Annotated in this window: 53 protein-coding genes and 1 rRNA gene (1 of these 54 running past the window's edge); 31 read left to right on the forward strand and 23 right to left on the reverse strand. The window is 60.3% G+C overall.

The features are described from left to right. The 3 genes from ACJ8J4_RS19515 to ACJ8J4_RS19525 form a co-directional block, all read right to left on the reverse strand. Window positions 1-678: the 5' end (the start) of a DUF2534 family protein gene (locus ACJ8J4_RS19515; RefSeq protein WP_264383730.1), read on the reverse strand. 984 nt of this gene lie to the left of the window's left edge; only the first 678 of its 1,662 coding nucleotides appear in the window; the start codon lies at window positions 676-678; its stop codon lies off the left edge, out of view. A 71-nt stretch (window positions 679-749) separates the two neighbouring features. After that, window positions 750-1,166, reverse strand: coding sequence for a DUF2946 domain-containing protein (locus ACJ8J4_RS19520; protein WP_239534984.1), 417 nt, complete (start codon window positions 1,164-1,166; stop codon window positions 750-752). Between the two features lie 112 nt (window positions 1,167-1,278). Beyond that, window positions 1,279-1,731 (reverse strand): GNAT family N-acetyltransferase, encoded by a 453-nt coding sequence (locus ACJ8J4_RS19525; protein WP_080352605.1) that lies wholly within the window; start codon window positions 1,729-1,731, stop codon window positions 1,279-1,281. Between the two features lie 98 nt (window positions 1,732-1,829). On the opposite strand from ACJ8J4_RS19525, the gene ACJ8J4_RS19530 reads away from it, so the two are divergent. Next, entirely contained in the window at window positions 1,830-2,564 is a 735-nt protein-coding gene (locus ACJ8J4_RS19530) for a class I SAM-dependent methyltransferase (RefSeq protein WP_264383731.1), read from the forward strand. A gap of 62 nt (window positions 2,565-2,626) precedes the next feature. Here ACJ8J4_RS19530 and ACJ8J4_RS19535 read toward each other — a convergent pair whose 3' ends face one another. Continuing rightward, window positions 2,627-3,124 carry a GNAT family N-acetyltransferase gene (locus ACJ8J4_RS19535; RefSeq protein ID WP_141967070.1) on the reverse strand — a complete coding sequence of 166 codons (498 nt, stop codon included), beginning with the start codon at window positions 3,122-3,124 and terminating at the stop codon, window positions 2,627-2,629. Between the two features lie 85 nt (window positions 3,125-3,209). Between ACJ8J4_RS19535 and ACJ8J4_RS19540 the strand changes: the two genes are divergently transcribed. Further along, a complete protein-coding gene (locus ACJ8J4_RS19540) occupies window positions 3,210-4,136 on the forward strand; it encodes a LysR substrate-binding domain-containing protein (protein WP_049209584.1) in 927 nt (308 codons plus the stop codon). On the opposite strand, the gene ACJ8J4_RS19545 is transcribed toward ACJ8J4_RS19540, so the two are convergent. Then, complete coding sequence (locus ACJ8J4_RS19545) at window positions 4,131-4,646, reverse strand: DUF1543 domain-containing protein (RefSeq protein WP_049209585.1); 516 nt, start codon at window positions 4,644-4,646, stop codon at window positions 4,131-4,133. The two genes, ACJ8J4_RS19540 and ACJ8J4_RS19545, sit on opposite strands and share 6 nt — an antisense overlap. A gap of 120 nt (window positions 4,647-4,766) precedes the next feature. On the opposite strand from ACJ8J4_RS19545, the gene ACJ8J4_RS19550 reads away from it, so the two are divergent. Further along, complete coding sequence (locus ACJ8J4_RS19550) at window positions 4,767-4,949, forward strand: YodC family protein (RefSeq protein WP_025303973.1); 183 nt, start codon at window positions 4,767-4,769, stop codon at window positions 4,947-4,949. A 32-nt stretch (window positions 4,950-4,981) separates the two neighbouring features. On the opposite strand, the gene ACJ8J4_RS19555 is transcribed toward ACJ8J4_RS19550, so the two are convergent. Then, a complete protein-coding gene (locus tag ACJ8J4_RS19555; protein WP_049209586.1) occupies window positions 4,982-5,260 on the reverse strand; it encodes a GNAT family N-acetyltransferase in 279 nt (92 codons plus the stop codon). Window position 5,261: 1 nt separating this feature from the next. Further along, window positions 5,262-5,492 (reverse strand): (4Fe-4S)-binding protein, encoded by a 231-nt coding sequence (locus tag ACJ8J4_RS19560; protein ID WP_264383732.1) that lies wholly within the window; start codon window positions 5,490-5,492, stop codon window positions 5,262-5,264. Between the two features lie 191 nt (window positions 5,493-5,683). On the opposite strand from ACJ8J4_RS19560, the gene ACJ8J4_RS19565 reads away from it, so the two are divergent. Then, on the forward strand, window positions 5,684-6,097 hold the full coding sequence (locus ACJ8J4_RS19565) for a DoxX family protein (RefSeq protein ID WP_016929826.1): 414 nt from the start codon (window positions 5,684-5,686) through the stop codon (window positions 6,095-6,097). Between the two features lie 50 nt (window positions 6,098-6,147). Here ACJ8J4_RS19565 and smrA read toward each other — a convergent pair whose 3' ends face one another. Continuing rightward, window positions 6,148-6,720 carry a DNA endonuclease SmrA gene (gene smrA / locus ACJ8J4_RS19570; protein WP_049209588.1) on the reverse strand — a complete coding sequence of 191 codons (573 nt, stop codon included), beginning with the start codon at window positions 6,718-6,720 and terminating at the stop codon, window positions 6,148-6,150. A gap of 184 nt (window positions 6,721-6,904) precedes the next feature. Here smrA and ACJ8J4_RS19575 point away from each other — a divergent pair, with 184 nt between their 5' ends. Both ACJ8J4_RS19575 and ACJ8J4_RS19580 read left to right on the forward strand, forming a co-directional pair. Further along, complete coding sequence (locus ACJ8J4_RS19575; RefSeq protein WP_004928976.1) at window positions 6,905-7,240, forward strand: MbeD/MobD family mobilization/exclusion protein; 336 nt, start codon at window positions 6,905-6,907, stop codon at window positions 7,238-7,240. A gap of 67 nt (window positions 7,241-7,307) precedes the next feature. Further along, a complete protein-coding gene (locus tag ACJ8J4_RS19580) occupies window positions 7,308-7,754 on the forward strand; it encodes a DUF1198 family protein (protein ID WP_025303978.1) in 447 nt (148 codons plus the stop codon). 26 nt (window positions 7,755-7,780) lie between these two features. Here ACJ8J4_RS19580 and ACJ8J4_RS19585 read toward each other — a convergent pair whose 3' ends face one another. The 3 genes from ACJ8J4_RS19585 to ACJ8J4_RS19595 form a co-directional block, all read right to left on the reverse strand. Next, window positions 7,781-8,119: a DUF2002 family protein gene (locus ACJ8J4_RS19585; RefSeq protein ID WP_025303979.1), complete on the reverse strand. Its 339-nt coding sequence runs from the start codon at window positions 8,117-8,119 to the stop codon at window positions 7,781-7,783. Between the two features lie 102 nt (window positions 8,120-8,221). Continuing rightward, window positions 8,222-9,394 (reverse strand): MFS transporter, encoded by a 1,173-nt coding sequence (locus ACJ8J4_RS19590; protein WP_089196196.1) that lies wholly within the window; start codon window positions 9,392-9,394, stop codon window positions 8,222-8,224. Between the two features lie 90 nt (window positions 9,395-9,484). Then, window positions 9,485-10,390, reverse strand: a complete 906-nt coding sequence (locus tag ACJ8J4_RS19595) for a LysR family transcriptional regulator (RefSeq protein WP_197828144.1) — start codon at window positions 10,388-10,390, stop codon at window positions 9,485-9,487. A gap of 105 nt (window positions 10,391-10,495) precedes the next feature. On the opposite strand from ACJ8J4_RS19595, the gene ACJ8J4_RS19600 reads away from it, so the two are divergent. Together ACJ8J4_RS19600 and ACJ8J4_RS19605 are read left to right on the forward strand one after the other, a co-directional pair. Further along, complete coding sequence (locus tag ACJ8J4_RS19600) at window positions 10,496-11,878, forward strand: MFS transporter (RefSeq protein ID WP_025303982.1); 1,383 nt, start codon at window positions 10,496-10,498, stop codon at window positions 11,876-11,878. Beyond that, on the forward strand, window positions 11,875-12,255 hold the full coding sequence (locus ACJ8J4_RS19605) for a DUF4440 domain-containing protein (protein WP_043138374.1): 381 nt from the start codon (window positions 11,875-11,877) through the stop codon (window positions 12,253-12,255). Before ACJ8J4_RS19600 ends, ACJ8J4_RS19605 begins: the two co-directional genes overlap by 4 nt. 195 nt (window positions 12,256-12,450) lie before the next feature. Here the strand turns inward: ACJ8J4_RS19605 and asr are convergent, their stop codons facing one another. Continuing rightward, the gene (asr, locus tag ACJ8J4_RS19610) at window positions 12,451-12,801 is read right to left on the reverse strand and encodes an acid resistance repetitive basic protein Asr (RefSeq protein ID WP_004928953.1); all 351 of its coding nucleotides are present in this window, start codon (window positions 12,799-12,801) and stop codon (window positions 12,451-12,453) included. 229 nt (window positions 12,802-13,030) lie between these two features. Between asr and ACJ8J4_RS19615 the strand changes: the two genes are divergently transcribed. Then, window positions 13,031-13,339: a DUF883 family protein gene (locus tag ACJ8J4_RS19615; protein WP_004928950.1), complete on the forward strand. Its 309-nt coding sequence runs from the start codon at window positions 13,031-13,033 to the stop codon at window positions 13,337-13,339. Between the two features lie 61 nt (window positions 13,340-13,400). Here the strand turns inward: ACJ8J4_RS19615 and pdxR are convergent, their stop codons facing one another. Then, window positions 13,401-14,834: a MocR-like pyridoxine biosynthesis transcription factor PdxR gene (gene pdxR / locus ACJ8J4_RS19620; RefSeq protein ID WP_264383966.1), complete on the reverse strand. Its 1,434-nt coding sequence runs from the start codon at window positions 14,832-14,834 to the stop codon at window positions 13,401-13,403. 95 nt (window positions 14,835-14,929) lie between these two features. Here pdxR and ACJ8J4_RS19625 point away from each other — a divergent pair, with 95 nt between their 5' ends. The 5 genes from ACJ8J4_RS19625 (at window position 14,930) to nrdF (ending at window position 19,384) form a co-directional block, all read left to right on the forward strand. Further along, the gene (locus ACJ8J4_RS19625; protein WP_025303985.1) at window positions 14,930-15,361 is read left to right on the forward strand and encodes a carboxymuconolactone decarboxylase family protein; all 432 of its coding nucleotides are present in this window, start codon (window positions 14,930-14,932) and stop codon (window positions 15,359-15,361) included. A gap of 272 nt (window positions 15,362-15,633) precedes the next feature. Continuing rightward, window positions 15,634-15,864 carry a glutaredoxin-like protein NrdH gene (nrdH, locus tag ACJ8J4_RS19630; RefSeq protein ID WP_004928934.1) on the forward strand — a complete coding sequence of 77 codons (231 nt, stop codon included), beginning with the start codon at window positions 15,634-15,636 and terminating at the stop codon, window positions 15,862-15,864. Between the two features lie 9 nt (window positions 15,865-15,873). Next, window positions 15,874-16,278, forward strand: coding sequence for a class Ib ribonucleoside-diphosphate reductase assembly flavoprotein NrdI (gene nrdI / locus ACJ8J4_RS19635; RefSeq protein WP_004928930.1), 405 nt, complete (start codon window positions 15,874-15,876; stop codon window positions 16,276-16,278). Beyond that, entirely contained in the window at window positions 16,260-18,404 is a 2,145-nt protein-coding gene (gene nrdE, locus ACJ8J4_RS19640) for a class 1b ribonucleoside-diphosphate reductase subunit alpha (protein ID WP_071845116.1), read from the forward strand. Before nrdI ends, nrdE begins: the two co-directional genes overlap by 19 nt. Window positions 18,405-18,412: 8 nt before the next feature. Next, window positions 18,413-19,384, forward strand: a complete 972-nt coding sequence (gene nrdF / locus ACJ8J4_RS19645) for a class 1b ribonucleoside-diphosphate reductase subunit beta (RefSeq protein WP_033639549.1) — start codon at window positions 18,413-18,415, stop codon at window positions 19,382-19,384. A 43-nt stretch (window positions 19,385-19,427) separates the two neighbouring features. Here nrdF and ACJ8J4_RS19650 read toward each other — a convergent pair whose 3' ends face one another. The 5 genes from ACJ8J4_RS19650 to ACJ8J4_RS19670 form a co-directional block, all read right to left on the reverse strand. Beyond that, on the reverse strand, window positions 19,428-19,715 hold the full coding sequence (locus ACJ8J4_RS19650; RefSeq protein ID WP_043138388.1) for a type II toxin-antitoxin system RelE/ParE family toxin: 288 nt from the start codon (window positions 19,713-19,715) through the stop codon (window positions 19,428-19,430). After that, a complete protein-coding gene (locus tag ACJ8J4_RS19655; RefSeq protein WP_038872812.1) occupies window positions 19,715-20,002 on the reverse strand; it encodes a CopG family ribbon-helix-helix protein in 288 nt (95 codons plus the stop codon). The genes ACJ8J4_RS19650 and ACJ8J4_RS19655 overlap by 1 nt, the downstream gene beginning before the upstream one ends. Before the next feature lie 77 nt (window positions 20,003-20,079). Further along, a complete protein-coding gene (locus ACJ8J4_RS19660) occupies window positions 20,080-20,274 on the reverse strand; it encodes a DUF1289 domain-containing protein (RefSeq protein WP_049205216.1) in 195 nt (64 codons plus the stop codon). A 64-nt stretch (window positions 20,275-20,338) separates the two neighbouring features. Then, a complete protein-coding gene (locus ACJ8J4_RS19665; protein WP_025303991.1) occupies window positions 20,339-21,079 on the reverse strand; it encodes an SDR family oxidoreductase in 741 nt (246 codons plus the stop codon). A 153-nt stretch (window positions 21,080-21,232) separates the two neighbouring features. Beyond that, a complete protein-coding gene (locus ACJ8J4_RS19670; RefSeq protein ID WP_025303992.1) occupies window positions 21,233-22,177 on the reverse strand; it encodes an MBL fold metallo-hydrolase in 945 nt (314 codons plus the stop codon). Window positions 22,178-22,383: 206 nt separating this feature from the next. Here ACJ8J4_RS19670 and ACJ8J4_RS19675 point away from each other — a divergent pair, with 206 nt between their 5' ends. After that, entirely contained in the window at window positions 22,384-23,355 is a 972-nt protein-coding gene (locus tag ACJ8J4_RS19675; RefSeq protein WP_025303993.1) for a patatin-like phospholipase family protein, read from the forward strand. 98 nt (window positions 23,356-23,453) lie between these two features. On the opposite strand, the gene ACJ8J4_RS19680 is transcribed toward ACJ8J4_RS19675, so the two are convergent. After that, window positions 23,454-24,809, reverse strand: a complete 1,356-nt coding sequence (locus tag ACJ8J4_RS19680; RefSeq protein ID WP_264383733.1) for a 2-hydroxycarboxylate transporter family protein — start codon at window positions 24,807-24,809, stop codon at window positions 23,454-23,456. A 326-nt stretch (window positions 24,810-25,135) separates the two neighbouring features. Here ACJ8J4_RS19680 and ACJ8J4_RS19685 point away from each other — a divergent pair, with 326 nt between their 5' ends. The 5 genes from ACJ8J4_RS19685 to proX all read left to right on the forward strand — a co-directional run bounded on the left by ACJ8J4_RS19685 (window position 25,136) and on the right by proX (window position 31,227). Then, a complete protein-coding gene (locus ACJ8J4_RS19685; RefSeq protein WP_043143801.1) occupies window positions 25,136-26,728 on the forward strand; it encodes an ATP-binding protein in 1,593 nt (530 codons plus the stop codon). Window positions 26,729-26,760: 32 nt separating this feature from the next. Next, a complete protein-coding gene (locus ACJ8J4_RS19690) occupies window positions 26,761-27,447 on the forward strand; it encodes a response regulator (RefSeq protein ID WP_049209597.1) in 687 nt (228 codons plus the stop codon). A 407-nt stretch (window positions 27,448-27,854) separates the two neighbouring features. Further along, window positions 27,855-29,057 (forward strand): glycine betaine/L-proline ABC transporter ATP-binding protein ProV, encoded by a 1,203-nt coding sequence (gene proV / locus ACJ8J4_RS19695; RefSeq protein WP_016929846.1) that lies wholly within the window; start codon window positions 27,855-27,857, stop codon window positions 29,055-29,057. Then, entirely contained in the window at window positions 29,050-30,156 is a 1,107-nt protein-coding gene (gene proW / locus ACJ8J4_RS19700; protein ID WP_025303997.1) for a glycine betaine/L-proline ABC transporter permease ProW, read from the forward strand. Before proV ends, proW begins: the two co-directional genes overlap by 8 nt. A 69-nt stretch (window positions 30,157-30,225) precedes the next feature. Beyond that, a complete protein-coding gene (gene proX, locus ACJ8J4_RS19705) occupies window positions 30,226-31,227 on the forward strand; it encodes a glycine betaine/L-proline ABC transporter substrate-binding protein ProX (RefSeq protein ID WP_025303998.1) in 1,002 nt (333 codons plus the stop codon). Between the two features lie 30 nt (window positions 31,228-31,257). Here the strand turns inward: proX and ACJ8J4_RS19710 are convergent, their stop codons facing one another. Beyond that, a complete protein-coding gene (locus ACJ8J4_RS19710; protein ID WP_049296143.1) occupies window positions 31,258-32,136 on the reverse strand; it encodes a LysR family transcriptional regulator in 879 nt (292 codons plus the stop codon). A gap of 105 nt (window positions 32,137-32,241) precedes the next feature. On the opposite strand from ACJ8J4_RS19710, the gene ACJ8J4_RS19715 reads away from it, so the two are divergent. The 7 genes from ACJ8J4_RS19715 (at window position 32,242) to emrB (ending at window position 39,557) form a co-directional block, all read left to right on the forward strand. After that, window positions 32,242-33,441, forward strand: a complete 1,200-nt coding sequence (locus ACJ8J4_RS19715; RefSeq protein WP_025303999.1) for an MFS transporter — start codon at window positions 32,242-32,244, stop codon at window positions 33,439-33,441. A gap of 121 nt (window positions 33,442-33,562) precedes the next feature. Continuing rightward, complete coding sequence (locus ACJ8J4_RS19720) at window positions 33,563-34,309, forward strand: AzlC family ABC transporter permease (RefSeq protein WP_025304000.1); 747 nt, start codon at window positions 33,563-33,565, stop codon at window positions 34,307-34,309. Beyond that, a complete protein-coding gene (ygaH, locus tag ACJ8J4_RS19725; RefSeq protein WP_025304001.1) occupies window positions 34,299-34,646 on the forward strand; it encodes an L-valine transporter subunit YgaH in 348 nt (115 codons plus the stop codon). Before ACJ8J4_RS19720 ends, ygaH begins: the two co-directional genes overlap by 11 nt. Before the next feature lie 161 nt (window positions 34,647-34,807). Then, complete coding sequence (gene mprA, locus ACJ8J4_RS19730; RefSeq protein ID WP_025160249.1) at window positions 34,808-35,326, forward strand: transcriptional repressor MprA; 519 nt, start codon at window positions 34,808-34,810, stop codon at window positions 35,324-35,326. Between the two features lie 27 nt (window positions 35,327-35,353). Then, on the forward strand, window positions 35,354-36,805 hold the full coding sequence (locus ACJ8J4_RS19735) for an efflux transporter outer membrane subunit (protein WP_025304002.1): 1,452 nt from the start codon (window positions 35,354-35,356) through the stop codon (window positions 36,803-36,805). Window positions 36,806-36,828: 23 nt separating this feature from the next. Continuing rightward, entirely contained in the window at window positions 36,829-38,001 is a 1,173-nt protein-coding gene (gene emrA, locus ACJ8J4_RS19740; RefSeq protein ID WP_043143796.1) for a multidrug efflux MFS transporter periplasmic adaptor subunit EmrA, read from the forward strand. A 17-nt stretch (window positions 38,002-38,018) separates the two neighbouring features. Then, on the forward strand, window positions 38,019-39,557 hold the full coding sequence (gene emrB / locus ACJ8J4_RS19745) for a multidrug efflux MFS transporter permease subunit EmrB (protein WP_197836375.1): 1,539 nt from the start codon (window positions 38,019-38,021) through the stop codon (window positions 39,555-39,557). 60 nt (window positions 39,558-39,617) lie between these two features. On the opposite strand, the gene ACJ8J4_RS19750 is transcribed toward emrB, so the two are convergent. After that, window positions 39,618-40,706, reverse strand: coding sequence for a tRNA/rRNA methyltransferase (locus ACJ8J4_RS19750; protein ID WP_033644167.1), 1,089 nt, complete (start codon window positions 40,704-40,706; stop codon window positions 39,618-39,620). 207 nt (window positions 40,707-40,913) lie between these two features. On the opposite strand from ACJ8J4_RS19750, the gene trxC reads away from it, so the two are divergent. The 4 genes from trxC (at window position 40,914) to pssA (ending at window position 46,340) form a co-directional block, all read left to right on the forward strand. After that, entirely contained in the window at window positions 40,914-41,333 is a 420-nt protein-coding gene (trxC, locus tag ACJ8J4_RS19755; protein WP_004928868.1) for a thioredoxin TrxC, read from the forward strand. Window positions 41,334-41,445: 112 nt separating this feature from the next. Continuing rightward, complete coding sequence (locus ACJ8J4_RS19760) at window positions 41,446-42,135, forward strand: tRNA-uridine aminocarboxypropyltransferase (RefSeq protein WP_047573925.1); 690 nt, start codon at window positions 41,446-41,448, stop codon at window positions 42,133-42,135. Between the two features lie 48 nt (window positions 42,136-42,183). After that, window positions 42,184-44,832 (forward strand): bifunctional acetate--CoA ligase family protein/GNAT family N-acetyltransferase, encoded by a 2,649-nt coding sequence (locus ACJ8J4_RS19765; protein ID WP_264383734.1) that lies wholly within the window; start codon window positions 42,184-42,186, stop codon window positions 44,830-44,832. Window positions 44,833-44,984: 152 nt separating this feature from the next. After that, complete coding sequence (gene pssA, locus ACJ8J4_RS19770; protein WP_025304007.1) at window positions 44,985-46,340, forward strand: CDP-diacylglycerol--serine O-phosphatidyltransferase; 1,356 nt, start codon at window positions 44,985-44,987, stop codon at window positions 46,338-46,340. 36 nt (window positions 46,341-46,376) lie between these two features. Here pssA and ACJ8J4_RS19775 read toward each other — a convergent pair whose 3' ends face one another. Beyond that, the gene (locus ACJ8J4_RS19775; protein WP_025304008.1) at window positions 46,377-47,687 is read right to left on the reverse strand and encodes an MFS family transporter; all 1,311 of its coding nucleotides are present in this window, start codon (window positions 47,685-47,687) and stop codon (window positions 46,377-46,379) included. A gap of 256 nt (window positions 47,688-47,943) precedes the next feature. Next, window positions 47,944-48,052 (reverse strand): 5S ribosomal RNA (rrf, locus tag ACJ8J4_RS19780); the annotation flags it as partial.

Consider the following 48,052-nt stretch of genomic DNA (forward strand, 5'->3'; position numbering starts at 1 on the left):
CCAGGTCAACCCGGTAGCCGAGAAGAACAGCAGCCCGGCCAGCAGCGCCACGCCCAGCGTGATATGCCAATGGCGGCTGGCGGCGAAGCCCCCTTTTGCCCTTTTCAGCTTGCGCTTCGGCCGCGTCGCCAGCCACAGCGCCACGCCACCCAGCGCGGCCACCCACAGCCAGGAGACCGCCAGCTCGCTGTAGTTGCGCCCCAGGTCGCCGAGCAACAGGCTGCTGTGCAGCTTGTCCAGCCAGGTGCGCAGCGGCAGCACGCCGGAGGTGCCGTACACCGTCATATCGCCCTTGATCGCCAGGGTATAAGGGTCGACAAACAGCGCGCGCGACTCAGAAGCGCCCAGATCGGCGCCCGCGAACTGTACGCGCGTGGTGTCCATTGCGCCGGGCGCCGGACGCACGGCGTAAATGCGCGCCTCGTCACCCACCGCGCGGCGGGCGGCGGCGATCTGGTCAGCCAGCGATCTCGCCTGCCCGTGCGGTTCGGTGAAAAGCGCATCGCGATACAGCGCCTCTTCAAGCTGCGGCGTCAGCACATACAGCGTGCCGGTCAATGCAGCGACCAGAATAAAAGGAGCGACCAGCAGGCCGATATAAAAATGCAGCCGTCTGATCAGGTTCAGCATCGCGCCACGCGGCGATGCGGCAGGTGGAGTTTTGGTTATTGAAGACATGGCCTTTCTCGTTTTTCAAACTGTGCGCGCAGGCAAACCGTCCGCAGCGATACGGACGGCGTTACCCATGATCAAGCAATAGGGAAAAACGGTTGGCCGGGCGGCCCGCGCGGGCTCGGCCGCAGAGTAAGGCGCCGAAGGGGCGGAGAAACGATGCGCGGCGCGCAAGGCAGGCGCGCGATGCGCGCCATCAGCCACAGCAGCGGGACGAATGCCCACAGCAGCAGCGGCACGTGGATCAGCAGCTCGCAATAGCCGCAGAAAATCATCTCCGCAGGATCCATGCCGTGGTGGCCGGCATGCTCGGCGGCGGGCATCGCCATCGCGTGCATGTCGTGCGGCATGGCGGCGTCCGGTTGCGCCATGCCGCCCATCATCGGGTGGTGCATCAGCGATTTCGACACCACCGGCGCCACAAACAGCAACAGCACCGCCATAATGGCGATGCAGGCGGTAAAGCGTTGCTGTAGCTGGCGTGACACTCTCATCGCGGCGGCGAATTAACCCGGTCGGTGGCGAACAAGCGGCCAGTGTAACCCGCGATGCGCGATGAGGTGAAAGAAAAGTCAGGTTTGTCTTACGCGCCCCCGACGGCGGCGATCACAGCACCCGCGAATAGACCCGCGAGGCTTCGCCCCAGGGGTGATACCCGAGCCCGTTATAAACGAAGCCGTTGCGCTCGTAGTAGCCCTCCAGATCGGTGCACAGGTGCAGCTGCGGGAAGCCCAACCGGCGGGTTTCCGCCGCCACATGCTCAATCAGTTTGGCGCCGTAGCCCCGGCCGCGCTGCGTTTCCTCTACGTAGAGCGCACACAGCCAGGGATACAGCTCGCCACGGCTGATAAAGTCGTTGGTGATGAGCCCCGCACAGCCGAGGATCTGGTCATTTTCCATCAGCAGGTACCACTGCGGCAGCGGGTTGGCGGCGCCGAGGCTGCAGTTGATGGCGTCTTCATACATCATCAACGTCTCTGCCGTGGCCCAGTGCCGCTGAAAATACGCAATGGCGCGCGGCGCCAGCTCGGGCGCTTGCCGCACCGAAATCATGTCCATCGTCATTCCCGTTATTCATGTTGTCAGCGTAGAATTATGCAGCAATATGCAGGGTATGGCAGCGGCATTCCGCCGCCGTCATTCACTAAGGAGTCATCATGACGCAAAACATCTATGACAATCAGGCTTTCTTCGACGGCTATGCGCAGCTCAGCCGCTCGCAGCACGGCCTGGACTGCGCGCCGGAATGGCCCGCCATCCGCCGCATCCTGCCGGATTTGCAGGGAAAAAGTGTGGTCGATCTCGGCTGCGGCTACGGCTGGTTTTGCCGCAGCGCGCGCGAACAGGGCGCCGCCGACGTGCTGGGATTGGACGTCTCGGAAAAGATGCTGGCCAAGGCGCGGGAGATGACCGCCGACGCGGGCATCGAGTACCGTCGGCAGGATTTGGCGCAGCTGCAGCTGCCGCCGGAAAGTTACGATCTGGTCTACAGCTCGCTGACGCTGCACTACCTCGAGGATTTGCCCGCGCTGTTCGCCACGGTGTACGCCGCACTGAAACCCGGCGGGCAGTTCATCTTCACCGCCGAGCACCCGATCTACACCGCCCCGGCGCAGCAGGGCTGGCTGACCGACGGCAACGGGCAGAAATCCTGGCCGGTCAACGGTTACCAGCGAGAAGGCCAGCGCGTTTCCAACTGGCTGGCGGAAGGCGTCATCAAGCAGCACCGCACGCTCGGCGGCTATATCAACCCGCTGGCGCAGCAAGGGTTTATCATCCAGCATTTGAACGAATGGGGCCCCAGCGCGCAGCAAATCGCCGCTAATCCGGCGCTGGGCGAAGAGCAGGAGCGCCCGATGATCTTCATTCTCGCCGCCCGCAAACCCGCCTGATTGATCCACAGTAAACCGTTCACACCACCACAGTTGGGGAGGCCGCCTCCCCCCAACGGCTATTATGCCGGCAACGCCACCCCGTGCGCCGCGAAGTGCGTCAGCGCCTCACCTTCCATACGATATCGCACCCACTCGCCCTGCGGCTGCGCGCCGATGCTGAGGTAGAAATCGATGGCCGGTTGGTTCCAGTCCAGCACGCTCCACTCCAGGCGACCGCACTGCCGTTCGCACGCCAGCTGGGCGATGTGCCGCAGCAGCTTTTTACCGGCGCCCGCGCCGCGATGCTTCGGCGCCACGTACAGGTCTTCCAGATAGATGCCGTTTTTACCCAGCCAGGTGGAGTAACTCATAAAGAACACCGCATAACCCGCCGGCTCGCCGTTTACCGTACAAATCAACGCTTCGGAACAGGCGCCCGGCCCAAACAGGCTGCGTTCGATATCTTCCACGCTGGCCAGCACCTGCTCGCGCGCCTTTTCGTACACTGCCAGCTCGATAATCATATCCAGAATCAGTTTGGCGTCGCTTTTTTGCGCCGGATAAATCTCAATGGTCATGGCAAATCCTGAGTGTGTTAATGACTGTGCTTGCCAGCATATCGCGCCTCAAATACTGTATGAACTGCATTTTCATCAACAGGTAATGAATATCATGCATCTGGATTTGAAGCGTCTCGATCTCAACCTGCTGCTGGTGTTCGAAGCGGTCTATCGGCTGCGATCGGTGACGCGCGCCGCGGCGGAGCTGGCCCTCAGCGCGTCGGCGCTGAGCCACGCGCTGATCCGGCTGCGCAAGGCGCTGGCGGACGAGCTGTTCTACCGGGTCGGTAACGACATGCACCCGACGGTGTATGCCGACAGCCTGGCTCCGACCGTCAGCGAAAGTCTGGCGCTGCTGGCCAAAGGGCTGCATCCGCGCCCGCGCTTCGTCCCCGCCGAAAGCCGGGAGAGCTTCACCTTCGCCATTACCGATTACACCGCCTTCGCGGTGTTTCCCGCGCTGATGGCGCAGATGCAGCGCCTGGCGCCCGGGCTGTCGTTTCAGCTGCGCTATTCCGAGCGCAAGGTGGCGCTGAACGATCTGCTGGCGGGGCGCATCGACTTCGCGCTGGGCTTTACCGAAACTGACGGCGAAAGCTACCCGGAGATCGACGAGGTGAACTGGCTGGAGGATGAGTATGTGGCGATTTGTTCACCCGCCTTCAGCATAAAATACGGCGAACTGACGCTGGAAAACTACCTGCGGGCGCGCCATCTGGTGGTGACGCCGTGGAACGAACAGCGCGGCGTCATTGACTACCAGCTCGATAAGCTGGGGCTGCAGCGCGATATCGCCATCCGCACGCCTTCGCTGCTGGGGGCACCGTTCATCGTCGCCGACAGCGAACTGGTGATGAGTATGCCGCGTTACGCCGCGCAAAAATTACGGCAGGCGGTGGCGCTGGATATCCACCCCCTGCCGTTTCCGGTGCCGCCGTATCAGATCAAAATCTACCTGCACCGCAAGAACGGCCGGCCGGAGGCCTGCCGCTGGTTGCGGCAACAGCTGCAGGCGCTGGCGACGTTATAACGCGGGTTCGCCGATCGGCAGATACCCCTGCCACAGCGGCCGGGCCGGTTTGCCGTGCGGGTTGGCCCGCAGATGCACGTGGTAGCCCTGCAGCGCGTGCAGCAGCAGGCAGTCGTCCACCTCGGCCAGGTCATCCTTGTGCTGCTGCGCACTGTCCGTTAGCAGCACCCGTTTGGCTTTCTCCTTCGCCTCGTCGGCGGAACGCGCCACAAACAGGCCGAACTGGTGCAACTCCGCCAGCTCATCGCTGCGGTAGCCGCCAACGTTGACGAAAAACAGCTTCTCTTCACCGGCGAACGGCGCAGGCTCCAGGCTCACGTCGTAACCGTCCGCCCAGTCGATGCGCGCATAGCCGTCGACATGCACCTTGCGCTTATCGCCGAACCACTTTTCACGCAGCAGCGGATACGCCTCTTCCGGCCGATCCGCCGCCGCGAACTGCACGTCGTGCAACTCAATATTGGCGCCCGGCGCCGTACCGCCCACATAAAACATCAATAATCCCGGCATGTTAGTCTGCTCTCCTTAGTGATAATCGCTGTATAATTTAATACATAACGAAACACCTGCCAACGGCGGCGCCATTCTGTGTTATCAATAGATGAGGTTTAATCTGTTGTGGAGGAACGCATGGCATTCAATATCGGTGATTTTGTACAACGCACCACCGGCGGCCCAAAGATGACCGTGGTAGCGATCGACGGCGAAACCCTGGTTTGCAGCTGGAATGAACTGGGTAAAGAGCAGCGCACGGAAGTGCAGGCCAGCGACGTGGCGCTGTACCACGAAGACGGCGATTTCGGCGTCTGCTGAATGACCGGGGCGCGCCGCGCCCCGTTATCGCTTCAGGCGCGAATGTCCTGATAGGCTGGGGTGGTATCGAACTCATGCTTGGCGAACGGGCATAGCGGAATGATTTTACGCTGCTCCGCACGCATTTTCTCCACCACCAGCGCCACCAGCTTTTTACCGATGCCCTGCCCCTTCAATGACTCATCCACCCAGGTGTGATCGATAATGGTCAGTTTGTCGCCGCTCGGCACGAAAGAGATCTCAGCGATCAGCTTGCCTTGCTCATCATTGATATAAAAACGCTTCTCGTCTGCCAGTATTTTATGTTCCATATTATTTCTCCCTATATTTAAGTGCGCCGCTGGGGCAGGTGTCGATAACGCGTTTCACCTCGGCCGGCTCGGCATTGTCCGGCATAATCCACGGGTGGCGATTCAGGGTGAATATAGCCGCGTTGCCACGCACGCAGTTGGCGGAATGGCGGCATATCGCGCTGTTAAAATAAACGTCAATCTTGTCGCCGGAATAACGGCGGTAACCGGCGGCGGTCAATTCCTCATCCATCTTGGCCTCACATTGCCTGTTTTATTGTTTTGCTCCAGGCTCAAGTATAGGCAATGCCGCCGGCTTCACCACGCGTCTCGCTCACCGAAAAAAGTGGCGCAACCGCCCGCCGCCGCTAGAAAAAAACGTAAATTGTTCTAATATTTAATCAGCAAGACAACATCATTCCGACAGTGGCTAAGGAGTTCGAAATGGGTGATAGCTCAAAAGACGGCGTAATTCTGCTGTCCCGCATATTACTGATGGTTCTGTTTATCATTTTCGGCTGGATGAAACTGGTCAACTTCGGTGCGACCGTCACGGCGATGGAAGGCTATGGCACGCCGATGCCTTATTTGGCAGCGATCGTTGCCGTGGTGGTGGAGTTTATTTTCGGCATCGCGCTTATTCTCGGTCTGTTTACTCGCCCTATCGCGGTCATTTTCGCCCTGTACGTGTTGGGCACCGCGTTTATCGGCCATCCGTTCTGGAAAATGACCGGCATGGAAATGATGGGCAATGAAATCAACTTCTTTAAAAACATCAGCATCATTGGCGGCTTGCTGTTGCTGGCGGTAACCGGCGCCGGCCGTTATTCGCTGGACTATAAAATATTTAATAAATAATTCATCGATGGCCGGCGATATTCGCCGGCCATTTTATTTCGGCTATCCTTTCAACGGCTGCGCTTGGCGTGGCGCTCAAAGTTTTCTGCCTTGGCCTGCGCTGATTTACGCAGCGTGACATAGCAGGCACCCTCGCCGCCGTCGCGCGGTAAGGCGCGGCAAAACGCCTGTACCTGTTCAAACTGTGCCAGCCACTTGGCGAGGTAACTGCGCACGATATTCGGATGGCTTTCGTTCTGCCGCCCGCGGCCGTGCACGATCAGCAGCGAACGCAGATTTTGCGCCTCCGCCTGCATAATGAAACGGAACAGCGCCTGCCGGCTGGCTTCAACCGGCTGACGCAGCAGGTTCAGCGACGCCTGCGGCGGGTAACGCCCGTTGCGCAGTTTGTCCAGCACGCCCTGCTGAATGCCTTCCCCTTTGAACTCCAGCGGCTGTTCACAGGGGATCACCTCGAGAAAATCGGTGCTGAGGAAGTTTTCCTGCCGCAGCCGCTGCGCTTCGCGCCGCGCGCTTTTGTCCACCGCCGCCTGCGGCTTGAGGTACAGCGTCTGCCGTCCGCTCTCCAGCGGCACCACGTCCGCCATCGCCTGTTCAAAAAAGTCTTTTTCCTGCTCGCTCATGTTCCACCTCTCTTGAACGGCAGCCTTTACGGCTGGGAATGGGGTCGATTGTAAGACGCCTTGGCGCGGTTGCAAGCCGGGAATTGTCAGCGGCATTTGTCTCATTTGTCGTCAACGGGTGAGCTTGCGAACAGTTTTCGCTATACTGCTAAGCCATCATTGAGTGCCGCAAAGGATCGAGCCCATGACAATGCGCGAGCTGGAAATCCAGTTTCAAAATGCGATGAATGAGTTGCAGAGCAGCTTCGAACGGCAACACCGCGAATGGCAGCAGAGCTACCAGGCGCTGCAGCAACTGCTGGAAGAAGCCAAACAGCGCGAAGCCGCGCTGCGGGCGCAGAATGAACAACTGGCGCGCAAACTGAGCACCGCCAGTTCGGTGCCGGAACAGCATGCGCTAGTCAAGCAGATCAAAATGCTCGGCGCCCATCTGGACGCGCTGGCCAAAGACGCGGCCACCTTCAATCACCACCTGCGCCAACAGAGCGCGGTCGGTAATTTCAGCGGCGAACAGCATTGATAGCGGGCGCTGTCGCACAGCGCCTCCCGCCCCTCTTCTGGCGTATTGAGAGTGTAATAAAGCCTAAATGACCTGGATCATCCTCGCCGCCCTGATCGTCGTATTCATTATCGGTTACCGCATCTTGACGTCCGACACCCGCAAAGCCATCGATTCGCTGGCCCATCTGCTGAGGGTCAAGCCGATGCTGATCGAATCGATGATCCAGGAAATGGGCGGCCGCCAAAGCCAGACCTTTATCCGCATGCTGAACAACGGCTACACCGAAGAGATGCACCAGGCGGCTTATCTGCTGTTCATCTACCTGACGTTTATCAAACAGGCGGACGACGAGCAGATTGCCCTGTGGCGTGACGTGCTGCTGCGCGCCGGGCTGTCACCGGAGCTACACGCCGAGCACACCGAAGCGGCGCTGTTTTACTTCGCCGAGCTGGATATTGATGCGTTTGAACTGGCGCAATTCCGCCGCGCCTACAACGAGCGTTTCAACCGCGAAGCGTTGGCCCACGGCTGATAGCGTCCCCCGGGTCGGGGGACCGATTACAGGAACATGCTGTAAAGGTAGCGCGAAAGCGCTTCGCGCGAGCTGAAGCCGTGTGCGATGCCGTAGCGCTGGTTCGGGGTGTCGCTGCTTAAATCCAGGGGAAACTCCAGATACTGCTCGCTGAAGCGCACCGGGGAGGTCGGCGTGGCGAAATGCACGCTTCTCTCTTTCAGCGCCGGGTGGATCACCAACGCGGTTCTGCCCATCCGCGCTTCGCGATTCACATACACGTAGTGTGCGCCCTTGCGGTAACCATAGGCCTGATCGGTGACATAATCACGCTCAAAGCCGGTATTCTCCAACACTTTAGCCACTTCATCCGGCCGTAAATACATCGATTCCTCCTCTCATTCTGGACCGCTGAGCGACCTTACCGTAATCATTCACCGAAACAATGATTTTCTGGGAAGGAATCCGGGTTTCGGACTATTCCTGAATCAGGCCCGGCTGCGTTGCAGCAGGCGCAGGGTGAGCAACACCCCGAGCGCCACCAGCAGCGCCGCCGCCAGATAGATCGACGGCACGCCCGTCTGCCCGATCAATAGCCCGGCCAGCGGGCCGGTGATGCCCAGCGCCAGGTCGAGGAACGCCGAATAGGTGCCGAGCGCCGTGCCCTGGTTCTGCGGCGGCACCTGTTTCACCGCCTCGACGCCCAGCGCCGGGAACACCAGCGAGAAACCGGCGCCGGCCAGCAACGCGCCGGTTTGCACCATCCAGGGCTCGCCGGCCTGCCAAATCAACAGCAGCCCGACGATCTCAACCAGAAACGACGCCAGCGTCACCTTCAACCCGCCGTGGCGGTTGATGACATTGCTGAAGATCAGGCGAATGCCGACGAAGGCGCAGCTGAACAGCGTCAGCGAAAACGCCGCGCCGCTCCAGCCTTTGTCGGCGTAGTAAAGGGTGATGAACGTGGCGATCACGCCGAAACCGACGGTGCCCATCGCCAGACCGAGACCATAGGCCCAGATGCGGCCGAACACCGCGCTAAAGGCGATGCGCTGCCCGGCGGCGATCGAGACGTCCGGCTTGCCGCTCGCCAACAGCAGCGCCACCGCAACCGCCAGCACGATCAGCGCCGCCACCCCGGCCAATCCCCACTGCTGATTCAGGTACACGCCAAGCGGCGCCCCGGCCGCCATCGCCCCGTAGGTGGCAACGCCGTTCCAGGAAATCACCCGCGCGGTGTGCATCGCCCCGACCCGGCCGATGCCCCATAGCGTGGAACCGGTGCTGGCGAAGCTTTCGCCGACGCCGAGAAACACCCGCCCCACGCACAGCAACAGCAGGCTGAGCCACGGGTAACCGTCAACGCCGAACGCCAGCGCGTAAAACAGGCCGCTGGCACCGCAGCAGGCCAGGCCGAACAGCACCACCTTCTTCGGCCCCAGCTGATCGGCGTAACGCCCGGCGTGCGGGCGGCTGAACAGCGTGGCGAAGTATTGCGCGCTGATGATAAGGCCCGCCAACACCGAGTTGTAGCCCAGGTGGTCATGCACAAATCCCGGCAACACCGCCAGCGGCAGGCCGATGGTCAGGTAGCAGACGAAGGTGAACATCACCACGGACAAAATACGTCGGTTCAGCTGGAGGTTATTTTCTGCGGTCATCGAAGGTGGCTCGCATCGGACGGGGTAGACGAAGCCCTCCAGCATACCCCGATGAGATTTGATGATAAATGAGAGAGTTATAACGAATTATTATTTCGCTAACGATTTTGCCGCCACCCGCGCGCGCAGAAAATCGATAAACGCCCGCACCTTCTCCGGCACGTGACGGGTATTCGGGTAGAGCGCATAGATGCTCTGCTCAGGGAAACGGTGATCCGGCAGTAACCGCTGCAGCCTGCCGGCATCGATGTCGGGCTGCGCCAGCCACGCCGGCAGCAGCGCCACCCCGGCGCCATGCAGGGCGAACGCCAACAATGCCGCAGCGCTGTCGCCGGTAAGCGTGGCGGCGTCCGCAACCTTGAACAGCACCGCTTCGCGCTGCGGCGTGACCACCTGCCAGCTGAGCGGCGAACTGAGCCGGCTGTGGGCGATCCACTGCGCCTGCGCCAGATCCGTCAGCGAATGAATCGGCCGGTCGGCCAGATAACCCGGCGACGCCACCGGAAAAATGGCAAAGCTGTCGATCAGCGCCGCGCGGTGGCTGGAATCCACCAGTTGGCCCAGACGGATCGCCACGTCGAAGCGCTCAGAGATCAGATCGGCATGATAAGAAGAAGAGACATGCTGGATGCGCAGCCGCGGATGCTGTCGCGAAAATGCCGCCAGCGCCGGCACCACCACCTGGGCGCCGTACTCCGGCGTGCTGGTGATACGCAGCACGCCGCTCAGCCCGTGATGATCGCGACGCACGTCGTCCAGCACATTTTCCGCCTCCTGCAGCAGCTGCAGGCTGCGCTGGTAGAAGCGTTCGCCGGCATCGGTCAGCGACAGCCGCCGGGTGCTGCGCGCCAGCAGTGACACCCCCAGCTCGTTCTCCAGCTGCTTGACGTTAAAGCTCACCACCGCCTTGGTTTGCCCCAGCGCCGCCGCCGCCGCGGTAAAGCTGCCCGCTTCCACCACTGCCGCAAAGATCGCCAGACGCTGCAAATTCAGCATTTCGTCGCCCTTATTGTCAAAATAATTTTGACAGTGTAATCGCCCGCCGCCGATTTATCCGCACTTTTCCCCCCGATACACTGCTCGCCTTCAACCGGAGGCACCATGTCTTATCGCAGCAAAGTGGCAATCGTCTATCTGCTCGGCTTTTTCGTCGATCTGATCAATATGTTTATCGCCAACGTCGCCTACCCCGCCATCGGCCAGGTGATGCGGGCGTCGGTCAGCCAACTGGCGTGGGTCAGCAACGGCTATATTCTCGGCCTGACGCTGGTGATCCCGCTCAGCGCCTGGCTGGCGCAGCGCATCGGCGGACGGCGGGTGTTTCTGCTGTCGCTGGCGTTGTTCATGCTGGCCACCCTCGGCGCGGGCAACGCCGACAGCATCGGCGCGCTGATCGGCTGGCGCACCCTGCAGGGCATGGGCGGCGGCTTGCTGATCCCCATCGGCCAAACGCTGACCTATCAGCTGTACCGCAGCCATGAACGCGCCGGGCTGTCGGCCGCCATCATGTTGGTGGGGCTGCTGGCACCGGCGCTGTCACCGGCGCTGGGCGGCTGGCTCGTCGATCGGTTGGACTGGCGCTGGGTGTTTTTCGCCAACCTGCCGCTGGCGGCCCTGGCACTGGCGCTGGCGGCGCTGTGGCTGCGTGCGGAAACGCCGACGGCGGCGCGCAAACCGCTCGACGCGACAGGATTACTGAGCGCCTGCGCGGCGCTGACGCTGCTGCTGCTCGGCCTGACCCGGCTGAGCGAAGCCGGCCATCAAGCTTCCGGCGCGGCGCTGCTGGCCACCGGTCTGCTGGTGCTGGCCTATTATCTGCGCCATAGCCTGCGTACCCCGCAGCCGCTGCTGAACCTGCGGCTGGTCGCCGATCCGCTGCTGCGCAACGCCATGGCGGTTTATTTGTGCATTCCCGGCCTGTTCATCGGCGTCAGCCTGGTGGCGATGCTGTATTTGCAAAACCAGCTGGGGATGCCCGCCGCACAGGTCGGCGGCCTGATGCTGCCCTGGGCGCTGGCGTCGTTCCTGGCCATCACGCTGACCGGCAAAAGCTTTAACCGCCTCGGCCCGCGGCCGCTGCTGATCGCCGGCTGTCTGTTGCAAGGCGCCGGCATGCTGACGCTGGCGCAGATCGACCTGGCCGGGCAGCACGCGTTGCAGATCGCCGCCTTCGCCCTGATGGGGTTTGGCGGCAGCCTGTGCAGCAGCACCGCGCAGAGCAGCGCGTTCCTGCAAATCCCCGACGGCCAATTGGCGGACGCCAGCGCGCTGTGGAATATCAACCGCCAACTCAGTTTTTGCCTCGGCGTGGCGCTGCTCAGCCTGCTGCTGAATCTGCTGCTGACCGTGTTGCCGCCCGCGGCGGCCTACCGAACCTGCTTCATTCTGGCGGGCGCCAGCGTATTTATCCCGCTGTTGCTGTGCCTGCGCCTCGCCAACCGCGCCATCGTGCGCCAACTCAACGCTCAACAGGATGCTTTATGAACCCGTATTTTACCGAAGTGATCGACGCCCACATCGCCATTGAACGCTGGCTGGGCAAAGGCGCCGGAGAAGAGCAAGCGCTGCTGGCGCGCTTTACGCCGGAATTCAGCATGATCGCGCTGAACGGCGCGCCGCTGGATTTCACCGCGCTGTGCGCTTTTTTCCGCGCGCATCGCGCCGCCAAACCGGGATTGGAAATCGAGATAGAAGAGATGAAGCTGGTGGCCGAATGGCCGACGGGCGCGGTAGTCAGCTACCGGGAAAAACAGAGTCTGCCGGGACAAAGCGCCACGCTGCGCTACTCCACGGTGGTGTTTGAACGCCTGCCCGACGCGCTCGGCTGGCGGCATTTGCACGAAACTGCCGCAGCGCAATGATCACAGGAAGCTGCCGGCCAAAAACAATTCCCAACCGACGATCACCCCACACAGGGTTACCGCGCTGAAAATGACTTCAAACAGATAGCGATGGATCATCGTTCGTCGCCTCAAAAGAAGACACCCGGAAGAACCGGGTGTCTGGAATACGGGCTGGAGAGTGCGGAACCTTCCGGTTCCGCAACCATCAATTAATTAAGCTTTTTTACCGGCTTTTTTGTGGTGTTTTTTAGCGGCCTGAGCTTTCTGCACTGGCGCTTTTTTGTGGTGTTTTTTAGCAGCCTGGGCTTTCTGAGCTGGCGCTTTTTTGTGGTGCTTTTTAGCGGCCTGAGCTTTCTGGGCTGGCGCTTTTTTGTGGTGCTTAGCTTTCTTGTGATGCGTTGCTTTAGCTGGCGCTTTTTCAGCAGCAGCCGCTGGCGCAGCGGTAGTGGTGGTCGCAGCTGGCGCGGTGGTGGTAGCCGGAGCAGTAGCTGCGGTATCAGCAGCGAAAGCAACAGAAGACAGACCCATAGTGGCAGCAACGATCAGCGCTAATACTTTTTTCATCTTTAAATCCTCAGAGTGTTGTTTCGGTAAGCCCCGGTGGAGCCGTTGAAACAGATACTAGTGGAATCAAACCGCCGCTTCCGTGAGTGATTGGTTTCGCCGAGTAACCAAATGTACAAAGCCCACGCGCCGGCAAACACCTGCGTGACGGCGGTTTTTTTCCGTGATCGGCCACACAATTCTCGGCATGGTCTACACTTAAAAGACATGTGTCGAAATGGAGAGCTGAATGTTTAAGAAAGCGGAAAGAACAGAACGCGATATCGATCAGGACGTCACTCTGTTGGCCGATACGCTGGATGAAGTGTTGCGCGAGTCCGGTGATAAGACCAAAGAGGAACTGAAAGAGCTGCACAGCAAGGCGAAAGGCGTGCTGCGCGACGCTCGGGCGCGATTCAATGGCTCCACCAGTCTGACACAGCATGCGCGCGACGCCGTCGATCAAGCCGACAGCTATGTGCGTGACAAACCTTGGCAGGGCGTAGGGATCGGTGCCGCCGTCGGCATCGTGCTCGGCGTGCTGCTGGCCCGGCGTTAACACCCCTGCAGTCATAAAGATAAAACAGATGTGCGTCTGGCCCGCGGAAATCGCGGGCCGTTTAATTTGCGTGTTTAAACAGCTGTGCCAGCCCCTGTACCGCCCGCTCCGCCTCCTCTCGCCGGCTGAAATTGGCGAACCCCAGCAGTAACCCTTGCCCCACCGGATGGTCGATTCGCCAGTCAGACAACGCCTGCACCGCCAGCCCCTGCTGCCAGGCTTGCGCCGCCAACGGCGCATCCGCCAAGCCGTCGCGCAGCCGGGCCAACAGCTGAATGCCGCCCTGTTGCGGCACCGTCGTCAGCCACGCCCCCAGCTGCCGCTCCAACGCCTGCGTCAGCCACTCGCGCCGCTGGCGGTACAACGGCCGCATGCGTTTCAGGTGGCGATAGAAATGCCCTTGCCGGATAAAATCCGCCACGCCGGCCTGCAGCAGCGGCGGGCAACCGCAGCCACGCAGCCGGCTGCTGCGCGCGAATGTTTCCGTCAGACCGACGGGCACCACCAGATAAGCCATGCGCAGCGCCGGGAACAGCGTTTTGCTGAAGGTGCCGGCGTACAGCACCCGACCCTGAACATCGAGGCTTTTCAGCGGCGGCAGCGGCCGCCCGTGATAGCGAAACTCGCTGTCGTAGTCATCCTCGAGGATCCAGGCCCCGCGATGCTGCGCCCAGTCGAGCAGCGCCATGCGCCGCGCCAGGCTGAGCGAGACGCCGAGCGGGCTTTGATGGGTCGGCGTCACCACCGCCAGCCGCGCCTCAGGCGCCGTCAGAATACCGGCGGCCACGTCCATGCCCTGTTCATCCACCGGCACGGCGACCGGCCTGACGCCGGCGGCCAGCAGCAGCGGACGCGTGACCGGATAGCCGGGATCTTCGATCCATACCGCGTCGCCGGCATGTAACAGCGTCTCCGTCACCCAGTCCAACAACGCCGGATAACCGGCACAGAGGAAAATTTGCTCCGGCCGACAGCTGATGCCGCGCGACAAATGCAGGTAATGGGCGATCGCCTCACGCAGCTCAGACAGGCCGCCGGCCGGCGGCAGTGCCAGAGAAGCCACCGTGGAACCGCGCAGTTGGCGGGCGACAATGCGCTGCCACAGCGCCCGTGGAAACGCGTCCAGCGCCGGTACCCCCAGTTGGAAAGGCTGCAGCATGCCTTGCGGCTGCAGCGGATCGGGCGCCATTGCCGCCAGCGGTGGCGCAGCGGGGACCGCGCCCGGCGGCATGTGTGGCAGCTGTGGCGAGACATAGGTGCCCGCCTGCCCGCGGCTCTGCAAGAAACCTTCGGCAATAAGTTGCGCGTAGGCGCTTTCCACCGTAGCGCGCGCCACGCCCAGATCGCTCGCCAACCCGCGCACTGAGGGCAACCGGCTGCCTGCCGCCAGGCTGCTCTGGGTAATGGCGTCTTTAATCCGCTGGTAAATCTGCCGGTACAGCGGCTCGGCGAGCCGGCTGTCCAGCCGCAGCGAGGTCAGGAAAGTTGGCATTATGGCCCGGTTAAATAATCATTTTATGGCCCTATAGCATAGACCATAAGGCCGCTAAAGTAGCGCCATGATTTCGTTACTACCGATTGAGGTTGACCATGATTAAGCAACGTTTGAACTATGCCGAGCTGGCGCCCGCCCCGTACAAAAATATGGTGGGCGCGCTGATGGCGCTGGAGAAAGGCGCCCTGGACAAGGCGACCATCGAGTTGATGTTTATGCGCGTTTCGCAGATCAACGGCTGCGCCTACTGCCTGGACATGCACGGCAAAGCGCTGCGTGAAAGCGGCTTCAGCCATGCCAAGCTGGATACGCTGGCGGGCTGGCGCGTCAGCCATGAATTCAGCGAGCGCGAGCGCGTCGCGCTGGAATGGGCCGAGTCAGTGACGCTGATCGCCGCCACCGGCGCGCCGGACAGCGCTTTCGAGGCGCTGAAAGCGCACTTCAGCGATACCGAGATCGCCGATCTGACTTTCGCCATCAGCATCATGAACGCCTTTAATCGTCTGGCCGTCAGCATGCGTCAGTAATGCGCTCGACTCCCCCTCTTCACTGAGAGGGGGAATTTCTCACCCGCAAAAAATTTTTCCCTCGCCTTTTCCAGCCCCGGCGCGGCCTGCGCACCCAACCCCACAAAACACCATATATAGCGTGGTTGATAAAACAAATATCTACATATAGTATTTTATGAGTCAGCCGCAGGGAATGTCGTTCGGTTGATAACGCCGTCAGAAACGCCAGGAACGATGCTCCGTTATCTGACTTGCCCGCCTTTCCTTCAGCCTAAAGGTAAATGCGAATCATGAGCATTATTATTTACAGTAAGCCGGACTGTGTCCAGTGCAACGCCACTTATCGCGCATTTGATAAACAGGGGATTGATTATCAGGTGATCGACCTCACCCAGGATCAGCAGGCGCTGAACCACGTTAAATCCTTAGGTTATCAGCAGGTTCCGGTGATTATCGCCGGTGACGACCACTGGTCCGGTTTCCGGCCGGACAAAATCGGCGCGCTGGCGCTCACCTGCTGAGGCTCGACGATGAATCCGCTGGTCTATTTCTCCAGCAGTTCGGAGAACACCCATCGATTCGTTGAGAAACTGGGCCTGCCGGCGATCCGCATTCCGATCGCCGGCGCCCGCAGCAAATTGCTGATGGAACAACCCTATATCTTGATCGTACCCAGCTATGGCGGCGGCAGCGCCGTCGGCGCGGTGCCGATCCAGGTGATCCGCTTTCTCAACGTTCCGCAAAACCGTTCATACCTGCGCGGCGTCATCGCCGCTGGGAACACCAACTTCGGCGCAGCGTACGGCATCGCCGGCGACATCATCGCCAAAAAATGCCAGGTGCCTTTTTTGTACCGCTTCGAGCTGCTTGGCACGACGCAAGACGTTGAAAACGTTAGACAGGGAGTAACCGCATTTTGGCAACGACAGAACTGACCAGGCCCGAGACGGGCGCGCTGGATTACCATTCGCTCAACGCGATGCTCAATCTTTACGATGCGGAAGGCCGGATCCAGTTCGATAAAGATCGGCTGGCAGCGCGGCACTACTTCCTGCAGCACGTCAACCAAAACACCGTGTTCTTCCATAACCTGGAGGAAAAGCTGCGCTATCTGGTGGAGGAAGGCTACTACGAGCCGCAGGTGCTGGCGCAGTATGAATTCCCGTTTATCAAGCAGCTGTTCCAGCAGGCCTACGCCAAGAAATTCCGCTTCGAGACCTTCCTCGGCGCCTTCAAGTACTACACCAGCTATACGCTCAAAACCTTCGACGGCAAGCGCTATCTGGAACGCTACGAAGACCGGGTGTGCATGGTGGCGCTGACGCTGGCGGCGGGCGACACCGCCCTGGCGCAGGATCTGGTGGAGGAGATGATTTCGGGCCGCTTCCAGCCGGCCACGCCGACTTTCCTCAACTGCGGCAAACGCCAGCGCGGTGAGCTGGTCTCCTGCTTCCTGCTGCGCATCGAAGACAATATGGAATCGATCGGCCGGGCGGTGAACTCCGCGCTGCAGCTGTCGAAACGCGGCGGCGGCGTAGCCTTCATGCTGAGCAATATTCGCGAAGTGGGCGCGCCGATCAAGCGCATCGAGAACCAGTCCTCCGGCGTCATTCCGATCATGAAAATGCTCGAAGACGCCTTCTCCTACGCCAACCAGCTCGGCGCGCGCCAGGGGGCCGGCGCGGTGTATCTCAACGCCCACCACCCGGATATCCTGCGTTTTCTCGACACCAAGCGGGAAAACGCCGACGAGAAGATCCGCATCAAGACGCTGTCGCTGGGGGTAGTGATCCCGGATATTACCTTCGAGCTGGCGAAGAACAACGAAGAGATGTACCTGTTCTCGCCCTACGACGTCGAACGGGTGTATGGCACGCCGCTGTCTGAAATCAGCGTCAGTGAAAAATACCGCGAGATGGTGGACGACAAGCGTATCCGCAAGTCGCGCATCAACGCACGCGAGTTCTTCCAGGTGCTGGCGGAGATCCAGTTCGAATCCGGCTATCCCTACGTGATGTTCGAGGACACGGTCAACCGGGAGAACCCGATCGCCGGGCGCATCAACATGAGCAACCTGTGTTCGGAGATCCTGCAGGTCAACCGCGCCAGCACCTATCACGAAGATCTGAGCTACGATCGCATCGGCAAGGACATCTCCTGCAACCTCGGCTCGCTGAATATCGCCAAAACCATGGACGCGCCGGACTTCGGCAAGGCGATCGAGACCGCGATCCGCGCGCTGACCGCGGTGGCCGACATGAGCGATATCCGCTCGGTGCCGTCGATCGCCGAGGGCAACCGCAGCGCCCGCGCCATCGGCCTGGGCCAGATGAATCTGCACGGTTACCTGGCGCGCGAGCGCATTTTCTACGGCTCGGAAGAAGGCATCGACTTCACCAACCTCTATTTCTATACCGTGGCCTATCACGCCATCCGCGCCTCGAACCGGCTGGCGATAGAACGTGGCGGCGCGTTCGACGGCTTTGAGCACTCGCGCTATGCCAGCGGCGAGTACTTCGACAAGTACACCGAGCGCGACTGGCTGCCGCAGACTGAGCGGGTGCGCGAGCTGTTCGCCGCCGCCGGCATCGCCATTCCGGGCCGCGACGAGTGGCGCGCGCTGCGCCAGTCGGTGATGATGCACGGGCTGTACAATCAGAACCTACAGGCGGTGCCGCCGACCGGTTCCATCTCGTACATCAACAACGCCACCTCCAGCATCCATCCGATCGTCTCGCGTATCGAGATCCGTAAGGAAGGCAAGATCGGCCGCGTTTACTACCCGGCGCCGTACATGACCAACGACAACCTGGCGTATTACCAGGATGCCTACGAGATTGGCCCGGAAAAAATCATCGATACCTATGCCGCCGCAACGCAGCACGTCGATCAGGGGCTGTCGCTGACGTTGTTCTTCCGCGATACCGCCACCACCCGCGACATCAACCGCGCGCAGATCTACGCCTGGCGCAAAGGCATCAAGACCATTTACTACATCCGCCTGCGCCAGATGGCGCTGGAAGGCACCGAGGTGCAGGGCTGCGTGTCCTGCGCGCTGTGAGGCAATTTATGACGACCGTAACATCGGCGCCGCTGGTGCGCGCCATCAACTGGAACATTATCGAAGACGACAAGGATCTGGAGGTATGGAACCGCCTGACCTCCAACTTCTGGCTGCCAGAGAAGGTGCCGCTGTCCAACGATATCCCGTCCTGGGCCACGCTGACGCCGAAGGAGCAGCAGCTAACCATTCGGGTGTTTACCGGGCTGACGCTGCTGGACACCATCCAGAACACCGTCGGCGCGCCGGCCCTGATCGCCGATGCGCTGACGCCGCACGAAGAGGCGGTGTACTCCAACATCAGCTTTATGGAGGCGGTGCACGCCCGCTCTTACAGCTCAATCTTCTCTACCCTGTGTCAAACGCCGGACGTGGATGACGCCTATCGCTGGAGCGAGGAAAACCGCGCGCTGCAGAAGAAAGCCGGCATCATTCTGGCGCACTACCGCAGCGACGATCCGCTGCTGAAAAAGGTCGCCAGCGTGTTCCTCGAGTCGTTCCTGTTCTATTCGGGCTTTTACCTGCCGATGTACTGGTCCAGCCGCGCCAAGCTGACCAACACCGCCGATCTGATCCGCCTGATCATTCGCGACGAGGCGGTGCACGGCTACTATATCGGCTATAAGTTCCAGAAAGGGCTGGAGAAAGTGGACGCCGCACGGCGCCAACAGGTGAAAAATTTCGCCTTCGATCTGATGCAGGACCTGTACGACAACGAGGTGCGCTACACCGAGGAACTGTACGACGGCGTCGGCTGGACGGAAGACGTGAAGACCTTCCTGCACTATAACGCCAACAAAGCGCTGATGAACCTGGGGTATGAAGCGCTGTTCCCGCCGGCGATGGCGGAGGTCAACCCGGCGATCCTGTCGGCGCTGTCGCCGAACGCCGACGAAAACCACGACTTCTTCTCCGGGTCAGGGTCGTCCTACGTCATCGGCAAGGCGGTCAACACCGAGGATGAGGACTGGGATTTCTGAGAACATGACAGCGATGCCGGTCTTTCAGGCCGGTATCGTGCATTCAATACCCTTGTTCTTTCTGACTACGAATCGCCAGAACAAACGCCGTATCGATATCAGGGATATATTTGTAGAGCGCCAAATAACCGCGAACTTGCTGCCCAATAATCAATTCACGCAGCCCTGAGCCAAGGGCTCGTCCGATCAATGGATTATGTTCCAATACCGCAATCGCCTGGATGATTTCCTGAATGCGCCGCCCTGGATCCACGGCACCATACTGAGCCAAATGAGCGAGAATACGTTCGATATCATCCCTGACCTCTGGCGCCAACTCGACGTTTGCCATCAGCGCCCCAATTTTTTTACCGGAGGTTTAACAGCGTCAGTGTTACCGGCTGCGTAATTTTCCAAATAACCGCGCATCTCTTTCCAAGAGACCGTCTCTCCCGTCGCAATTATCTTGGCATAGCGTTTTTCCGCTTCATTCTCAAAGTCGCGGCGCAACTCTTCTTGCTGCGTTTTCTCCGCTATTGCCTGCAAAATAAAGCTGTGAGACGTCACGCCAGCCTGCTCGGCGACGGCAGCGACTCGAGCTTTAAGCTCATCTGGAATACGGATGGTCGTCGTCGACATAATCGCTCCTAACGTCGGTCAATCACATGTAGCTCAATTGTGCTACATGAAGTCTGACAGCGCAATAATGCAGAGGATTATTTCACCGATTGACGCAGCTCAAGCTGCCGCCAAATAGCGCGTTTCTCCGCGTCGCTGGCGGTCGGCCAGGCGGCGATTTCCGCCCGCGTGCGCCGGCATCCCCGGCACTGCTGGGTTTCGTCGTCGATGCGGCACAGGCTGACGCAGGGCGATCTCACGCCGTGCTGGAATTGCTGATTGTCGCCCGCCATACGCTGCCCTTGATGTGATGAGTTCCGCCACAGGATACCCGATCCTGCGGCGGCGCGTCGTCAATCAGATGATGCCGCCGTTGGCGCGCAGGGTTTGTCCGTTGATCCAGCCGCCGTCGGCCCCCGCGAGGAAGGCCACCGCTGCAGCGATATCGTCCGGCGTGCCCAGACGCTCCAGCGGCGCCATCTTCGCCAGCCGCTCGATAAGCTCCGGGGTTTTACCGTCGAGGAACAAGCCGGTGGCGGTCGGCCCCGGCGCGACGGCGTTCACCGTGATATTGCGGCCGCGCAGCTCTTTCGCCAGCACGCTGGTCAGCGCTTCGATCGCCGCCTTACTGGCGGCATACATACCGTAACCCGGCTGCAGCAACCCCACCACGCTGGAAGAGAAGTTGATGATGCGGCCGTTGTCGCGCAGGCGCTTCGCCGCCTCGCGCATCGCATTGAAGCTGCCTTTCAGGTTGATGTCGAGCAGGCGATCCACGTCTTCATCATGCATGTCCGCCACCGGCGCTAGCGCGATCACCCCGGCGTTATTGACCAGAACGTCGACGCCGCCAAACGCCTGTTCGGCGCTGTCGAACAGCTGGGCAACCGCAGCAGCATCGCTGACGTCGGCCTTGATGCTCAAGGCGCGGCCGCCGCGCTGTTCTATCTTGCCCACCAGCTCATAGGCCGGCGCCGGGTTGCCCGAATAGTTGATGATGACGGCAAAGCCATCGGCGGCCAGGCGCTCGGCGATGGCGGCGCCGATACCGCGCGATGCGCCGGTGACGATGGCGACGGAGGGAGTTTTCTGATTCATCGGGAGATCCTTAAAGAAAACGACGAGGGTAACGTTAATCATGCACTCTTTATCACGGCGAATAAGCCCCGATTCTCTGGCATCATCATCCCAAATTATCGAACAATGTCCCCAAGGCGCTTACGATGGCCGCCCGTTGGGCGGCCATCTCCCTTACAGCGCGCCGTAGTTCAATGGCACCCAGGTGTAACCGTCGCCCTGGCGGTTCAGATACCCCAACCCCGGGAACGACAGGTGTGCGCCCCCCACCAGCTCGCTCTGCCGCGCGCTGTCGCCAAATATCCGCAGCCGCTGAGCGACCGCCGCCTTGGCGTCATTATCAAAGCTGATAGCCACCTTCGGATGCGGCAACTGCACCGCTGCCACGTGGATAAGATCCCCCAACAGCAACAGCTTCTGGCCCTGGCTGGTCACCTGATACACGCTATGCCCCGGCGTATGGCCGTGGGCGGCAAAGGCGGCAATGCCCGGGGAAAGCTCACCGTCGCCGCTGAACGGCTTAAAGTGACCGGTCGCCTGATACGGCTTGATCGCCGCCTGAGCCCGTTCGAAGTTGCTTTTACTGCCCGCGCTAGCCTGTTTCAGTTTGTCCGCGCTTAGCCAGAAGTCCGCGTCCTGGCTGGCGGCGCGCACCACCGCATTGGGGAATACCGCCTTGCCGTCGTGCGTCAGGCCGCCGAGATGGTCCGGGTGCATGTGGGTCAGGTAGATCTCATCCACCTGCTCCGGCTGGTAACCCGCCGCGCGCAGGTTATCCACCAGCTTGCCCAGGCCGTCGCCCAGCAGTTGGCCGGCGCCGCTGTCGATCATCACCAGCTTATCGCCGGTATTGATCAGATAGGCATTGACCGAGGTGACCACCGGCAGGCTTTGATGCCGCTCGGCCAACCCGGCGGCGATCTGCTGCGGCGTGGTGTTTAGCAACAGCTTGTCCGCCGGCAAACGAATGATGCCGTCGGACAACGCGGTCACTTCAAAACTGCCCAGCATGATGCGATAAAATCCCGGCGTCGGGGTTTTAGCCTGCGGCGCGGCGGCCCCGGCCTGTAATGACATAACGGCCAGCGCCGCGCCCAGCAGACAACGTTTCCAGAACATGATGACTCCTTGCGAGAATTGAACAGCGCTAAGTATTGACGCAAAAATCCCGATGCGCCTGTTTAATAAATGCCTTTGATAAATATATGAACAATATATTTATTATGAATAATTTTGTTTGCCGACTCACACAACCCCAATCAATATTTTCCGGTTCGCGACTTCGTTATTTTTCTTACTCCCTAAACCACGAGTGAGGAAATATCATGAACTACCAATTCGAAAATCTGGTCTTTGAAGGCGGCGGCGTAAAAGGCATCGCCTATGGCGGCGCGCTGGAATTGCTGGAAGCCAAAGGCATCATGCCGCAGATCAAGCAAACCTCCGGCGCCTCGGCGGGCGCCATCGCCGCGCTGCTGGTCGGCCTGGGCTGCAGCTCGGCGGACGTCACCAAGATTCTGTCGGCGATGGATTTTAAAAAATTCCTCGATTATAACGGCGGCTTTTTCGGTACGATCCAGGATGCCTATCGCCTGTTTAATCAATACGGCATCGCGCCCGGCGATTATTTCTATCAATGGTCACGCGATATTATCAAGCAGTATACCGGCAACCCGGATATCACCTTCGAGCAGTTCGAAGCGATGAAGGCGGCGAAAGGGTTCAAGTCGATTTACTTTATCGGCGCCAACCTCAACAGCGGCCAGCGAGAGGTTTATTCTCACCGTACCACGCCGCGCATGAAAGTGGCGGACGGCCTGCGCATTTCGATGTCGTTCCCCTTCGCCTTCGTGGCGAAGAACAATACTCTGGGCGACCTGTGCATCGACGGCGGCATGATCGACAACTACCCGGTGCGACTGTTCGACTATGACTTCTCCGCCACGCCGCCTTACATCGACGCCTCCAGCCAACGCATCAACACCCGCACCCTGGGCCTTCGCCTCGACTCCGCCGGCGAAATCGCCCAGGCCGCCGGTCAGGCCGGCCCGCGCACGCCGGTCAACAACCTGTTTGATTTCACCCTGGCGGTGGCCAACGTGATGCTGGACATCCAAACCAAGGTGCATCTGGACAGCGATGACTGGAAGCGCACCGTGTATGTCGATACGCTCGACGTCGGCACGCTGGAGTTCGGCATCAGCGAGGAGAAGAAACGCGCGCTGATCGAATCCGGCCGTCGCGGCGTAGAGCGCTACTTCGCGTGGTATGACGCCGCCATGAAACAGGCAGCGTAACCGGTATTATCCCCGCCCGCACGTCAGGCCGGCGCGCGGGCAAAAAAAATCCCCGCGGGGGCGGGGAAAGGCAAAGTAACGCTAAGGATTTATAGGAGTTATACGAAGAACTTGGCCAACACCAGCAGCGACAGCGAAACGTTGATAGCGCCGCCGATACGGGTTGCGATCTGGGCGAACGGCATCAACGACATGCGGTTGCCGGCGGTGAGGATCGCGACGTCGCCGGTCCCGCCCTGCCCGCTCTGGCAGCAGGAGACAATCGCCACGTCGATAGGGTGCATGCCGATTTTCTTGCCGACGAAGAAACCGGTCGCCACCAGCGCGCTGACGGTGGTGACGATCACGATCAGATTCTGTACGGTGAACGCGTCCACCAGCTCCTGCCACGGCGTGATAGCCACCCCGACCGCGAACAGGATCGGATAAGTCACGGCGGTGCGGAAGAATTTGTACACCACCTGCGAGCCTTCCTGAATGCGTGGCGATACCCCGTGCGCCAGCTTCACCGCCACGGCGGCGAACAGCATGCCCACCGGCGCCGGCAGGCCGATCAGACGGTGCAGCAGCATGCCCACCATATACAGCAGAATGGCCAACAGCGCGCCGCAGGCGATGGTGCTGACGTCCACCTTGCCGCTGATTTTTTCCACCGCGCTCATGTCGCTGTCGCCCTGCTTGCTCGGCATCAGGCTGCCTTCGCCGGTCAGGTGCGGATAACGCTTGCCCAGCTGGTTAAGCAGGCCGGCGATGACGATAGCGGTCAGGCTGCCGAGCATCACGATAGGCAGAATGCGCCCCAGCGCCACGCCCTGTTCCATGTGTAGGATCGCCGCGTAGCCCATCGACAGCGGGATCGCCCCTTCACCTACGCCGCCGGCCATGATCGGCAGGATCAGGAAGAAGAAGATCTGGAACGGTTCCAGGCCCAGCGCCATGCCAACGCCCATCCCCACCAGCATGCCGACGATCTCGCCGCACAGCATGGGGATGAAGATGCGCAGGAAGCCATGGATCAGCACCTGGCGGTTCATGCTCATGATGCTGCCGACGATAATGCAGCAGATGTAGAGGTACAGAATGTTGGTCGATTTGTAGAACTTGGTGGTCGATTCCACCACCACGTCCGGCAGCAGGCCATAGTGCACCAGCGCGGAAGGAATGAAGGTGGCGCAGATTGCCGCCGCGCCCATTTTGCCGATCAGCGGCAGGCGCTTGCCGAATTCGCCGCAGGCGAAGCCGAAGAACGCCAGGGTGGCCACCATCACCACGATATCGCTCGGCAACTTGCCTTCCAGGCAGTCGAGCAGAATCAATACGCCGGCCAGAATAAAGAACGGTAACGGAATAATCCCTACTTTATAATTGTCCAGTATCCGCCACCATTTCTCACGCAGAGGAATATCAGCGGTCTTGTCTTTGGCTACGAGGTAAGAATCATCTGTTGTGCTCATAATCTGGCCTCTTATTAGTTTGTTCAGCCATCATAGAGAAGCGCACGGATTATCTGCTGTGATTATGTTCAAAGTTAAAAAGGGTTTTTAATGGTGGTTATGGTTTCTATGGGGTTAATTAAGATTATGTAAAAACCAACGCGGTTTTAATGGTGTTAATACCGTTTTTATTTTAAAGCTTATTAATTTTATCGCAGGCGAACAATTCTCGTCCGGTTCACTCTAATCCCGTGTGAGGGATCACAAGTTGATCGAGCGCAATATTACAGACCCCGCTTATCGTGATAGGGTAAGGCTTCAGGATCTCTTTACGGTGAAGCTCCACCATGCGCCTCAAACTCTCATTTCAAATCAAACTGTTTCTGTGCCTGGTGGCCTTCTCCTGCCTGCTGCTGACCTGTATCGGCGCCTATACCTATTACCAGTTGGATGCGCAACTGCACCGCGATCTCGGCGCCCGCGCCCAGGTGCAGGCACGGGAAATCGCCCTTATCCCTTCGCTGGTGGACGCGGTGGAAAACAACGACGCCGCCAGGATCGCTACGTTGATGAAAAAAATCCGCGCCAGCAGCGACGCCAGCTATATCGTCATCGGCGATAATCATGCCCGCCATCTTTATCATTCCGAATACGAAGGCCGCCTGGGCACACCGATGATCGGCGGCGATAATAAAGAGGTGCTGGAAGGGAAAAGCATTATTTCCATTCGCAAGGGCGGCATCGGCGTATCATTACGCAGCAAGGCGCCGATCCTGGATGAAAATAATCAGGTGATCGGCATCGTTTCCGTCGGTTATTTGAAATCGCATATCGATAATTTAAATGCCAGGACGTTGACGCAAATTATCGGCTCTATCGTGCTGCTGCTGATTGCCCTGTTCGTTTTTTCCTGGCTGCTGTCGAAAAATCTCAAGCGCCAGATGTTCTGGCTGGAACCGAAAGAGATCGCGCTGCTGGTGCGCCAGCAAAAAGCGCTGCTGGAAGCCATTTATGAGGGCGTGATCGCCATCGATCCGCAATTGCGGATCATCACCATCAACCATGCGGCGCGCGAGCTATTGGATCTACACCAGCCCGCCGCCAGCTTGCTGGGCCGACCAATCGGCGACGTGATCCAGGCGCAGCCGGACTTCTTCGCCGCCGCGCAACTGGGCCAGGATACGCACGACGAAGTGTGCCGCTTCAACCACGTGCGGGTGATCGCCAGCCGGGTGCGCATCATGCAGGAGCAGGAGCTGCAAGGCTGGGTGATCAGCTTCCGCGACAAGAACGACATCAATACCCTGAGCAGCCAGCTCAGCCAGGTGAAACGCTATGCCGACAACCTGCGCATCATGCGCCACGAGCAGCTGAACTGGACCGCCACGCTGGCCGGGCTGTTGCATATGCAGCGCTACGACGAGGCTATTCGCTATGTGGAAGCCCAGTCGGAGGGCGCGCAGGAGATCCTCGATTTCATCTCGCAGCGCTTCAGTTCGGCGGCGCTGTGCGGCCTGCTGCTGGGCAAATATTCCAGCGCCAGAGAAAAAGGCATCGAGCTGCGCTTCGATCCGGCCTGCCAGCTGCGGCAGATCCCGGCGGCGCTGAATGAGACCGAACTGATGTCGATCGTCGGCAACCTGCTGGATAATGCGGTGGAGGCGACGCTGCACCGCCCGGCGCCGCACGATGCGATCGAACTCTATATCAGCGATGGCAGCGACGAGCTGGTGATCGAGGTGGCGGATCGCGGTACCGGCATCGCTGAGGAGATTCGTGATACGCTGTTTGAACAGGGCGTCACCACCAAAGCGGATAAAAGCGACCACGGCATCGGCCTGCATCTGGTCGCCAGCCACGTGGCGCAGGCGCATGGCAGCATAGAAGTGTCGGACAACGAGCCGCACGGCGCGATATTCTCTATATTTATCCCTAAATAAAACCCATAACCCGATTTTTTGAGCACCCGATTATGTCACACCAAGCACTGGACGTTCTGATCGTGGAAGACGAGCCGCAACTGGCGACGCTGCACGCGGAGTTCATCGAGAAAAATTTCAACCTGCGGGTGGTGGCTTACGCCGCTACGCTGGCCGAAGCGCGAGCCAAAGCCAACGCGCACCAGCCGCGCCTGATCCTGCTGGATAACTTTCTGCCGGACGGTCAGGGCATCGAGCTGATGGAAGAGCCGGCGGTGAAGAACCCCGCCTGTTCGGTGATCTTCATCACCGCCGCCAGCGACATGCATACCTGCAGCCAAGCGATCCGCAACGGCGCCTTCGACTACATCATCAAGCCGGTGTCCTACAAGCGGCTGCGCAATTCGCTCGAACGTTTCATGCAGTTCGTACAGACCCAGCGTACCTTCAAGATCATCGATCAGGATAACGTCGATGCGCTGTACAACCTGCAGTCGAAGCAGTTCTCCAGCGAGCCGAGCGCCAAAGGCATCGAAACCAATACCCTTGAGCTGGTGCAGGCGCTGTTTATCGCCCAGCCGACGGTAGCGCATGCGGTGGAAGACGTGGTTGAGCAGGCCGGCATCAGCAAGACCACCGCCCGGCGTTATCTGGAATATTGCGTCGCCACCCAGTTCGTGCGGGTAGAGATGTTGTACGGCAATATCGGCCATCCGCGGCGGCTGTACCGCAAGGCCTGAGGCTGCCATCTGGCTGTCATATTACGGCGATAACATAGCGCTCGACGATATCCCCCTCGATATCGGCACCTGTCGTTAAAACTGATGAAATACTGATGACTTTTTACCCGGCCTCTGGTCGGGTTTTTTATTATCCGAACGGCAGGCGCGGCGCCCAAATATTTCTCTGCACCACACCGTATTATTTCCCCAAAAACCAAACCATTATGGCGAATAACGGCCGTCAATTTTGAGTCACGGGCCAAATTACCATAACTAATTAAAACCTTGATGTAAACCACTAATATCCCATTTAAATGACATTGAGGGTTGTCTCAGATATTCACTGTGTTAGGGTAAAAAGCTCTTTTATTTTGCTAAGGACAGCCCATAACGCGTTAATTAAACCAGAGGAAACAGCAAATTGCATGGCAATTAAACTCGAAGTAAAGAACCTGTATAAGATATTTGGCGAACACCCGGAACGCGCATTCAAACTGCTGGATAAAGGTCTGACAAAAGATCGGCTGTTTGAAAAAACCGGCTTATCGCTCGGCGTAAAAGACGCCACTCTGGCCATTGAAGAAGGCGAGATATTTGTCATCATGGGGCTCTCCGGTTCCGGCAAGTCCACCCTGGTACGCCTTCTCAATCGTCTGATAGAACCCACCCGCGGCCAGGTGCTGATCGACGGTGAGGACATCGCCAAAATATCCGACACCGCGCTGCGCACCGTGCGGCGAAATAAGATCAGCATGGTATTTCAATCATTCGCGCTGATGCCGCACATGAATGTCCTGAATAATACTGCCTTTGGTATGGAATTAGCCGGCATACCATTGCAGGAACGTCAGGAAAAAGCGCTGGATGCCCTGCGTCAGGTCGGGCTGGAGAATTATGCGCTGTCTTATCCGGATGAATTATCCGGCGGTATGCGCCAGCGCGTAGGATTAGCCCGCGCCATGGCCAATAACCCGGATATATTATTGATGGACGAGGCCTTCTCGGCGCTCGATCCGTTAATTCGCACCGAAATGCAGGATGAGCTGGTGAAATTACAGGCCCAGCATCAGCGCACCATCGTGTTTATTTCCCACGATCTGGACGAGGCGATGCGTATCGGCGATCGCATCGCCATCATGCAAGGCGGTGAGGTGATCCAGGTCGGCACACCGGACGAGATCCTGAACAACCCGGCCAACGACTATGTGCGCACCTTCTTCCGCGGCGTGGACATCAGTCACGTGTTCAGCGCCAAGGATATCGCCCAACGGCGCCCGGTGACGCTGATCCGCAAAACCCCCGGCTTTGGCCCCCGATCGGCGCTGCAGCTGCTGCGCGATGAGGACCGTGATTATGGTTATGTTGTTGAACGCGGGAAGAAATTTATTGGCGTGGTGTCGATAGAGTCGCTGAAAAAGGCGCTGTCCGCCAATCAAACGCTGGACGATGCCCTGCTCGAGGCCCCTGCCGCCGTGCCGGCCGATACGCCGCTCAGCGATCTGATTTCCCTGGTCGCCCAGGCGCCCTGCGCGGTGCCGGTGGTGAGCGAAGAACATAACTATCTCGGCATCATCTCCAAGGCCATGCTGCTGCAGGCGTTGGACAAGGAGGGCTCAACCAATGAGTGATACCACGCAAACCCAAGATCCCTGGGCTACCGCACCGGCAGATGCCGGCGCCGCACCCGCTCACGATGCCGGCGCCAACGCCGGCGACGCCTGGTCCAGCGCGCCGCCGCCGGCCGCTCATGACGCCGCCGGACAAGGCGCAGATTGGCTCAGCAGCGCCCCGGCGCAGCCTGAACACTTCAGCCTGCTCGACCCGTTCCATAAGGCCTGGGTGCCGTTCGACTCCTGGGTCACGCAAGGCATCGACTGGCTGGTGCTGCACTTCCGCCCACTGTTCCAGGGCATTCGCGTGCCGGTGGATATGATCTTGAGTGGCTTCCAGCAATTGCTGCTGGGCATGCCGGCGCCGATCGCCATTCTGGTGTTCTCGCTGCTCGCCTGGCAGGTCTCGGGCCTCGGCATGGGCGCCGCCACGCTGCTCTCCCTGGTCGCCATCGGCGCCATCGGCGCCTGGTCGCAGGCGATGGTTACGCTGGCGCTGGTGCTGACCGCGCTGTTCTTCTGCATTCTTATCGGCCTGCCGCTCGGCATCTGGCTGGCGCGCAGCAAGCACGCCGCCAAGGTGATAAGGCCGCTGCTCGACGCGATGCAAACCACCCCGGCCTTCGTTTACCTGGTGCCGATCGTCATGCTGTTCGGCATCGGCAACGTGCCGGGCGTGGTGGTCACCATTATCTTCGCGCTGCCGCCGATTGTGCGCCTGACCATTTTGGGCATCAAGCAGGTGCCGGAAGATCTGATCGAGGCCGCCGAATCCTTCGGCGCCAGCCCGCGGCAGCTGCTGTTCAAGGTGCAGCTGCCGCTGGCGATGCCGACCATCATGGCCGGCGTGAACCAGACGCTGATGTTGGCGCTGTCGATGGTCGTCATTGCCTCGATGATCGCGGTCGGCGGTCTGGGGCAGATGGTGCTGCGCGGCATCGGCCGGTTGGACATGGGCCTGGCCGCCGTCGGCGGGGTCGGCATCGTGATCCTGGCGATCATTCTCGATCGCCTCACCCAATCGCTGGGGCGCGATCGCCGCAGCAAGGGCATCGGCCGCTGGTATCGCCGCGGCCCCATCGGGCTACTGACTCGCCCGTTCATCAAACAGGCCTGACGCTTTTCCCGCCGGCGGCTGCGGCCCCGGCGGGCTATGACACCACCACATCGAAAGAGGGGAAACACTATGCGCACCACGGGCATCTGGGCTCTCGCCCTGACGACGCTGATTGGCTCACAGAGCGCCATCGCGGCAGACTTACCCGGCAAGGGGATCGCGGTACAGCCGGTGCAAAGCACCATTTCCGAAGAGACGTTCCAGACGCTGCTGGTCAGCAAGGCGCTGGAGAAATTGGGTTACGACGTGAAGGAACCGCGTGAAGTGGATTACAACGTCGCCTACACCTCCATTGCCTCCGGCGATGCGACCTTTATCGCGGTCAACTGGGACCCGCTGCACGCCGATCAGTACAAGGCCGCCGGCGGCGACGCCAAGTTCTACCGCGAAGGCGTCTACGTCAACGGCGCCGCGCAGGGTTACCTGATCGACAAGAAAACCGCCGAGCAGTATCACATCACCAACGTCGAACAGCTCAAGGATCCCAAGATCGCCAAGCTGTTCGACACCAACGGCGATGGCAAGGCCGATCTGACCGGCTGCACCCCGGGCTGGGGCTGCGAAGCGGTGATCAACCACCACATCAAGGCCTATGGCCTGAGCAATACCGTCGAGCACAACCAGGGCAACTACGCGGCGATGATCGCCGACACCATCACCCGCTACAAAGAGGGCAAACCGGTGCTGTATTACACCTGGACACCGTACTGGGTCAGTGATGTGATGGTGCCGGGCCGCGACGTGGTCTGGCTGCAGGTGCCATTCTCTTCGCTGCCGGGCGAGCAGAAGAACGTCGACACCAAGCTGCCTAACGGCGCCAACTACGGCTTCCCGGTCAACACCATGCGCATCGCCGCCAACAAGCAATGGGCCGAAGCCAATCCGGCGGCCGCCAAGCTGTTCGCCATCATGAAGCTGCCGATCGCCGACATCAACGCGCAAAACCTGCGCATGCATGAAGGCCAGGCTTCGGAGGCCGATATCCAGAACCACGTTAACGGCTGGATCAAGGCGCACCAGGCGACCTTCGACGGCTGGGTGAAAACCGCCGCCGAAGCGGCGAAGTCATAACCGTTCAGGGGCGCCGCCTTTGCCGCGCCCCTACCCCGCCATATCGATGCCGCTGAACTGTAAAAAACGTGCGGCGGCGTTCGACAAAGGCTGCGGCCAGATGCAATACACCTGGCGCCGCGGCCCGTCTTCAATCGGAATCGACACCAGCGCACTTAAGCGTTGCGCGGTCGAGACAGGTACGATACCCGCCGCCAATCCGCGCCGCACCAGATTTTCCAGCCATTCGATATGATCGATTTCAAAACTGACGTGCCGGCGGATACCCGCCGCCTGGAAGGCGCGATCGGTTTGGCGTCGCGCACCGGTGCCGCTGTAGAAATCCACCAGCGGCACTTCCGCGAGCGCCTGCAGGTTCACCCGCTCGCGGTTGGCCAGCGGGTGCTGCGGCGCCACCAGCGCCACCAATGGCTCATCGGTCAACTGCCGGTGCGACATCGGCAGTAAATCGACATCGCCGGGCCAGATGCCGACGAACGCCATATCGCACTTCTGCTGACGCACGTCCTCCAGCAGGGCTTCGCTCATGCCAACGTACAGGCGAATATTTACCGCCGGATAGTGGCGATGAAACTTGTCGAGCTTTTCGGTCAGATCAATCGCGTTTATGGTTGAAATCGTGCCGATGGTCAGGGTGCCGGACACCGCATCGCCGGCGGCGGTCACCTCTTCCACCAGCGCCTGCTGCGCCGCCAATAGGCGCTGCGCCGACGGAATGAAAGCCTGGCCGGCGGGGGTCAACCGCACCCGGCGCGAGGTGCGTTCAAACAGCGTACAGCTCAGCTCTTCTTCCAGTTTTGCGATCTGGTGGCTGAGCGCCGACTGCACCGTATGGCAGCGCTGCGCCGCCCGGGTGAAACTCTGTTCTTCCGCCACCGCCAGCGCATAACGGATCTGTTTCAGGTTCATGGCATCTATCTTGAAATGAGATAAATCAAATGAAAATTATACATTGGTTTCCGCAGACGCGTTGCCGGATACTGCGCGCTATCTTCTTCCCGTGATGAAAAAATCATGAATCCACAAAACGCCCATCCGGGCCTCAGCCCGGCGCTGACCGTGCTGATTGCCATCGCCACCGGCCTGGCGGTCGCCAGCAACTATTACGCGCAACCGCTGCTGGAAACCATCGCCACCAGTTTCAACCTGTCGGTCAACCAGGCCGGCTTTATCGTCACCGCCGCGCAGCTCGGTTACGCCACCGGCCTGCTGCTGCTGGTGCCGCTCGGCGATATGTTCGAACGCCGCGGCCTGATCGTGTTCATGACGCTGCTGGCCGCCGGGGGCATGCTGATCACCGCCACCTCCGCCACGCTGCCGATGATGATCCTCGGCACCGCGCTCACCGGGCTGTTCTCGGTAGTGGCGCAGATCCTGGTGCCGCTGGCCGCCACGCTGGCCCACCCGGAAAAGCGCGGCAAGACCGTTGGCATCATCATGAGCGGGCTGCTGCTCGGCATCCTGCTGGCGCGAACCGTCGCGGGCGCGCTGGCGTCGTTCGGCGGCTGGCGCACCATTTACTGGGTCGCCAGCGTGCTGATGATCCTGATGGCGCTGATCCTGTGGCGCGCGCTGCCGCGCTATAAGCAACACTCCGGGCTGAACTACCCGCAGCTGCTGGCCTCGATCTTCAGCCTGTTCTGCCGCACGCCGTTGCTGCGCACCCGCGCCATCCTCGGCGCCCTGTCGTTCGCCAACTTCAGCGTGCTCTGGACCTCAATGGCCTTTCTGCTCGCCGCGCCGCCGTTCAACTATTCCGAGGGGGTGATCGGGCTGTTCGGCCTGGTGGGCGCCGCCGGGGCGCTGGCCGCTTCGCGCGCCGGACATCTGGCGGACAAAGGTAAAGCCGGGTTGACCACCACCGTCGGCCTGGTGTTGTTACTGCTGTCCTGGATCCCTATCGCGTTAGCCAAACAGTCGCTATGGGCGCTGATCGCCGGCATTCTGATCCTCGATCTGGCGGTGCAGGCGGTGCACGTCACCAACCAGAGCGTGATGTACCGCATCATGCCGGACGCGCGCAACCGCCTGACAGCCGGCTACATGACCAGCTACTTTATCGGCGGCGCGCTCGGTTCTCTGCTCTCCGCCTCGGCCTATCAGCATGCCGGCTGGTACGGCGTGGCCGCCGCCGGCGGGGTGTTATGCCTGCTCAACCTGCTGACCTGGTGGCTCGGCAAGCACCACGATCCGCAAGGGCCAGCGACAATCTGATTATCGTGCAAATAGTCACTAAAGAAATTTATTAGCGGTGCAGGGTATAAACATTACTTACTCTCTGGTAATGTTCTGGGCATAAACTATTGAAGTCCTATCTACCCTGCGATCCACAACCATGCAAAGCCAAGCTGCAGACAGCCTCAATCCGCCCGCCGTCAGCGCCACCTTCGCCAACGGCGTCGTCGACAGTTTGCCGATCGTCATCGGGTATGTCCCGGTGGCGTTCGCCTTCGGCCTCAGCGCCGTCAAACTGGGCTTTTCCCCGCTGGAAAGCCTTTTCTTCTCCTGCATCATCTACGCCGGCGCCAGCCAGTTCGTGATCACCGCCCTGCTGAGCGCCGGCATGTCGCTGTGGGTCTCCGCGTTGACGGTGATGGCGATGGACGTGCGCCACCTGCTGTACGGCCCGGCGCTGCGTCACCGTATCGTCTCGCGCATGTCGCCCGGTAAAACGGCAATGTGGGCTTTTGGTCTGACCGATGAGGTCTTCGCCGCCGCCACCGCCAAGCTGATGCGCAATAACCGCAGCTGGAGCGAAAACTGGATGCTGGGCATCGCGCTCTGTTCCTGGCTTTCCTGGGTAGCCGGCACCGCGCTCGGCGCGCTGTTCGGCAACGGCCCGCTGGAGCAGTTCCCGGTGATCGAGGCCTCGCTGGCCTTCATGCTGCCGGCGCTGTTTCTCAGTTTCCTGCTGGCCGCTTTCCGGCGCCCGCAGAGCCTGACCATCGCTGCCTCATTGGCCGGTGCGCTGCTCGGCGTGGTGCTGTTCTCCATCCCGGTCGCCATTTTGGCCGGCATCGGCGCCGGTTGCGTCGCCGCTCTGTTCCAACCTGCCCCTGCGGAGGCCAGCCATGAACACTGATGTGCTGGTGATCGGCCTGGTGGTGGGTTGCGCCAATTACTTGTTCCGTTATCTGCCGCTGCGGCTGGCGCCGGCGCGCGCCCAGCCCGGCCTCAAACGCGGTAAAGCCGCCCTGCTACTCGACAGCATTGGCATCGCCTCGATCTGCGCACTGCTGGTGGTCTCCAGCACGCCGGTGGTGATGCGCGAACCGGACAAGCTGCTGCCGACGTTGGCGGGGTTCGCCGCGCTGGCGCTGTGCTTCTACCGCAGTAAAAGCATCATTCTGTCGACGCTGCTCGGCGCGACGGCCTTTGGCGTCACATTAAAGCTGTTAATGCTTTTCGGTCCAGGCTGACGCCGCGCCGAACGTTTGGCTTCGCTTTGGCGTTTTCATGCGCCACATCTTTACAAACTCTGACAAATGACACGAATTGCTAAATTATCCGCACGGCTGAACATTTACATTATTAGTCACCGTCGTTACTATCTCGAACGAAATTAATGAGGCCCTAAATTATGGAAAGCTCGTTTGCCCCCATAGAACAAATGCTGAATTTCCGCGCCACCCGGCAGAAAGATTTCCCGTATCAGGAAATCCTGCTGACCCGCCTGTGCATGCACATGCAAGGCAAGTTGCTGGAAAATCGCAACAAGATGCTGAAGGCGCAGGGGATTAACGAAACACTGTTTATGGCGCTGATTACCCTGGATGCGCAGGAGAGCCACAGCATCCAACCTTCTGAGCTAAGCTCTGCCTTAGGCTCCTCGCGCACCAATGCGACCCGCATCGCCGACGAGCTGGAGAAACGCGGTTGGATCGAGCGCCGTGAAAGCGATAACGATCGCCGCTGCCTGCATCTACATCTGACGCCGCAGGGGGAAGAATTTCTCAGTCAACTGCTGCCGCCGCAGCACCAATGTCTGCATTTCCTGTGGTCCACGCTGACCGACGATGAGCAAAAACAGCTGGAACAGCTGACGCGCAAATTGCTGGCACGTCTGGATCAAATGGAAATCACAGAACAGTTATCCTAATTCACAATTTCTGTTCAGGTACCTATTATGCGATCCCCATTTAACTGGAGATTCACCCCGCTGTTCGCCGTATTGCTGCTGGCCGGGTGTGCTTCTACCGATAATATTGCCCCGCAATCCACGCTGATGGATCCGCAGAGCCTGCAGTTGGCTCAGCCGAAAGTCAGTTCGCTGGCCGTCAGCCCGCAGTGGTGGCGCGCCCTCAAGGATCCGCAGTTGGATGCCCTGATGACGCAGACGCTGCAAAACTCGCCGACCCTGCGTCAAGCCGCCGCCCGCGTGCGCGAAGCGCAGAGCGTGGTGGGCGAAGCCAACGCCGCCAACGGGCCGAACCTGGATCTGAACGCCAGCACCCAGCGTCAACGCGTGCCGCAAAACGTCAATATGGGGTTGGGGTATCCGCATAAGCCGATCTATTCAAGCTCCAACTCCCTGGGGTTGAACCTGGCGTACGAATTCGACTGGTGGGGTAAATACCGCAACCAGGTGAACGCCGCCAAAGCGCAAGTGAACGCTGCGCGCGCCGAGCAGGAACAGGCGGCGCTGACGCTGACCAGTTCGGTGGCGTCCGCCTACTACCAGCTGCAAAGCAATCTGGCGCTCGAGAAGCTGCTGCAGCAGGAAGTGAACAACAATGAACGCCTGACCGCGCTGCGCCAACAGCGCTATCAGGCCGGGCTGACCGGCGTCGACGTGCCGCAACAAACCCAGGCGCAGTCCGACGTCGCTAAACAGCAGATTCTGCAGTTGCAGTCGCAAATCGAACAGCTCAGACACCAGCTCGCCGCGCTGGCGGGCCAAGGGCCGAACGCCATGCAGCACCTGCGTCAGGTGCCGTTGCCCGCAGACAACCTGATGGCACCGCAGGGCGAGCTGACGGCGGATCTGCTGGGCAAACGCCCGGACATCGCCGCGCAACGCCAGCTGGTGGAGTCTTACAGCCAGCGCGTCAGCGCCGCGCGTAAGGAGTTTTACCCCAGCCTGACCATTTCAGCCTTCGCCGGCCTGATGACCACCAACACCAGTGGCACCAGCCCGAATCTGTTTGAAGCGGCCAGCCAGGCCTGGAACGTGATGCCGGCGATTTCGCTGCCGATCTTCCACGCCGGGGCGCTGCGCAGCAAGCTGGGCGAGGAATCCGCGCTGTATGACGAAGCGGTGGAATCCTATAACCAAACCATCCTGAATGCGGTACAGGAAACCGCCGACGCCATCACCATCCAGCAGAGTTCTGCGCAACAGCAGCTGCAGGCGGCGTCCGCGGCCCAGTCGATGCAACAGGTGTATCAGGTCGCTAACGCCCGTTACCAGGCAGGGATTATCGGGCGCGACGATCTGTTGACCAGCCAGACGCAGCTATTGCAGCAGCAACAGGCGGAGTTAAATGCCAGCAGCAACTTACTGCAGGCGAAGATAGGACTGATCCGTGCGCTGGGCGGTGGCTATCAGGCCCCGGCCGCAGCGGATTCGAAAGCATAATAATATAAGGCTTGGAGAACACCATGAGCGCGAGCGCGGAAATCCAAAACCCGCAGCAGCCGAGCGGCAAAAAGAAGCAGCGTAAATTTTGGCTGCTGTTGCTGACGGTTATTTTCATTGTTATAGGGGTGGCTTACTTAGTGTATTGGTTCCTGGTGCTGCGTCATCATCAGGAAACCGACGACGCCTACGTCTCCGGCAACCAGGTGCAGATCATGGCCCAGGTGTCCGGTAGCGTGAACAGCGTCAATTTCGACAACACCGACTACGTCAAGCAGGGTGACGTACTGCTGACGCTTGATCCGACCGATGCCGAGCAGGCGTTTGAACGCGCCAAAACCGGCCTGGCCAACAGCGTGCGTCAGACCCACCAGCTGATCATCAACAGCAAGCAGTATCAGGCCAACATCGCCCTGCGCAAGACCGATCTGAGCAAGGCCGAGAACGATCTGAAACGCCGCGTGGTGCTGGGCAGCGTTGACGCCATCGGCCGCGAAGAGCTGCAACACGCTCGCGATGCGGTCGACAGCGCCAAGGCCGCGCTGGAAGTGGCGGTGCAGCAATACAACGCCAACCAGGCGATGGTACTGAATACCCCGCTGGAACAGCAGCCGGCAATCCAACAGGCCGCCGCGCAGATGCGTGACGCCTGGCTGGCGCTGCAGCGTACCAAAGTGATCAGCCCCATTACCGGTTATGTCTCGCGCCGCAGCGTGCAGGTCGGCGCGCAGATCGCCGCCGGTTCGCCGCTGATGGCGGTGGTGCCGGCCGATCACATCTGGGTTGACGCCAACTTCAAGGAAACCCAGATCGCCAACATGCGTATCGGCCAGCCGGCAACGGTAGTCAGCGATGTCTACGGCGATGACGTGGTGTATCAAGGCAAAGTGGTCGGTATCGACATGGGCACCGGCAGCGCCTTCTCGCTGCTGCCGGCCCAGAACGCCACCGGCAACTGGATCAAGGTGGTGCAACGTCTGCCGGTGCGTATTGAGCTCGACGCCAAGCAGGTGGCCGATCATCCGCTGCGCATCGGTCTTTCGACGCTGGTGACCGTCGACACCGCCAATCTGGACGGCCGCGTGCTCTCTGACGTGGTGCGCGACAAACCGCTGTACCAGAGCGACGCGCTGGCGTTGAATCTGGCGCCGGTTAACCAGCTGATCGCTGACGTGATCCATGCGAACGCCGGCTAAGCGCGCGGGAGGCCATCTTGCCACAGAAACCGCTTGAAGGCGCCCAGCTCGCCTGGATGACGGTCGCGCTCGCCATGGCGACCTTCATGCAGGTGCTGGACTCCACCATCGCCAACGTGGCGATCCCCACCATTGCCGGTAACCTCGGGTCTTCCAACTCGCAGGGGACCTGGGTGATCACCTCGTTCGGCGTGGCGAACGCCATCTCGATCCCGATCACCGGCTGGCTGGCGAAGCGCATCGGCGAAGTGCGGCTGTTCCTCTGGTCCACCGCGCTGTTCGTCCTCGCTTCCTGGCTGTGCGGCATCTCCAACAGCCTCGGCATGCTGATCTTCTTCCGCGTGATCCAGGGCGTGGTGGCCGGGCCGCTGATCCCGCTGTCGCAGAGCCTGTTGCTGAACAACTACCCGCCCGCCAAGCGAGCGATGGCCCTGGCGCTCTGGTCGATGACCGTTATCGTCGCGCCGATCTTCGGGCCGATCCTCGGCGGTTACATCAGCGACAACTACCATTGGGGTTGGATCTTCTTCATCAACATCCCGATCGGCGCCTTCGTTATCATGGCGGCGATGGCGACGCTGAAGGGGCGAGAAACCAAAACCGAGATCAAACCGATCGACACGGTTGGACTGGTGCTGCTGATCGTCGGCATCGGTTCGCTGCAGGTGATGCTCGATCAGGGCAAGGAGCTGGACTGGTTCAACTCGACCGAGATCATCACCCTGACCGTCGTGGCGGTCGTAGCGCTGTTGTTCCTGGTGGTCTGGGAGCTGACGGATGACCATCCGGTGGTGGATCTGTCGCTGTTCAAGTCGCGCAACTTCACCATCGGCTGCCTGTGCATCAGTCTGGCGTACATGCTGTATTTCGGCGCCATCGTGCTGTTGCCGCAGCTGCTGCAAGAGGTGTACGGCTATACCGCCACCTGGGCCGGGCTGGCGTCGGCGCCGGTCGGGCTGATCCCAGTGCTGCTGTCGCCGATCATCGGCAAGTTCGGCAACCGGCTCGACATGCGCAGGCTGGTGACCTTCAGCTTCATCATGTATGCCGTGTGCTTCTACTGGCGCGCCTATACGTTTGAACCGGGCATGGACTTCGGCGCTTCGGCCTGGCCGCAGTTCGTTCAAGGTTTCGCCATCGCCTGCTTCTTCATGCCGTTGACCACCATCACGCTGTCCGGCCTGCCGCCGGAACGCATGGCGGCGGCATCGAGCCTGTCGAACTTTACGCGAACCCTGGCGGGGTCGATCGGCACCTCGATCACCACTACCCTGTGGACGCAGCGCGAATCGCAGCATCACGCGCAGCTGACGGAGTTCGTCAACCCGTACAATCCGCAGTCGCAGGAGATGTACCGGCAGCTCGAGCAGCTCGGCATGAGCAAGCAGCAGGCGTCGGCCTACATCGCCAACGAGATCACGGCACAGGGGCTGATCATCTCCGCCAACGAGATTTTCTGGCTGTCGGCCGGGGTATTCCTGGTGCTGCTGGCGCTGGTGTGGGTAGCGAAACCGCCATTCAGCTCCGGCGGCGGCGGGGGCGGCGGCGCTCACTAAGCTTCAATAAACGAAACGGGCGCCCTGAGGCGCCCGTTTTTTTATTCGACGTAATGAAAATCACGCCTGATTCTGACGCCACCAGTCCGCCAGCAGAATGCCGGTCGCCACGGAAACGTTCAGGCTTTCTACCTTGCCGGTGCCGCCGATAGACACGTTCATATCGCCCTGCTGCCAGGCGCTGTCGCTGAGGCCGTCGCGCTCCTGGCCCAGCACCAGCACCATCTTGGCCGGCAGCTTGGCCTGCGCCAGCGCGGTGCCTTTGTGGCTGGAGGTGGTGACGATGGTGTAACCCGCCTTGCGGAAGGTATCCAGCACCGACAGGAAATCATCGGCGTTGATCGCCTTGATGTGCTCCGCGCCGCCTTCTGCGGTACGCACCGCCGCGCCGGATTCCAGCAACGCCGGATCCTGCAGCAGCACGCCGTTGACGCCGAAGTGGGCGCACGAACGGACGATGGCGCCCAGGTTATGCGGGTTGCCGACTTCTTCCAGCGCCAATACGCAGTCGGTCGCCGGCGCAGTTTTCAGGTAGGTCTGCGCATCCAGGCCCTGACGCTTTTTGATCAGGAAGCAGACGCCGCCGTGGTGCTCGGTGCCGGAAGCCTTGGCCAGCTCTTCCTCATCCACCACGTGGTAGGCTTTGCGGTTAGCCGCCATCCAGCGCAGCGCTTCACGGAAGCGCGGCGTGACCGACTGCACGAACCAGGCGCGCACGATCGCTTCCGGGCGGCTGGCGAACAGCGCCTGACAGGCGTTCTCACCGTAAACGCGGGTTTCTTCCGCGCGCTGGCGGCGCAGCTGTTCCGGATCGATGAAGCTTTTGCCGCTGATGCCGCCGTGATCGAACGCCGGCTCTTCACTCGGCGCGCGCGACACGGTTCTCCACGGCGACTCGTTGCCGCCGCGATCTTCAGAGCGCGCCGGACGGCGAGGACGATCGCTTTCACTGCGGCGGGAATCGGCTCCGCGACGGTCATTGCCGCCGCGCGCCTTGTCTTGACCGGTGCGGCCCGAGCGCGCACCGTCAGCCGGACGGCCTTTGCCGGCCGGACGTTTATTCTTGTTGCGGTCGTCGCCGTTGTCGTCGTCGCTGCGGACGTACATCACTTTGACCTTACCGTTCTTGCCACTAAATGAATCGTTCATTGTCTTCTCCACCAACGCGCAGGGCGCGAAGATTACCTGATGTTGGTGCATGAAGCCACCAACTTGCGCTAAAAGCTCCCAACTATCACATCCATTGAACAAACCTCATTGTTCATGCGCCGGGTTTTGCCGATAATCGTCAGCATTAAAGAAACATCTCCGCAACCGCGTTGCGGGGACCCGGCTTTCTCTGTACCCGAGGTCAACATGAATACAGTTTGTGCAGCTTGCAATGCCACCAACCGCGTGCCGGAAGAACGTCTGGCGGACAATGCGAAATGCGGCCGCTGCGGCCATGAGCTCTTCGACGGTGAAGTGATCAACGCCACCGCCGCCACGCTGGACCAGTTGCTGCAGGACGATCTGCCGGTCGTGGTCGATTTTTGGGCGCCGTGGTGCGGCCCATGCCGCAGCTTTGCGCCGATCTTTGAAGACGTGGCCGAAGAGCGCGCCGGCAAAGTGCGCTTCGTGAAAGTGAATACCGAAGCCGAGCCGGAACTGAGCGCCCGTTTCCGCATCCGCAGCATCCCGACCATCATGGTATTCCGTCAGGGCAAGATGGTCGACATGCTCAACGGCGCGATGCCGAAAGCGCCGTTTGACAACTGGCTCAACGAGTTAGTGTGATTCGGCAAGTATAGGCCGTATCCCGCCATCGCGCGCGAACGCCCCCGATCGAGCCCGCCCCTCCCGGCGGGCTTTTTTCTGCGTTACAATAGCGGTTTTTCCCAGGATCGTTATGACCGACAACGCCGTACTTCGCCTGCGCCAATTCCGTTTAGACCGCGCCACCCGCCCCTTTCTGGCGCGCGGTTGCCGAGTGGCGCGTTGTCAGGGGTGCCTGCTGCCGCATAAGAACTGCCTGTGCGATACCATTCGCCCGCAGCAGGCCGGCAGCCGTTTCTGCCTGATCATGTTCGGCGCCGAGCCGCTCAAGCCCAGCAACACCGGGCGCCTGATCGCCGATATCCTGCCGGACACCCAGGCGTTCCTCTGGTCGCGTACCGAGGTTGATCCCGCCCTGCTGGCGGCCATCAACGATCCGACACGGCAGCCTTACGTGGTGTTCCCCGCGTCCTACGCCGACGCCGAGCGGCCGGTGTTCAGCGAACTGCCCGTCGGCGGCAAACCGCCGCTGTTCATCATGCTGGACGGCACCTGGGCGGAAGCGCGCAAAATGTTCCGTAAAAGCCCGTATCTCAATCAATTCCCGGTGTTTTCACTCAACGTCGACGCCGCATCGGCCTACCAGCTGCGCGAAGCCAGCCGCGCCGAGCAACACTGCACGGCGGAAGTGGCCGCCGCCCTGCTGCAACAGGCGGGCGATATGCCGGCCGCCGACGGATTGAATCAGCACTTCCGCTATTTCCGTCAACAGTATCTGGCGGGAAAACCGACCCGACCGGAGGCACCGGTCACAGCAATGTAGCCATAAAGCGCCTAAAATCAGGCGTAACGTTGCCAAAAGGAGCCGTGCATGAGCCAGCGAGGGTTAGAAGCGCTACTACGTCCCAAATCGATCGCCGTGCTGGGCGCTTCGCAGCAGCCGGGCCGCGCCGGCAACCTGATGATGAGCAACCTGCTGGCCGGCGGTTTCGGCGGGCCCATCTTGCCGGTGACGCCGCGCTACAAGGCGGTATGCGGCGTCATGGCCTATCCCGACGTCGCCAGCCTGCCGCTGACGCCGGATCTGGCGATCATCTGCACCCACGCCAGCCGTAATCTGGCGCTGATTGAAGCGCTGGGCCAACGCGGCTGCAAAACCGCCATTGTGCTCTCTTCGCCGCCGGAACAGTTCGCCGAGCTCAAAGCCTGCGCGCAGCGTTACGCCATGCGACTGCTGGGCCCCAACAGTCTGGGGCTGCTGGCGCCGTGGCAAGGCATCAACGCCAGCTTCTCGCCGGTGCCGATCCAAAAGGGCAAGCTGGCGTTTATCTCGCAGTCCGCCGCAGTCGCCAACACCATTCTCGACTGGGCGCAGCAGCGCGAAGTCGGCTTCTCCTATTTCATCGCGCTGGGCGACAGCCTGGATATCGACGTCGACGACCTGCTCGACTTTTTGGCGCGCGACAGCAAGACCAGCGCCATCCTGCTGTATCTGGAAAACATCAGCGACGCACGACGCTTTCTCTCCGCCTCGCGCAGCGCCTCACGCAACAAGCCCATTCTGGTGATCAAAAGCGGCCGCAGCCAACAGGCGCAATTACTGCTCAACAGCCAGCTGGGGCTGGACGCCGCTTATGACGCCGCCATCCAGCGCGCCGGCCTGCTGCGCGTGCAGGATACTCACGAGCTGTTCTCCGCGGTGGAAACCCTCAGCCATATGCATCCGCTGCGGGGGGAACGGTTGATGATCGTCAGCAACGGCGCGGCGCCGGCGGCGATGGCGCTGGACGAACTGCTCGGCCGCAACGGCAAGCTGGCGACGCTGAGCGAGGAAAGCCTGGCGAAGCTGAGCGGTGCGCTGCCGGATTTCATTCGCGCCGGCAACCCGCTCGATCTGCGCGACGACGCCACGCCGCAGCGCTACCTGGCGGCTCTCGAAGCGCTGCTCGACAGCCACGACTATGACGCGCTGCTTCTGATCCATGCGCCGAGTGCGGCGGCGCCGGGCACCGCCACGGCGCAGCGGCTGATTGACGCGCTGCATCGCCATACGCGCGGCAAGCGCATCACCTTGCTGACCAACTGGTGCGGCGAATACTCTTCTCAAGAGGCGCGCCGGCAGTTTACCGAGGCCGCCATTCCCACCTACCGCACGCCGGAAGGCGCGGTCACCGCCTTTATGCATATGGTGGAATACCGCCGCAACCAAAAGCAGCTGAAAGAGACCCCGGCGCTGCCGGTCGGCCTGACCGCCAATACCGCCGACGCTCACCGCCTGATCCATCAGGCGCTGGCCGAAGGCGCCACCCAGTTGGATACCCACGAGGTGCAATCCATTCTGCAGGCTTATGACCTGAGCACCCTGCCGACCTGGATCGCCGAAGACAGCGCCGAAGCGGTGCACATCGCCGAGCAGATCGGCTACCCGGTGGCGCTGAAGCTGCGTTCGCCGGATATTCCGCACAAATCGGAAGTTCAGGGCGTGATGCTCTACCTGCGCACCGCGACCGAAGTGCAGCGCGCGGCGGAGGCGATCCTCGACCGTGTGAAGCGTACCTACCCCCAGGCGCGCATCCATGGCCTGTTGGTGCAGAGCATGGCCAACCGCGCCGGCGCCCAGGAGCTGCGCATCGCGGTGGAGCAGGATGCCATTTTCGGCCCGTTGATCATGCTGGGAGAAGGCGGCGTAGAGTGGCGCCAGGAAAATCAGGTCGCGGTCGCGCTGCCGCCGTTGAATATGGCGCTGGCGCGTTATCTGGTGCTGCAGGCGGTGAAAGGCGGCAAGATCCGCGGGCGCAGCGCACTGCGGCCTTTAGATATCCCTGGACTAAGCCGCTTGCTGGTGCAGGTTTCCAACCTGATCCTTGACTGCCCTGAGATCGCCCGGCTGGATATTCACCCGGTGCTGGCTTCCGGCAGCGAGTTCACCCTGCTGGACGTTTCGATGCAGCTCGCACCGTTCAGCGGCGATCCGCAGGCGCGGCTGGCGATCCGCCCTTATCCGCATGAGCTGGAAGAGACTATCGCGCTGAAAGACGGCAGCCAGTGCCTGTTCCGCCCGATCCTGCCGGAAGACGAACCGGCGCTGAAACATTTCATCGACCGGGTGACCAAGGAAGACCTCTATTATCGCTACTTCAGCGAGATCAACGAGTTTACCCATGACGATTTGGCCAACATGACGCAGATCGACTACGATCGAGAAATGGCCTTTGTGGCGGTGCGCGCAGACGAGATCATCGGTGTGACCCGCGCGCTGTCCGATCCGGACAACACCGACGCCGAGTTCGCCGTACTGGTGCGTTCCGATCTCAAAGGCGTGGGCCTAGGCCGTCAGCTGCTGGAGAAAATGATCGCCTACGCGCGCGCGCATGGCCTGACCCGCCTGAGCGGCATCACCATGCCGAATAACCGCGGCATGATCGCGCTGGCGCAGCGACTGGGCTTTGGCATCGAGGTGCAGCTTGAGGACGGCATCGTCAATCTGACGCTGCCGCTGCAGGCCGCCGACGCGCAGTGACCTGCGTCGCAATGCGCTACGAATCCACCACTTAACGCCAAAACATACGCACAATCGGGGCAACTAATGGTATTATCGCCCGATTATTCGGTTTATTGTTTTTATGCCTGTGGCGTTCCGGCCATCAATCATGAGAGAAGAAACGCACTGTGATGTTGTCAAAATTTAAACGTAGCAAACATCAACAACACCTTGCACAACTGCCCAAACTCCCCCAGACGGTTGCTGATGTTCGTACGTTGTACGCGCCGTCCGATTTTCGCACCACGCTGCTGAGCGCCATCGCCAACGCCACCCAACGCATCTATCTGGTGGCCCTGTATCTGGAGCATGACGACGCCGGGCGCGAGATCCTCAACGCGCTGTATCAAGCCAAGCAGCGTCGGCCCGAGCTGGAAATCTGCGTACTGGTCGACTGGCACCGCGCACAGCGCGGGCGAATCGGCGCCGCCGCCGCCAATACCAACGCCGACTGGTACTGCGCCATGGCCAGCCAACATCCGGAACAGTCGGTGCCGATCTACGGCGTGCCGGTCAATACCCGCGAAGCGTTGGGCGTTCTGCACCTGAAGGGCTTTGTGGTCGACGATACCGTGATCTACAGCGGCGCCAGCATCAACGACGTTTATCTGCATCAGCATGAGAAATACCGTTACGATCGCTACCAGCTGATCACCAATGAGGTGTTGGCCGATACCCTGATCGATTACATCAAGCAGCATCTGCTCACCGCCGGCGCCGTACAACGCCTCGATCGCAGCGATCGGCCGAAAAGCCCGGAGATCAAAAACGAGACCCGTCTGTTCCGTTTCGCCCTGCGCCGCGCGGGTTACCACTTCCGCGGCAAGGCCGGCAACGATGAGCTGGCGGTGACGCCGCTGGTTGGGCTTGGCAAGCAAAGCGTGCTGAATAAAACCATTCATCACCTGATGTCGTGCGCCGACCAGAAACTGACGCTGTGTACTCCCTATTTCAACCTGCCGGCGCTGCTGGTGCGCAACATCATTTATCTGCTGCGCCAGGGCAAACAGGTGGAGATCATCGTCGGCGACAAGACCGCCAACGACTTCTATATTCCGGAGGACCAGCCGTTCAAAATCATCGGCGCGCTGCCCTACCTGTACGAGATCAACCTGCGCCGCTTTCTGAGCCGCTTGCAGCGTTATATCGACACCGGGCAGCTGATCGTGCGTCTGTGGAAGGATGGCGATAACAGCTATCACCTGAAAGGCATGTGGGTAGACGAAGAGTGGCAGCTGATTACCGGCAATAACCTCAACCCGCGCGCCTGGCGGCTGGATCTGGAAAACGCCATTCTGATCCACGATCCCAAGCAGGAAATGCGCGAGCAGCGGCAAAAAGAGCTGGAATGCATCCGCACTCACACCACCGTGGTCGGCCATTATCAGGAGCTGCAAAGCATTCAGCAGTACCCGATCAAGGTGCGTAAGCTGATTCGCCGTCTGCGGCGTATCCGCATCGATCGGCTGATTAGCCGTATCCTGTAAGATGGACTCTGACCCCGGCCAAGGCCGGGGTTTTTATTACAGCTGTATCTCCTTGCCTTTGCGATGCAACCGGAGCGAGACCAGCAACGCCAGCAGGCACATGCCGGAAACGTACCAGAAGAAAGCGTTCTCCACGCCAAACGATTTAAGCGACAACGCGACATATTCCGCCGAACCACCGAACAGGGCATTCGCCACCGCATAAGACAAGCCTACCCCTAACGCGCGTACCTCCGGCGGGAACATCTCGGCTTTAAGCAACCCGCTGATCGCGGTGTAAAAGCTGACAACGAACAGCGCCAACACGATCAGACCGAACGCCATAAAGGGGTTGGTCACCTCTTTCAAGGCAAACAGGATCGGCACCGTCAACACCGTGGCGAAGGCTGAGAAGATCAGCATCGAGCTGCGACGGCCGATTTTGTCCGAAAACGCGCCTACCGCCGGCTGCAGCAGCATAAAGACGAACAGCGCCACGGTCATGATGGCGCTGGCCAGCTTGGCGTCCATACCAGCGGTGTTCACCAGGTATTTTTGCATGTAGGTGGTGAAGGTGTAGAAGGTCAGCGAACCGGCGGCGGTAAAGCCCAGCACCATCAGGAACGCCTTGCGGTTCTTCCACAGCCCCGTCAGCGAACCGGCATCTTTGTGGTTACGCGTCTTCGCATCGGAGGTTTCATTCAGCGAGCGGCGCAGGTACAGCGCCACCACCGCCAACACCGCCCCCAAGGCAAACGGAATACGCCATCCCCAGGCTTTCAGCTCTTCGCCGGACAATATTTGCTGCAAGATCACCAAAACCAGCAGCGCCAACAGTTGCCCGCCGATCAGCGTCACGTACTGGAACGAGGCGTAGAAGCCACGCCGCCCCTTGATTGCCACCTCGCTCATGTAGGTGGCGCTGGTGCCATATTCCCCCCCTACCGACAACCCCTGGAACAGGCGGGCAATCAGCAGCAGCGCCGGCGCCCAGCTGCCGATTGATTCATAAGTCGGCAGGCAGGCGATCACCAGCGATCCGGCGCACATCATGCAGACCGAAATCAGCATCGAGTTTTTCCGGCCATGCTTGTCAGCGATGTAGCCGAATAACCAACCTCCGATAGGTCGCATGAAGAAGCCGGCGGCGAATACCCCGGCGGTTTGCAGCAGCTGTGTCGTACTGTTGCCCGCCGGAAAAAATGAGGCAGCAAAGTAGATTGAGCAGAAGGAGTAGACGTAAAAATCAAACCACTCCACCAGATTGCCTGACGAAGCCCCGACGATAGCGAAAATGCGTTTCTTGTTATCCAGCGCTCCCTGTTCGGTGCCGTGCTCATCCCCAAGAGCCGAGGTTGTTTCTGTCATGATGTTTTCTCCGAGCCATAGCAATGATGAAATTCGGCGTCCTGCCGCCAGGTGTTACTTTATTGTTATTTATAAGTTAACAGCCAAACTTAATAGCGGACGAAGAATATCTGATATTCAGAGAAACAATGCGTTGGTTTTGTGATGAATATTAAACAGTACGATGAAAGCTGAAGCGGATTACAACGGGGATTTTCCATTTTACGCATAGCAAAAAGCCCTGAACGTCAGTTCAGGGCTTTCGGCTTTATTTGATGCCTGGCAGTGTCCTACTCTCGCATGGGGAGACCCCACACTACCATCGGCGCTACGGCGTTTCACTTCTGAGTTCGGCATGGGGTCAGGTGGGACCACCGCGCTATTGC

It is taken from the genome of Serratia sp. CY47280 (assembly GCF_052168655.1).
Taxonomy (GTDB): domain Bacteria; phylum Pseudomonadota; class Gammaproteobacteria; order Enterobacterales; family Enterobacteriaceae; genus Serratia; species Serratia bockelmannii.

Excerpts from the sequence above, each read along its gene's own strand:
- ACJ8J4_RS19520 (WP_239534984.1), bottom strand. The coding sequence starts at position 1,166 with ATGAGAGTGTCACGCCAGCTACAGCAACGCTTTACCGCCTGCATCGCC.
- ACJ8J4_RS19525 (WP_080352605.1), bottom strand. The coding sequence starts at position 1,731 with ATGGACATGATTTCGGTGCGGCAAGCGCCCGAGCTGGCGCCGCGCGCC.
- ACJ8J4_RS19530 (WP_264383731.1), top strand. The coding sequence starts at position 1,830 with ATGACGCAAAACATCTATGACAATCAGGCTTTCTTCGACGGCTATGCG.
- ACJ8J4_RS19535 (WP_141967070.1), bottom strand. The coding sequence starts at position 3,124 with ATGACCATTGAGATTTATCCGGCGCAAAAAAGCGACGCCAAACTGATT.
- ACJ8J4_RS19540 (WP_049209584.1), top strand. The coding sequence starts at position 3,210 with ATGAATATCATGCATCTGGATTTGAAGCGTCTCGATCTCAACCTGCTG.
- ACJ8J4_RS19545 (WP_049209585.1), bottom strand. The coding sequence starts at position 4,646 with ATGCCGGGATTATTGATGTTTTATGTGGGCGGTACGGCGCCGGGCGCC.
- ACJ8J4_RS19550 (WP_025303973.1), top strand. The coding sequence starts at position 4,767 with ATGGCATTCAATATCGGTGATTTTGTACAACGCACCACCGGCGGCCCA.
- ACJ8J4_RS19555 (WP_049209586.1), bottom strand. The coding sequence starts at position 5,260 with ATGGAACATAAAATACTGGCAGACGAGAAGCGTTTTTATATCAATGAT.
- ACJ8J4_RS19560 (WP_264383732.1), bottom strand. The coding sequence starts at position 5,492 with ATGGATGAGGAATTGACCGCCGCCGGTTACCGCCGTTATTCCGGCGAC.
- ACJ8J4_RS19565 (WP_016929826.1), top strand. The coding sequence starts at position 5,684 with ATGGGTGATAGCTCAAAAGACGGCGTAATTCTGCTGTCCCGCATATTA.
- smrA (WP_049209588.1), bottom strand. The coding sequence starts at position 6,720 with ATGAGCGAGCAGGAAAAAGACTTTTTTGAACAGGCGATGGCGGACGTG.
- ACJ8J4_RS19575 (WP_004928976.1), top strand. The coding sequence starts at position 6,905 with ATGACAATGCGCGAGCTGGAAATCCAGTTTCAAAATGCGATGAATGAG.
- ACJ8J4_RS19580 (WP_025303978.1), top strand. The coding sequence starts at position 7,308 with ATGACCTGGATCATCCTCGCCGCCCTGATCGTCGTATTCATTATCGGT.
- ACJ8J4_RS19585 (WP_025303979.1), bottom strand. The coding sequence starts at position 8,119 with ATGTATTTACGGCCGGATGAAGTGGCTAAAGTGTTGGAGAATACCGGC.
- ACJ8J4_RS19590 (WP_089196196.1), bottom strand. The coding sequence starts at position 9,394 with ATGACCGCAGAAAATAACCTCCAGCTGAACCGACGTATTTTGTCCGTG.
- ACJ8J4_RS19595 (WP_197828144.1), bottom strand. The coding sequence starts at position 10,390 with ATGCTGAATTTGCAGCGTCTGGCGATCTTTGCGGCAGTGGTGGAAGCG.
- ACJ8J4_RS19600 (WP_025303982.1), top strand. The coding sequence starts at position 10,496 with ATGTCTTATCGCAGCAAAGTGGCAATCGTCTATCTGCTCGGCTTTTTC.
- ACJ8J4_RS19605 (WP_043138374.1), top strand. The coding sequence starts at position 11,875 with ATGAACCCGTATTTTACCGAAGTGATCGACGCCCACATCGCCATTGAA.
- asr (WP_004928953.1), bottom strand. The coding sequence starts at position 12,801 with ATGAAAAAAGTATTAGCGCTGATCGTTGCTGCCACTATGGGTCTGTCT.
- ACJ8J4_RS19615 (WP_004928950.1), top strand. The coding sequence starts at position 13,031 with ATGTTTAAGAAAGCGGAAAGAACAGAACGCGATATCGATCAGGACGTC.
- ACJ8J4_RS19625 (WP_025303985.1), top strand. The coding sequence starts at position 14,930 with ATGATTAAGCAACGTTTGAACTATGCCGAGCTGGCGCCCGCCCCGTAC.
- nrdH (WP_004928934.1), top strand. The coding sequence starts at position 15,634 with ATGAGCATTATTATTTACAGTAAGCCGGACTGTGTCCAGTGCAACGCC.
- nrdI (WP_004928930.1), top strand. The coding sequence starts at position 15,874 with ATGAATCCGCTGGTCTATTTCTCCAGCAGTTCGGAGAACACCCATCGA.
- nrdF (WP_033639549.1), top strand. The coding sequence starts at position 18,413 with ATGACGACCGTAACATCGGCGCCGCTGGTGCGCGCCATCAACTGGAAC.
- ACJ8J4_RS19650 (WP_043138388.1), bottom strand. The coding sequence starts at position 19,715 with ATGGCAAACGTCGAGTTGGCGCCAGAGGTCAGGGATGATATCGAACGT.
- ACJ8J4_RS19655 (WP_038872812.1), bottom strand. The coding sequence starts at position 20,002 with ATGTCGACGACGACCATCCGTATTCCAGATGAGCTTAAAGCTCGAGTC.
- ACJ8J4_RS19660 (WP_049205216.1), bottom strand. The coding sequence starts at position 20,274 with ATGGCGGGCGACAATCAGCAATTCCAGCACGGCGTGAGATCGCCCTGC.
- ACJ8J4_RS19665 (WP_025303991.1), bottom strand. The coding sequence starts at position 21,079 with ATGAATCAGAAAACTCCCTCCGTCGCCATCGTCACCGGCGCATCGCGC.
- ACJ8J4_RS19670 (WP_025303992.1), bottom strand. The coding sequence starts at position 22,177 with ATGTTCTGGAAACGTTGTCTGCTGGGCGCGGCGCTGGCCGTTATGTCA.
- ACJ8J4_RS19675 (WP_025303993.1), top strand. The coding sequence starts at position 22,384 with ATGAACTACCAATTCGAAAATCTGGTCTTTGAAGGCGGCGGCGTAAAA.
- ACJ8J4_RS19680 (WP_264383733.1), bottom strand. The coding sequence starts at position 24,809 with ATGAGCACAACAGATGATTCTTACCTCGTAGCCAAAGACAAGACCGCT.
- ACJ8J4_RS19685 (WP_043143801.1), top strand. The coding sequence starts at position 25,136 with ATGCGCCTCAAACTCTCATTTCAAATCAAACTGTTTCTGTGCCTGGTG.
- ACJ8J4_RS19690 (WP_049209597.1), top strand. The coding sequence starts at position 26,761 with ATGTCACACCAAGCACTGGACGTTCTGATCGTGGAAGACGAGCCGCAA.
- proV (WP_016929846.1), top strand. The coding sequence starts at position 27,855 with ATGGCAATTAAACTCGAAGTAAAGAACCTGTATAAGATATTTGGCGAA.
- proW (WP_025303997.1), top strand. The coding sequence starts at position 29,050 with ATGAGTGATACCACGCAAACCCAAGATCCCTGGGCTACCGCACCGGCA.
- proX (WP_025303998.1), top strand. The coding sequence starts at position 30,226 with ATGCGCACCACGGGCATCTGGGCTCTCGCCCTGACGACGCTGATTGGC.
- ACJ8J4_RS19710 (WP_049296143.1), bottom strand. The coding sequence starts at position 32,136 with ATGAACCTGAAACAGATCCGTTATGCGCTGGCGGTGGCGGAAGAACAG.
- ACJ8J4_RS19715 (WP_025303999.1), top strand. The coding sequence starts at position 32,242 with ATGAATCCACAAAACGCCCATCCGGGCCTCAGCCCGGCGCTGACCGTG.
- ACJ8J4_RS19720 (WP_025304000.1), top strand. The coding sequence starts at position 33,563 with ATGCAAAGCCAAGCTGCAGACAGCCTCAATCCGCCCGCCGTCAGCGCC.
- ygaH (WP_025304001.1), top strand. The coding sequence starts at position 34,299 with ATGAACACTGATGTGCTGGTGATCGGCCTGGTGGTGGGTTGCGCCAAT.
- mprA (WP_025160249.1), top strand. The coding sequence starts at position 34,808 with ATGGAAAGCTCGTTTGCCCCCATAGAACAAATGCTGAATTTCCGCGCC.
- ACJ8J4_RS19735 (WP_025304002.1), top strand. The coding sequence starts at position 35,354 with ATGCGATCCCCATTTAACTGGAGATTCACCCCGCTGTTCGCCGTATTG.
- emrA (WP_043143796.1), top strand. The coding sequence starts at position 36,829 with ATGAGCGCGAGCGCGGAAATCCAAAACCCGCAGCAGCCGAGCGGCAAA.
- ACJ8J4_RS19750 (WP_033644167.1), bottom strand. The coding sequence starts at position 40,706 with ATGAACGATTCATTTAGTGGCAAGAACGGTAAGGTCAAAGTGATGTAC.
- trxC (WP_004928868.1), top strand. The coding sequence starts at position 40,914 with ATGAATACAGTTTGTGCAGCTTGCAATGCCACCAACCGCGTGCCGGAA.
- ACJ8J4_RS19760 (WP_047573925.1), top strand. The coding sequence starts at position 41,446 with ATGACCGACAACGCCGTACTTCGCCTGCGCCAATTCCGTTTAGACCGC.
- ACJ8J4_RS19765 (WP_264383734.1), top strand. The coding sequence starts at position 42,184 with ATGAGCCAGCGAGGGTTAGAAGCGCTACTACGTCCCAAATCGATCGCC.
- pssA (WP_025304007.1), top strand. The coding sequence starts at position 44,985 with ATGTTGTCAAAATTTAAACGTAGCAAACATCAACAACACCTTGCACAA.
- ACJ8J4_RS19775 (WP_025304008.1), bottom strand. The coding sequence starts at position 47,687 with ATGACAGAAACAACCTCGGCTCTTGGGGATGAGCACGGCACCGAACAG.